Origin of the sequence: Cognatundibacterium luofuense (assembly GCF_018139685.1) — a bacterium.
Lineage (GTDB): Bacteria > Pseudomonadota > Gammaproteobacteria > Burkholderiales > Burkholderiaceae_D > Undibacterium > Undibacterium luofuense.
This window is the reverse complement of sequence record NZ_JAGSPN010000001.1, coordinates 1-57,671: the sequence shown is the minus strand read 5'-3', so window position 1 is coordinate 57,671 and position 57,671 is coordinate 1. Positions and strand designations below refer to the sequence as shown.

At 54.0% G+C, this 57,671-nt stretch carries 45 protein-coding genes, 4 tRNA genes and 1 rRNA gene (1 of these 50 running past the window's edge); 23 read left to right on the top strand and 27 right to left on the bottom strand.

All coding sequences use genetic code 11. The features are described 5' to 3' along the window. The 4 genes in view from KDM89_RS00250 to KDM89_RS00235 are tightly spaced (at most 45 nt apart) and all read left to right on the top strand, a layout consistent with a single transcriptional unit that may run on beyond the window. A protein-coding gene (locus KDM89_RS00250) for a hypothetical protein (RefSeq protein WP_212685963.1) crosses the window boundary here: on the top strand, window positions 1-200 show its final stretch. 715 nt of this gene lie to the left of the window's left edge; 200 of the gene's 915 nt are visible here — the last part of the coding sequence; the start codon falls outside the window, past its left edge; it ends in the stop codon at window positions 198-200. A gap of 44 nt (window positions 201-244) precedes the next feature. Next, window positions 245-985 (top strand): SDR family NAD(P)-dependent oxidoreductase, encoded by a 741-nt coding sequence (locus KDM89_RS00245; protein ID WP_212685962.1) that lies wholly within the window; start codon window positions 245-247, stop codon window positions 983-985. A 45-nt stretch (window positions 986-1,030) separates the two neighbouring features. Continuing rightward, entirely contained in the window at window positions 1,031-2,170 is a 1,140-nt protein-coding gene (locus KDM89_RS00240) for an SDR family oxidoreductase (protein WP_212685961.1), read from the top strand. Window positions 2,171-2,193: 23 nt separating this feature from the next. Further along, a complete protein-coding gene (locus tag KDM89_RS00235) occupies window positions 2,194-3,711 on the top strand; it encodes a phytoene desaturase family protein (protein WP_212685960.1) in 1,518 nt (505 codons plus the stop codon). A gap of 222 nt (window positions 3,712-3,933) precedes the next feature. Here KDM89_RS00235 and KDM89_RS00230 read toward each other — a convergent pair whose 3' ends face one another. Then, window positions 3,934-8,691 carry an NAD-glutamate dehydrogenase gene (locus KDM89_RS00230; RefSeq protein WP_212685959.1) on the bottom strand — a complete coding sequence of 1,586 codons (4,758 nt, stop codon included), beginning with the start codon at window positions 8,689-8,691 and terminating at the stop codon, window positions 3,934-3,936. Further along, on the bottom strand, window positions 8,664-8,984 hold the full coding sequence (locus KDM89_RS00225; RefSeq protein ID WP_212685958.1) for a hypothetical protein: 321 nt from the start codon (window positions 8,982-8,984) through the stop codon (window positions 8,664-8,666). Before KDM89_RS00225 ends, KDM89_RS00230 begins: the two co-directional genes overlap by 28 nt. 274 nt (window positions 8,985-9,258) lie before the next feature. Here KDM89_RS00225 and KDM89_RS00220 point away from each other — a divergent pair, with 274 nt between their 5' ends. Both KDM89_RS00220 and KDM89_RS00215 read left to right on the top strand, forming a co-directional pair. After that, on the top strand, window positions 9,259-9,735 hold the full coding sequence (locus KDM89_RS00220) for a hypothetical protein (RefSeq protein ID WP_212685957.1): 477 nt from the start codon (window positions 9,259-9,261) through the stop codon (window positions 9,733-9,735). Window positions 9,736-9,774: 39 nt separating this feature from the next. Continuing rightward, window positions 9,775-10,158, top strand: coding sequence for a hypothetical protein (locus KDM89_RS00215; protein ID WP_212685956.1), 384 nt, complete (start codon window positions 9,775-9,777; stop codon window positions 10,156-10,158). Between the two features lie 220 nt (window positions 10,159-10,378). Here KDM89_RS00215 and KDM89_RS00210 read toward each other — a convergent pair whose 3' ends face one another. Together KDM89_RS00210 and KDM89_RS00205 are read right to left on the bottom strand one after the other, a co-directional pair. After that, on the bottom strand, window positions 10,379-10,897 hold the full coding sequence (locus tag KDM89_RS00210; RefSeq protein ID WP_212685955.1) for a hypothetical protein: 519 nt from the start codon (window positions 10,895-10,897) through the stop codon (window positions 10,379-10,381). A 148-nt stretch (window positions 10,898-11,045) separates the two neighbouring features. After that, on the bottom strand, window positions 11,046-12,704 hold the full coding sequence (locus KDM89_RS00205) for a M20/M25/M40 family metallo-hydrolase (RefSeq protein ID WP_212685954.1): 1,659 nt from the start codon (window positions 12,702-12,704) through the stop codon (window positions 11,046-11,048). 570 nt (window positions 12,705-13,274) lie between these two features. Between KDM89_RS00205 and KDM89_RS00200 the strand changes: the two genes are divergently transcribed. Further along, the gene (locus KDM89_RS00200) at window positions 13,275-14,195 is read left to right on the top strand and encodes a peptidylprolyl isomerase (protein ID WP_212685953.1); all 921 of its coding nucleotides are present in this window, start codon (window positions 13,275-13,277) and stop codon (window positions 14,193-14,195) included. 379 nt (window positions 14,196-14,574) lie between these two features. Beyond that, window positions 14,575-16,578: a C1 family peptidase gene (locus KDM89_RS00195; RefSeq protein ID WP_212685952.1), complete on the top strand. Its 2,004-nt coding sequence runs from the start codon at window positions 14,575-14,577 to the stop codon at window positions 16,576-16,578. A 450-nt stretch (window positions 16,579-17,028) separates the two neighbouring features. Here KDM89_RS00195 and KDM89_RS00190 read toward each other — a convergent pair whose 3' ends face one another. From KDM89_RS00190 to KDM89_RS00175, 4 genes are all read right to left on the bottom strand, one after another. Further along, window positions 17,029-19,236, bottom strand: a complete 2,208-nt coding sequence (locus KDM89_RS00190; protein ID WP_212685951.1) for a DEAD/DEAH box helicase — start codon at window positions 19,234-19,236, stop codon at window positions 17,029-17,031. 280 nt (window positions 19,237-19,516) lie between these two features. Next, on the bottom strand, window positions 19,517-20,242 hold the full coding sequence (locus KDM89_RS00185; RefSeq protein WP_212685950.1) for a hypothetical protein: 726 nt from the start codon (window positions 20,240-20,242) through the stop codon (window positions 19,517-19,519). Window positions 20,243-20,616: 374 nt separating this feature from the next. Then, complete coding sequence (locus KDM89_RS00180) at window positions 20,617-22,770, bottom strand: hypothetical protein (protein ID WP_212685949.1); 2,154 nt, start codon at window positions 22,768-22,770, stop codon at window positions 20,617-20,619. A 697-nt stretch (window positions 22,771-23,467) separates the two neighbouring features. Further along, window positions 23,468-24,415, bottom strand: coding sequence for a 1-aminocyclopropane-1-carboxylate deaminase/D-cysteine desulfhydrase (locus tag KDM89_RS00175; protein WP_212685948.1), 948 nt, complete (start codon window positions 24,413-24,415; stop codon window positions 23,468-23,470). Between the two features lie 52 nt (window positions 24,416-24,467). On the opposite strand from KDM89_RS00175, the gene KDM89_RS00170 reads away from it, so the two are divergent. From KDM89_RS00170 to KDM89_RS00150, 5 genes are all read left to right on the top strand, one after another. Next, window positions 24,468-25,130: a GGDEF domain-containing protein gene (locus tag KDM89_RS00170; RefSeq protein WP_212685947.1), complete on the top strand. Its 663-nt coding sequence runs from the start codon at window positions 24,468-24,470 to the stop codon at window positions 25,128-25,130. 121 nt (window positions 25,131-25,251) lie between these two features. Beyond that, window positions 25,252-27,165 (top strand): CocE/NonD family hydrolase, encoded by a 1,914-nt coding sequence (locus tag KDM89_RS00165; RefSeq protein ID WP_212685946.1) that lies wholly within the window; start codon window positions 25,252-25,254, stop codon window positions 27,163-27,165. Between the two features lie 155 nt (window positions 27,166-27,320). Continuing rightward, window positions 27,321-28,001, top strand: coding sequence for a hypothetical protein (locus KDM89_RS00160; protein ID WP_212685945.1), 681 nt, complete (start codon window positions 27,321-27,323; stop codon window positions 27,999-28,001). Beyond that, window positions 27,982-28,683 (top strand): hypothetical protein, encoded by a 702-nt coding sequence (locus KDM89_RS00155; RefSeq protein WP_212685944.1) that lies wholly within the window; start codon window positions 27,982-27,984, stop codon window positions 28,681-28,683. Before KDM89_RS00160 ends, KDM89_RS00155 begins: the two co-directional genes overlap by 20 nt. Before the next feature lie 15 nt (window positions 28,684-28,698). Continuing rightward, window positions 28,699-30,330 (top strand): Dyp-type peroxidase, encoded by a 1,632-nt coding sequence (locus tag KDM89_RS00150; protein ID WP_212685943.1) that lies wholly within the window; start codon window positions 28,699-28,701, stop codon window positions 30,328-30,330. Window positions 30,331-30,643: 313 nt separating this feature from the next. Here the strand turns inward: KDM89_RS00150 and KDM89_RS00145 are convergent, their stop codons facing one another. After that, a complete protein-coding gene (locus tag KDM89_RS00145; protein WP_212685942.1) occupies window positions 30,644-31,738 on the bottom strand; it encodes a catalase family protein in 1,095 nt (364 codons plus the stop codon). On the opposite strand from KDM89_RS00145, the gene KDM89_RS00140 reads away from it, so the two are divergent. Beyond that, on the top strand, window positions 31,732-32,178 hold the full coding sequence (locus KDM89_RS00140) for a hypothetical protein (RefSeq protein WP_212685941.1): 447 nt from the start codon (window positions 31,732-31,734) through the stop codon (window positions 32,176-32,178). The two genes, KDM89_RS00145 and KDM89_RS00140, sit on opposite strands and share 7 nt — an antisense overlap. A 14-nt stretch (window positions 32,179-32,192) precedes the next feature. Then, entirely contained in the window at window positions 32,193-34,055 is a 1,863-nt protein-coding gene (locus KDM89_RS00135) for a glycoside hydrolase family 13 protein (protein ID WP_212685940.1), read from the top strand. Window positions 34,056-34,191: 136 nt separating this feature from the next. On the opposite strand, the gene KDM89_RS00130 is transcribed toward KDM89_RS00135, so the two are convergent. From KDM89_RS00130 to KDM89_RS00120, 3 genes are read right to left on the bottom strand one after another with little or no spacing between them, the layout of a single operon-like run. Beyond that, window positions 34,192-34,503 carry a helix-hairpin-helix domain-containing protein gene (locus KDM89_RS00130; protein WP_212685939.1) on the bottom strand — a complete coding sequence of 104 codons (312 nt, stop codon included), beginning with the start codon at window positions 34,501-34,503 and terminating at the stop codon, window positions 34,192-34,194. Continuing rightward, on the bottom strand, window positions 34,424-35,080 hold the full coding sequence (locus KDM89_RS00125) for a GNAT family N-acetyltransferase (protein WP_212685938.1): 657 nt from the start codon (window positions 35,078-35,080) through the stop codon (window positions 34,424-34,426). Before KDM89_RS00125 ends, KDM89_RS00130 begins: the two co-directional genes overlap by 80 nt. A 12-nt stretch (window positions 35,081-35,092) precedes the next feature. Further along, the gene (locus tag KDM89_RS00120) at window positions 35,093-35,713 is read right to left on the bottom strand and encodes a hypothetical protein (RefSeq protein WP_212685936.1); all 621 of its coding nucleotides are present in this window, start codon (window positions 35,711-35,713) and stop codon (window positions 35,093-35,095) included. A gap of 342 nt (window positions 35,714-36,055) precedes the next feature. Between KDM89_RS00120 and KDM89_RS00115 the strand changes: the two genes are divergently transcribed. From KDM89_RS00115 to KDM89_RS00105, 3 genes are read left to right on the top strand one after another with little or no spacing between them, the layout of a single operon-like run. Next, window positions 36,056-37,189 (top strand): methyl-accepting chemotaxis protein, encoded by a 1,134-nt coding sequence (locus KDM89_RS00115; RefSeq protein WP_212685935.1) that lies wholly within the window; start codon window positions 36,056-36,058, stop codon window positions 37,187-37,189. 57 nt (window positions 37,190-37,246) lie between these two features. Continuing rightward, complete coding sequence (locus tag KDM89_RS00110; RefSeq protein ID WP_212685934.1) at window positions 37,247-42,091, top strand: response regulator; 4,845 nt, start codon at window positions 37,247-37,249, stop codon at window positions 42,089-42,091. Further along, a complete protein-coding gene (locus tag KDM89_RS00105; RefSeq protein WP_212685933.1) occupies window positions 42,084-42,509 on the top strand; it encodes a response regulator in 426 nt (141 codons plus the stop codon). The genes KDM89_RS00110 and KDM89_RS00105 overlap by 8 nt, the downstream gene beginning before the upstream one ends. Before the next feature lie 159 nt (window positions 42,510-42,668). Here the strand turns inward: KDM89_RS00105 and KDM89_RS00100 are convergent, their stop codons facing one another. The 7 genes from KDM89_RS00100 to KDM89_RS00070 all read right to left on the bottom strand — a co-directional run bounded on the left by KDM89_RS00100 (window position 42,669) and on the right by KDM89_RS00070 (window position 50,713). Further along, a complete protein-coding gene (locus KDM89_RS00100; RefSeq protein ID WP_329604588.1) occupies window positions 42,669-45,071 on the bottom strand; it encodes a TonB-dependent receptor plug domain-containing protein in 2,403 nt (800 codons plus the stop codon). Between the two features lie 211 nt (window positions 45,072-45,282). Further along, window positions 45,283-46,074, bottom strand: coding sequence for a helical backbone metal receptor (locus KDM89_RS00095; RefSeq protein ID WP_212685930.1), 792 nt, complete (start codon window positions 46,072-46,074; stop codon window positions 45,283-45,285). Further along, window positions 46,071-46,856: an SDR family oxidoreductase gene (locus tag KDM89_RS00090; RefSeq protein WP_212685929.1), complete on the bottom strand. Its 786-nt coding sequence runs from the start codon at window positions 46,854-46,856 to the stop codon at window positions 46,071-46,073. The genes KDM89_RS00095 and KDM89_RS00090 overlap by 4 nt, the downstream gene beginning before the upstream one ends. A gap of 79 nt (window positions 46,857-46,935) precedes the next feature. Next, entirely contained in the window at window positions 46,936-47,619 is a 684-nt protein-coding gene (locus KDM89_RS00085) for a thiol:disulfide interchange protein DsbA/DsbL (protein ID WP_230427591.1), read from the bottom strand. A gap of 24 nt (window positions 47,620-47,643) precedes the next feature. Beyond that, entirely contained in the window at window positions 47,644-48,261 is a 618-nt protein-coding gene (locus KDM89_RS00080) for an SPOR domain-containing protein (protein ID WP_212685928.1), read from the bottom strand. A gap of 72 nt (window positions 48,262-48,333) precedes the next feature. Next, complete coding sequence (gene argS / locus KDM89_RS00075; protein ID WP_212685927.1) at window positions 48,334-50,046, bottom strand: arginine--tRNA ligase; 1,713 nt, start codon at window positions 50,044-50,046, stop codon at window positions 48,334-48,336. 160 nt (window positions 50,047-50,206) lie between these two features. Beyond that, on the bottom strand, window positions 50,207-50,713 hold the full coding sequence (locus KDM89_RS00070) for a DUF6622 family protein (RefSeq protein ID WP_212685926.1): 507 nt from the start codon (window positions 50,711-50,713) through the stop codon (window positions 50,207-50,209). 226 nt (window positions 50,714-50,939) lie between these two features. Here KDM89_RS00070 and KDM89_RS00065 point away from each other — a divergent pair, with 226 nt between their 5' ends. Next, entirely contained in the window at window positions 50,940-51,845 is a 906-nt protein-coding gene (locus KDM89_RS00065) for a recombination-associated protein RdgC (protein WP_212685925.1), read from the top strand. A 353-nt stretch (window positions 51,846-52,198) separates the two neighbouring features. Here the strand turns inward: KDM89_RS00065 and KDM89_RS00060 are convergent, their stop codons facing one another. Continuing rightward, window positions 52,199-52,540 (bottom strand): hypothetical protein, encoded by a 342-nt coding sequence (locus tag KDM89_RS00060; RefSeq protein ID WP_212685924.1) that lies wholly within the window; start codon window positions 52,538-52,540, stop codon window positions 52,199-52,201. A gap of 78 nt (window positions 52,541-52,618) precedes the next feature. After that, window positions 52,619-53,215: a hypothetical protein gene (locus tag KDM89_RS00055; protein WP_212685923.1), complete on the bottom strand. Its 597-nt coding sequence runs from the start codon at window positions 53,213-53,215 to the stop codon at window positions 52,619-52,621. Between KDM89_RS00055 and KDM89_RS00050 the strand changes: the two genes are divergently transcribed. The 4 genes from KDM89_RS00050 to KDM89_RS00035 all read left to right on the top strand — a co-directional run bounded on the left by KDM89_RS00050 (window position 53,177) and on the right by KDM89_RS00035 (window position 55,954). Next, window positions 53,177-53,713, top strand: coding sequence for a GbsR/MarR family transcriptional regulator (locus KDM89_RS00050; RefSeq protein ID WP_212685922.1), 537 nt, complete (start codon window positions 53,177-53,179; stop codon window positions 53,711-53,713). The two genes, KDM89_RS00055 and KDM89_RS00050, sit on opposite strands and share 39 nt — an antisense overlap. Before the next feature lie 114 nt (window positions 53,714-53,827). Further along, on the top strand, window positions 53,828-54,211 hold the full coding sequence (locus tag KDM89_RS00045; protein ID WP_212685921.1) for a hypothetical protein: 384 nt from the start codon (window positions 53,828-53,830) through the stop codon (window positions 54,209-54,211). A 1-nt stretch (window position 54,212) separates the two neighbouring features. Next, window positions 54,213-55,481 (top strand): SDR family oxidoreductase, encoded by a 1,269-nt coding sequence (locus tag KDM89_RS00040; RefSeq protein WP_212685920.1) that lies wholly within the window; start codon window positions 54,213-54,215, stop codon window positions 55,479-55,481. Further along, entirely contained in the window at window positions 55,478-55,954 is a 477-nt protein-coding gene (locus tag KDM89_RS00035) for a DUF2269 family protein (protein WP_212685919.1), read from the top strand. Before KDM89_RS00040 ends, KDM89_RS00035 begins: the two co-directional genes overlap by 4 nt. Here KDM89_RS00035 and KDM89_RS00030 read toward each other — a convergent pair. From KDM89_RS00030 to rrf, 6 genes are all read right to left on the bottom strand, one after another. Next, on the bottom strand, window positions 55,946-56,449 hold the full coding sequence (locus KDM89_RS00030) for a DUF2867 domain-containing protein (protein ID WP_212685918.1): 504 nt from the start codon (window positions 56,447-56,449) through the stop codon (window positions 55,946-55,948). The genes KDM89_RS00035 and KDM89_RS00030 overlap by 9 nt on opposite strands. Before the next feature lie 135 nt (window positions 56,450-56,584). Next, a tRNA-Asp gene (locus KDM89_RS00025) sits at window positions 56,585-56,661 on the bottom strand. Between the two features lie 24 nt (window positions 56,662-56,685). Beyond that, window positions 56,686-56,761, bottom strand: a tRNA-Val gene (locus KDM89_RS00020). A 418-nt stretch (window positions 56,762-57,179) separates the two neighbouring features. Next, window positions 57,180-57,256: transfer RNA gene (locus KDM89_RS00015), tRNA-Asp, on the bottom strand. 33 nt (window positions 57,257-57,289) lie between these two features. Beyond that, window positions 57,290-57,365, bottom strand: a tRNA-Val gene (locus KDM89_RS00010). Between the two features lie 199 nt (window positions 57,366-57,564). After that, a 5S ribosomal RNA gene (rrf, locus tag KDM89_RS00005) occupies window positions 57,565-57,671 on the bottom strand; the annotation flags it as partial.

The following is a 57,671-nucleotide window of genomic DNA, read 5'->3' as shown; positions in this document are numbered from 1 at the left end:
AACGTAATGACAGACTGGAACCTTTGAAACGCATCACTCAGCAAAAGTACCGCGTCATCTCTGACCTGTTTGGCGAACGTAATCCGTATTCAGAAAAAGATATTCAGGACATGCATCTGAATTATCTGATGAAAACTTCCGGCGTTCAGCGTGCCCGTTATTCAGAAGAAGCACCGGGCAATATCGAAGTCATCGCTTAATCAATCCGGCGGGATTCATCCCGCCGTTTTTTCCGGAGAATGCAGTGGAACAATCGAAGTGGGTATTCGTGACAGGCGGCGCGCGCGGCATCGGTGCAGGACTGGTCAGAATGCTGGTGAAAGAAGGCTACTCAGTCGCATTTACTTATCTGTCATCCGCCAGTACGGCGGAAGCGCTGGCAGCAGAATGCCATACCGCTGACACATGGTGTCGCGGATTTCAGTGCGATATGACAGACCATGCAGCAGTCAACGCCTTAGCAGCATCGCTTTGCGCGGAATACGGATCGCCGTATGCACTGATAAATAATGCCGGCATCACCCGCGATGCCAGTCTGTTTGTCATGGATGCGACGCGCTGGCACGAAGTCATACGCAACAATCTGGATTCGGTCTATCACACCAGTCATGCACTGCTGCCGCATCTGGCAGAAAACGGTGATGCCTGCATTATCAATATCAGTTCGGTGACCGGTATTAAAGGCAACCCCGGTCAGTCGAATTACGCGGCGACTAAGGCCGCCATGATAGGCATGACAAAGTCGATGGCGGTGGAGCTCGGACGCTTCAATGTCAGGGTGAATGTGATTGCACCCGGCATTATCGAAACAGAAATGACTGCCGGTCTGAATGATCAGCAACTGAAAAAGCTGCGTGATCTGGTACCGCTGAAAAAACTCGGCAGTACTGAAGATATCGCACGTATGGCGGTATTTTTACTGGGTCAGGGCGGTCGCTATATTACGGGCCAGACCTTTGTGATTGATGGTGGCATGACTGCCTGAAGCCGCCAACGGCGACTCTTTCCGAGAACAGCAAACCTGAAGCTTATGATGAATTTTTCCCGCCCCTTACTGGTGCTGACCGGTGCCACCGGCGCGCTCGGCTCCGCAATTATTTCCCGCTTGCTGCAAACCTATCCGAACGCAGATTTGCTGGCTATTGTGCGCGGCAAATCCGATGAAGAAGCCCGCCAGCGTCTGGCGCAGGCAATCGATATGCCAGCGTTCTGGCAGTCACAACAGCACCGCATTCACGTGCTAACAGGCGACGTCAGTCAGCCGGATCTCGGCATGACGCCGGAGCAGGCACAGGCCGTCAGTCAGCATTGCTGGAAACTGTTCCACTTCGCAGCGAATGTCCGTTTCAGCGCCAGTCTGGAAGAATCCATCGCCGGAAATATCGATTGCACCCGCACGACGCTGGCCTTTGCTGACCGCTGCATGGCAGCGAATCCCACCTTCGAACTGCACTATGCATCAACTGCCTATGTCAGCGGTAATCGTCATGATGCGGTGCTGGAAGATGAACTGGATTGCGGACAAAGTTTCTCCAATCCGTATGAGCAAACCAAGCTGGCTGCAGAAATCATGGTGACGCAGGCGCGCGAACGTATGCCTGTCACTATTTACCGCCCCAGCCAGGTGTTGTGTCTTTCTGCAGATGGCAAAGTCCGTAAGCTGTTTGGTTTTCTGGAATTTCTGAAGCTGGCCTGCAGCAAAAAAGCGATCATTCCGTGCTTACCGGCTAATCCGCAAGTACGTACCGATATGGTACCGATCGACTACGTCTGTGATGCCATCGCCTGGCTCAGTCAGGATGCGGAATCTCAGGGTAAGAATCACTTGCTGGCAGCGGGCACTGCCCGCAGTCTGCCGATGGAAATCGTCGCTGAAATCGCGTTGAGCAAAATCCGTTCACATGCGGGCGCTGCAGCAGCACCGGTGCTCGAATACGTGTCTGATCAGGAATTTCAGGCCAGAGCAGAGGCCGGAAATATCCATCCCGGACTGGTGGCACTGCTCAGCATTTATCAGACCTATCTGAGCTGGGACCGTGATTTCCGTACCGGATGTACCGATGCCAGACTGGAAAGAGCCGGCATCCGCTTACCGGATATGGAGCAGATTTTGCGGCAAGCGGTGAACTATGTGGTTGAGCAATATTACCCGCTGCCGAAAGCAGCCTGAATTACGGTTGACGGAGTCAGTACATGAAACCGGATTATGACAGCGTGATCATCGGAGGCGGACTCGGCGGTCTGGCAACAGCCGCCCTGCTTTCACGGCAAGGCAAGCGTGTGCTGGTACTGGAGCGCTATAAACAAGTCGGCGGCTACGCCAGCAATTTTCAGCGTGGCGGCTTCACATTTGATGTCTCGCTGCATGCCATGAACGGTATGACACCCGGCACACCGTCCTACCGCTGTCTGCAGGACTGCGGTATCGCGGATAAGGTCACTTTTCTGCCACAGAAAACTGTGTACCGGCTGGTAACCCGTCAGGGCGATCTGATCGTCAGACATGAGGGCATTGATGCCTATCAGCAATTCCTGTGCGAGCGTTATCCGCAGGAAGCAGAGAATATCCGGCAATTGTTTTCTGCTGCCGGAAAAATGTATCAGCAATTGTCCGGCTTCGTACAATCACCAGACCCGTTCTGGTGGAAAGTACTCAGTACGCCATTGCGCTTTCCGCGTCTGATGCGCTACGACAATGACACAGTAGATCAGTTTTTTTCACGCTTTACACAACATCCGGAACTGAAAGAAATTCTGGCAGCACAATGGCCTTATTATGGTCTGCCGCCGGAACAACTGGCGTACTCGTACTTTTCTTATCCGTTTTTTGATTATCTGGCGCACGGCGGTTATTCGGTCAAAGGCGGGTCGCAAAGCTTGTCGGACGCGCTGGCAGAATCGGTACGTGCTGCCGGCGGCAGTATTGAAACTTCCCGCAGCGTGATTCAGATTCATCATCAGAACGGGCAAGTCACCGGACTTACCTCAAAAAAAATCGGCGACATCCGGACACAGCACGTGATCAGCAACATCAGCCCGCAGGCGACCGTCCAGTTAGCCGGGCGTGATGCCTTTCCTGCTTCATTTCTGAATAAACTGGATAACATGCAACCCGCCATGTCGGCATTTCAGATTTACATTGGTCTGGATTGTCCGCTCAGTACGTTTGGCATTGGCCCGGATGAGTACAGCGTATTTTTTTGCGATGGTTTATCGTCTTCTTCACAGTTTCAGCAAATGTGCTCTGCACCTGAGCAGATTAATTTTCGTGACACCGGCTGGTTTCTGAATTTATTCACCAATGTTGATCCTGGCCTGGCACCGGCAGGAAAATCCACCATCGGCATAATTGCGCTGGTATCCGGAAAACACTGGCAACAACTGCAGAAAAATGAGTATCAGGCCAGAAAAACAGCCATGACAGAAGCTTTGCTGACTCAGCTGGAGCAGCGTTTTCCGGGTATCCGTTCCCATATCGAAGTACTGGAAGCAGGAACACCGAAAACCATGACCACGTATACCGGCAACTACATGGGCAGCATCAATGGCTTTGCGCAAACGACGGATCAGGCAGGCGTGTGGCGACGTTTCCCGATGCGCTATCCGCTGAAAGGCTTATACCAGGTCGGTGCCTGGACTTTCCCCGGTGGTGGTTACGTCGGTGCGATGTTGTCAGCCCGCATGCTGGTCGACCGTTACTTCCGGCGCTAAAGGCAGCACCCGACAACGAATGCACAAGTTGTGCAGTTATCGTCATCACAGCTTTCCGGACGTCCGGACTTTCTGCCGACGAGAGCGGAATCGCTATGCTGAACACCGCATTTGAAGCATTTTTCACCGCTACAGGCTGCGCTGGCGGCTACTGAGCAAATATGAGAGTCCGCCAGCAAAAAGGCCATCCCGCAGGATGGCCTTTTTTTACATCAGCACTGCTTACGCCAGATGACGCAGTTCACGCAAAGCAACCGAGACCGGTGCCAGATCAGGTGCCTGTGCCGTGATGGTGGCCAGCAACTGATTCAGGCGGGAAATCGCCTGTTCATTGCGTGCGCGCCAGTCGGCAATAGCTTCCTGACGCGACAGCAGACCACGGGTGATCTGGCTGGCAATCGAATACACGTCATCACGCGCACTGCCACGTGCCTGTGTCTGCCACAGGGTATCGGTTGGCAGGCGGTTGATCTGATTGCGCCAGCCACTGAGGCCCAGCTCATCATCCACACCGAAGTAAGCACGGGCGGTGCTTTCCAGATCAGATTGCGTATTAGCCGCCAGATCGACCAGATCCAGTGCCGGGAAAATGAATTCCAGCGCACTCAGATCCAGCGCCAGACCGGATTCCACACCAGCCTGCACCAGCGTATCGCTTTCTCTGGCCCAGGTCGCCACGGCACTGGCCGGCAGCCAGTTTTCCAGTTGCGAACGCAGTTCACGTGCTGCCGGCTGATAACGCTGTATCAGTGTCGGCATATCGGAAGTCTGTGAACGGATGCGCAGCATCCAGCGCGAAGCACGCTGCGTAATTGCGATCAGTTTGGATAACAGATCCAGCTGCAGACGGCCATCGACTTTGTAATCCAGCGCATCAATCTGATCCCACAGCGGTTCCAGATCGAAAATCTCACGCGCCAGTGTGAATGCACGGATCACATCAGCAGCGCTGGCACCGGATTCTGAAGCGATAAAGTTAACAAAAGTCGCACCGGCACGGTTGACCACGGTATTCGTGATGTACGTCGCGATGATTTCACGTTTCAGCGGATGGCGTGAAATCGCATCACTGAAGCGTTCCGACAAGACTTGCGGGAAGTAGGCTTTCAGCGCGCGGCCAAAGAAAGGATCATCCGGCAGATTGGAAGCGATCAGTTCATCAAACACAGCCATTTTCGCATACGCCAGTACTACCGCACCTTCTGGTGAAGTCAGCCCCTGACGACGGCCTTTGCGATGGAAGATTTCTTCATCACTTGGCAGATATTCCAGCGCACGGTTCAGACGGTGTTGTTTCTCCAGCGCCTGCATCAGACGCTGCTGACCATCCAGCACATACAGCGGACGATGACCGGCCACATCCAGCGCCTGGGACTGATAATAGTTATCGGTCAGCACCAGCTCTGCCACTTCATCCGTCATCGAAGCCAGCAAATCATTACGCTGTTTCAGCGTCAGATCACCGGCTTCCACAATACCACCGAGCAGAATCTTAATATTCACTTCATGGTCGGAGCAATCCACACCGGCGGAATTGTCAATCGCGTCGGTATAAATACGGCCGCCTTTTTGTGCGAACTCGATACGGCCATTCTGTGTGCAACCGAGGTTACCACCCTCTGCCAGCACGCGGCAGCGCAGTTCTGCACCGTTGACGCGGAAGGCATCACCGGCTTTGTCGCCCACCTGCGCATGGGTTTCGAAGCTGGCTTTGACATAAGTACCGATGCCGCCGTTGTACAGCAAATCCACCGGCGCCAGCAGCACAGCGCGCAGCAATTCATTCGGTGTCAGTTCTTCTGCGCTGATACCCAGCGCAGCCTGTGCCTGCGGGCTCAGACGGATAGACTTGGCAGAACGCGGGAACACGCCGCCGCCTTCGGAAATCAGCGATTTATCGTAATCATCCCAGCTGGAGCGCGGCAGACTGAACAGGCGCTGACGTTCGCGGAAGGACACCGCAACATCCGGTGCCGGATCAATAAAGATATGGCGGTGATCAAATGCCGCCACTAAGCGGATTTGCTCCGATAACAGCATGCCGTTACCGAACACGTCACCGGACATATCGCCGATACCGGCCACGGTGAACGGTGTGGTCTGGGTATTGATACCCATCGAACGGAAATGGCGTTTGACCGATTCCCACGCGCCACGCGCGGTAATGCCCATTTTTTTATGGTCGTAACCCACCGAACCGCCGGACGCGAATGCATCATCCAGCCAGAAGCCGTAATCCGCCGATACGCTGTTGGCGATATCCGAGAAAGTCGCCGTACCTTTGTCAGCAGCAACCACCAGATAAGGATCATCCGGATCATGGCGCACCAGACGGGCTGGCGGCACCACCTGACCTTTGACGATGTTATCCGTCAGATCCAGCAAGCCGGACAGGAAAATGCGGTAGCAAGCCACGCCTTCGGCCAGATACGCTTCGCGGTCGGTCGCCGGTGGTGCATTTTTCAGCACGAAACCGCCTTTGGAGCCGACCGGCACGATGACGGTATTTTTGACTTGCTGCGCTTTGACCAGACCCAGAATTTCGGTACGGAAATCTTCACGACGATCCGACCAGCGCAAGCCACCGCGCGCCACTTTGCCGAAGCGCAGATGCACGCCTTCAACACGCGGTGAATACACAAAAATTTCAAACAGCGGCTTCGGTTCCGGCATGTTCGGCACTTCGCGCGGATTGATTTTGAAGCTCATGTAAGGCTTGTAGCTGCCATCAGCCTGGGTTTGCCACAGATTAGTACGCAGAGTTGCATTCACTGTCGCAAAGAACTGACGCAGGATACGGTCTTCGTCCAGACTTTCCACATGCGCGAGTTCGGCTTCCAGTTTTTCACGCAATTGCTGCTGCGCTGCCTGACGGTCACCTGCAAAATCCGGCTTGAAGCGCGCACCGAAATACTCACCGATGCATTGTGTGATGACGGAATTTTTATTGAGCGCCGCTTCAATATACGACTGGCTGTAAGCAAAGCCCAGTTGTTTGAAATAACGGGTGCAGGCACGCAGCACAACGATGGAACGCGCATCCAGACTGGTGCTGAGGACCAGTTTGTTCAGATCATCGCTTTCCACTTCGCCGCGCCAGACCTGACTGAACATGGTTTCAAAGCGGGTTTTGATCGCAGCCAGATCCGTATCCGGCGGCAATTGCAGACCCAGATCATGAATCCATAAATTCTGATCTTCCTGTGTGACCTGATAAGGATGCTCGTCCAGTACACGTGCGCCCATGTGCTCCAACACCGGCAGGGAGTCAGACAATGCGACTTTGGCGGTGTTGTAAATCTTAAAGCGCAGCATGCCCGGCTCTGCATCCAGCGGGCGGTACAGGCGCACCACCATCGGTGCCTGCGCATTCAGACCTGCCAGCATATCGGCGTCTTCGGCACCAACCTGCGGTGAGAAGTCTTCACGGTAAGCGGTCGGGAAAGCCTGTGCAAAGCGGTTCGCCAGCAGCAAGCCATTGCCTTCGCCGTGGGTGCGCAGCAATTCAGACGTGCATTCATCTTCCCAGCGCTGCGACAGGCGGGCGATGCGGGTTTCCAGCGCGGCCAGCGGAATTTGCTGAGGCGCACGGTCACGTGCACGGATCTGATAATGAATACGGGCCAGCGGGCTGTCGGTCAGCATCGGTGTGAATTCCACTGACTGGCCATTCAGCGCCATCATCAGTTCACGGCTGACTTTGACGCGCAGCTCAGTGTTGTAACGGTCACGCGGCACGAACACCTGCGCCGATGTAAAGCGGCCGAACGGATCGCGGCGTACAAATAAACGGGTACGCTGTCTTTCCTGCAAACGCAGTATGCCGAGCGCGTGCTCGGTCAGCGTGGCAGCATCGATCTGGAACAATTCATCCCGCGGATAATCGTCCAGAATCGCCTGCAAGGCTTTCGCTGCATGGCTTTGCGGCACAACACCGGACGCTTCCAGCACCGCGGCAACGCGCTGACGCACACGCGGAATTTCACTGACCGGCGCAGAGTAAGCGGTGGACGTGTACAGACCGAGGAAGCGCGATTCACCGATCACTTTGCCTTCGGCGTTATAGCGTTTGACCGATACATAATCGAGCCAGGACGGACGATGCACCGTGGCACGGGTCATCGCTTTGGTGACCAGCACCACTTCATCGGATTGCAGAATCGCCAGTACTTCGGCCGGTAAATACGCCTGTGTGGTTTGCGCTTTGCCGCGCAGAATACCGAGACCGGATTCCGGCACGGCGACCAGCGACACTTTGTCGCCATCGTATTGCAGATCGTAATCACGCGCGCCGAGGAAAGTGAAATGGCGGTCTTCCAGCCAGCGCAGGAAAGCCACGCCTTCCTGCACTTCCGGGCCGCTGCCGTACTGTTCGCAGGCATTGCAGACGTCAGTCACGCGATCCATCATCGCTTGCCAGTCGGAGACGGCAGCACGCACATCATCCAGTACGGTTTGCAATTCATCCGCCAGTGCCTGCTGATCGGCCAGATTCAGAATACGGTCGCATTCCACCATGATCAGCGATTCCACCGGATCGGTCGCGCCGCGTGCTTTTGCCGCTGCGACGGTCGATACCGCGCTGACCTGACCGGCAGCATCACGCTGCACGCTCAGCAACGGATGCACAATCCAGTGTGCTGTACGGCCACTGCGGTTAATCGCCATCGTGACCGAATCCACCAGAAACGGCATATTGTCATTCACGATCTGCACGATGGTGTGATCGCTGACAAAGCCGTCTTCAGCCAGTGTCGGGTTGTACACGCGGATACGCGGTGTGCCCGGTGCGCGTGCTGTGTCGAGCAGGCGCCAGTGCGCGCTGGCCTCGGCATACAGCGTGGCCGGACCACGAACCACGATTTCATCCGGATCGGTATTTTCGAAGTAAGCAGTGAGGAAAGGTCCCTGGCGGTCGGCCGCGGGATGTGGGTGGGCTTGCGCATAAGCGATCAGCTCTGCGAAGTGCGAGTTGGACATACGCTCTCCTTGATTGGGAAGACACGAAAAACAAGCTCAGAAACACTGTCGACAGTATCCTCTAATCTGCGTCTTTCAACAAATCCCGGCAGGATTTTTACGTCATTCCGGCAGCGTAAAACGCGGGCAGATTGCGCTGCGACAAAGCCGGAAATACCGCCGCCACAGCGATTTACCGTCGGATACTGGTATTTGCCCGACAGAAACCCTGCAAGCATCATGCGCTGACCGCTTTTTTGTTTTGCAGTGCAATATCGGGATTGAAAACCGGCAGGCGAGCGCAGACTCACCATGCAAATTTCGTCATTTCGGCTAAAAACTACCTGTCCGGAGCGCCACTGTTTCTGCCGACGTCCGCAAAAACAGGCAAAAAACCTGTGCAGAACACCGCATTCTGGCCATTTACAGCTCTGTGAGTGCATTCCGTTGCCGCCGCTGTCTCACCGCCGCCGCAGACGCGTACCGGCGGACAGGGATTTCCGCTAGAATCGTTGCGGCTTCCGCTGGGGAAGCGCTGCCGCCCGCAACGATGGCGGTCAGGTTACATCACAGGCAAGGAAGAGACGCATGACACACCGCTGGGCACACGAGCAATTTACTTTTATCACCAACCGTAACTGGTTCAAACAGGAAGACAAATCTCAGGACGGACGTCTGCATCTGTATTGCCCGGAAACCGGCAGCTCACTGGTACTGAGCATGGATGCAATGGACATTCCCGACAGCCGCATGGAATCGGTCGCCCGTTTTGTGCTGGAAGCGCGTAAGCGTGCGCATGTGGAAGGCATACAGGAATTAAACGGCAATAAAGAAGTGCCGGTACTCGAATACGACGGCGAGCGCGTCGCTAAACACCCTACCGCCAACGCGTGGGAAATCGGTTACGAAGGTACACAACCGGGCCGCAGCTTTTTCGGCTTCATGGGTTTTGTGACCAATAACAAGGTCGTCAGCCTGTTTGTGATCACCCCGTTTTCTTACGGCGACGGCTGCCGCAATATGTTCCGCGAAGTCGTCGGCGGCTTCTCGGTCACGATTCCGTAATTCGCAGGTATCGTCTTCAACAGATGCAGGGAGCAGCCCATGCCGGACAAATCCGCCAGCACCAGCCTGATCAACTGGTTAGCCGAACCTGAAGAACAGGATTATCCGGCAGCCGCTTCCTATCTGAGCCTGCTGTATGCGCCGGATCGTGTCGATGACATGATCAGCGCATTGCGCAGCGCACCCGTCACCCGCTTCAAAGCCAAAGATATCTTCCGCGCTTCCGGCTTATCACTGCTCGGCATCAGTAATTCTCACGTCGAAAAAGACCGCAAAAAAGTCGCCCGCGGCACGGCTTTGTCGCCGCTGCTGTTAGTCAGAAATGAAGTGCTGGGCAAAGTCATCATCGCCGACGGCTACCACCGCCTGTGCGCAATCTACAGCCTGTCAGAAGACGAGTGGATACACTGTAAGATTGTCTGAATCCGGGGCGTCCGGATTCTGTAAACGCTGTCTGCGACAGACCGGTGACGGATAGTATCCGCATAAAGCACGCTGACGCTGTGATGCTTTTGAAAATGCGTTAACAATCTCAGCCACCGGAAAAGCTCTGATCGCCCTCGCATTACGCTGCCGGCGATCAGTTCCGTTCAGTTATTCAAACGCCATGTGTGCTGATGAAATCAGCGCTCGAAATCAGCGTTCACAAAGGATGATGATCATGCAGCGAGCAGGCCTGCACGGTGGCGCCGAAGAAGCTGGCTTGTAAGCGGAAGGCTTGCAGTAAGCGCTGGCGGCCGGCTTCGTCTTCGGGCAGGGCGAATACGACTTTCAGATATCGCTGACCGGCGTGGCTGTTGCTGGTCTGGCCGATGTCGCTGGCGAGCATGTCCTGTTCCAGCAAACTCATGACTGGCAACGGTGCGGCGGGCTGGTGCTGGCTGCGTAACTCTGCCATCACTTCGTCTTCGGTCACCATCACGGTATCGTGTGCGCCCTGAAATTTGCGCACGCCGGCAATCGTGACCGCGATGCCGCCGGTGACTTCAAATTCACCGGCATTCACTTTTTCGTAGTGAAAGGCTTCCCAGCCAGCGACGCCGCGTTTGCGCTGCGCCACGGCTGCCAGCGCCTGTATCGCCAGACCACCGCCGCTGATCATGCCGACCGGCAGCATGCCGGATAAATCGTCCGGCAGGGTTTCGTGTTGTGCGTCGCTCATAACAAACTCCTTTGCAATATCGGCAGAATTATCCCGCAAAGTGTGTGCGCCTGCTGCAATAAAAAACGGCGTCCGCAGACGCCGTTTAAAACACAGAAGATCAGCACCGAAGGTCAGCACTGATTTCAGTACTGATGCGGTATGCACTTTATGGTGTTGCCGCAACCGCCGGTTTGGCATCAGCGGCAGCGGCATTTTTTACTTCTGTTTTTTCTTTCGGCATCGGTTTGCGCGGCAGCAATTCCGGCAGATTCGCGGCGTGCGCGATGAAGCTGGCAACCACCAGCGATGCCTGCACCATGTCGGCTTTCGGCACTTTATCGTACACATCCATATTGCTGTGATGGGTGCGGCTCATGTAATCCAGCGGGTCCTGAATGAACTGAAAACCGGGTACGCCGACTGCATCAAAACTGACATGATCGGTACTGCCGGTGCGGCGCAGGGTGACGGTGTTTGCGCCCAGATCGGCAAACGGCGCCAGCCAGCTTTCGAACAGCGGTTTGGCTGCCGCATTGTTTTCTGCGTAAATACCGCGAATACGGCCGCCGCCGTTATCCAGATTGAAGTAAGCCGAAATTTTTCCGTGCAGTGCTTTCAGTTGCAGTGGTCCGGCGCTGCCGCTGCGCAGATACGAAGGCAGATCTTTCTGGCTGGCATCGCTGATCTCCGGTCTGGCTGCAACCCATTGCTGCACCCATGCGCGCGAGCCGAGCAAGCCCTGCTCTTCACCGCCCCACAGCGCCAGCCGTATGGTGCGGCGCGGTTTAAAACCGGCTTCGCGCAACAGGCGCACCGCTTCCATCATCACTGCAACACCGGCGGCATTATCGGTCGCACCGGTCGCACCGTGCCAGGAATCCAGATGCGCGCCGAGCATCACGATTTCATCTTTTTTATCGCTGCCCGGAATATCTGCCAGCACGTTCACCGCATTCTCAGGATGCTCTTCGCCGCTGCGTACTTTCACATCCAGCGTGATTTCCACCGCCTGCTTTTTCGCCGCCAGCCGGTAAATGCGGTTATAGCTTTCGGATGACAATACCAGCGCGGTTGGTGGCTGTGCCTCGCCTTTTTTATACGAACCGCCACCCTGCACAAAAATCGTGCCGTCATCACCGCGCGATACATGCAGGGTTGCCAGCACTTTTTCGTTATTCAGAAAAGTCACCAGTTTTTTCTGGAACTGAAACTGTTTCAGCGCGGCCGCCAGATCGCGGCGCGGCAGCGTATCTGGATCGACCTTGACCAGCTCTTCGAGGTCGCGGTTTTCCAGACGGCGCGCATCGGCGCTCAGATGTGGTTTCATCGCCAGCGGTTCATCCACCATCACGACCATGCCCGCCAGTTTGCCCTGCCATTTGCTCAGATCTTCTTCGCTGGCAAGGCGCGCCACCACCACTTTGGCTTGTACAGGGCCGTTGGTGCCCGGGGTCCAGGCTTTCGGAATGGCCACAATATCCTGCGCGAACGGACTCAGCAAACGCACACGCGCATGTTCGAATTCCCAGCTGACGCCGAACGGCGCAAAGCTTTCGGTATGCACTTTCTCAAGCCCCCAGCTGCGCAAACGGGTTTGCGCCCAGTCTGCCGCCCGCTTCAGGCCGGGTGAACCGGTTAAACGGGCACCGATTTCATCAGTCAGCACGGAAAAGTGGTCTTGTACCTGTGAGTTCTGCAGCGCTTCTTCGCGCAGACGGGTAATCAGACCGTTATCGGTTTTCTCTTCTCCGGCGGCCTGCACCGGTGACACCATCATCAGCACACTGAGGCTGACTGCACTGAACCACGGGGTAAGCTGTTTCATTCTGTCTCCTGTCGGAAATGCCGGACCAGTGGCGGTCCGGTTGCGGGGTGTTATGTAGAACTCATTTCATAAATAGCCACGAGTGCGAACACGAGGTGCCGGGAGGCAGTGCGCGGCGTCGTTGCGCAGCACAGGCTGGTGCCTGTGCAAGCGACGCAACAAAGCAATGCGCCCGGCACCTCCGTTCCCGAAGGGTTTGCCTCATAGCGCACGCTGGACAGCGTTGGACGCGTTGTGAATAGCACCGCTATTCACTGCCTTGTCCGCCTTGCCAGCCTGCGCTATGAGACAAACGCATCTCGCGGATATTTATGAAATGAGTTCTATTAATCCTGCAGGTAGAACGAAATTCCCCGGGAATAGTTCCCGAAGGAAACCGTAACAGTTTGCATACAGTTATGGCACACTGGAGCGTTCACGGTTAGAATGCTCCGTCGTCTGACTTAGGATGCATGGTGTTCAGAATACATTGCATCAGCATTCACCTGCGGGTGGAGCCGGATGCAATGCGTTCTTGCATGCTTGAATGAAAATACGCTGTAAAGACAGTTCAACTTTAAGGAAATCTTCATGTCGATCAAATCCCGTGTAGCTCTGGGTAGTGCATTGCTGGTTGCACTGTTGGCGCTGGGCGCCTGCAATAACAAAGAAACTGCTGCGGACAGCAAAGATGCTGTTGCTGCCACTGTCAACGGCACACCGATCAGCAAAAAACAACTGGATCAGATCATGGCGCAGCAAGCGCAGCAAGGTTTGCCGGACACACCGGAAACCCGCAAAATGGTGATCGATAATCTGGCAATGCAGATCATCGTTGCACAGGAAGCGCTGAACAAAGGTCTGGAAAAAACACCGGAAGTGAAAGACCAGCTGGAAATGACACGTCAGTCCATTCTGGCAAATGCTTACGTTAAAGACTACATGAAGTCTGCAACCGTGACCGATGAAGCACTGAAAGCGGAATACGACAAATTCAAAGCAGAATCCGGCGGCAACGAATACAAAGCGCGTCACATTCTGGTGAAAACTGAAGACGAAGCGAAAGACATCATCACTAAGCTGGAAAAAGACGTGAAAGCGTTTGAAGGTCTGGCAAAAGCGAAATCCGAAGATCCGGGTTCCAAAACCAAAGGCGGCGATCTGGGCTGGTTCAATCCTAAAAACATGGTGCCTGAATTCGGTGAAGCCGTTGCAAAACTGGAAAAAGGTAAATTCACCACAGCACCGGTGAAATCCCAGTTCGGTTACCACGTGATCATTCTGGATGATTCCCGTGCAGTGACACTGCCAGCGCTGGACGATATCAAAGCCCCGCTGACACAACAGCTGCAACAGCAAAACCTGAAAAAAATGCTGGACGATCTGAAAGCAAAAGCGAAGATCGAAGTGAAAGACGAGCCTAAAGCATCTGCATCGGCTTCTGCTTCCGCATCGGCTGCAGCTTCTGCACCGGCAGCATCTGCTTCCGCGTCTGCTGAAGCGAAAAAATAATCTGACGCAGCCTCTGCTGTCAGCAAACCCCGCATCTTGGCAACAAGGCGGGGTTTTTTCTTATCTGCGATGGATTTTTAGAACTCATTTCATAAATACCCGCGAGATGCGTTTGTCTCATAGCGCGGGCTGGCAAGACGGACAAGGCAGTGAATAGCGGTGCTATTCACAACGCGTCCAACGCTGTCCAGCGTGCGCTATGAGACAAACCCTCTGGGAACGGAGGTGCCGGGCGCATTGCTTTGTTGCGTCGCTTGCACAGGCACCAGCCTGTGCTGCGCAACGACGCCGCGCACTGCCTCCCGGCACCTCGCGTTCGCACTCGTGGCTATTTATGAAATGAGTTCTATCTGCACTTAACCGAGGACAGGAAACCGCCATGCCACGCTCTAGCACCGTGACCACCCCGCAACGCACACTGGATGCCCGCGCTGATCGTCAGGATATTCGCGATCAGTGGTTTCAGCCGGAAGTCCGCCATTTATCTGCCCGTTTTCCGGATGACGCAACCGTGGAAAGCGTCTGGAATGCTTATGCCGATGCCGGTTTTATCCGCAATCAGGGCAATGACGGCGCCTGTACCGGTTTTGGTCTGGCAGCGGTAATCCATTATCTGAACTGGCTGCGCAGCGATCCGGTGATGCCGCGCAGTGCGCGCATGATCTACCATCTGGCGCAACTGTACGATGAATGGCCGGGGGAAGATTACAGCGGTTCCAGCTGTCGCGGCGCACTGAAAGGCTGGCATAAACACGGCGTCTGCAGCGAAGATTTGTGGCCGTTTACCGTGGCGGAAGATGGCAGCGCACCCGCGTTTGAAGCGCCGCAAACCGGCTGGGACAGCGATGCGCTGCAATGCATGCTGGGTGTGTATTACCGCGTCGATAAATCCGACATCACGGCAATGCAGGCAGCGATTGCGCAAACCGGTGCGCTGTATGCTTCGTCCGCCACCCATGCGGGCTGGGATACGCCGCGCTGGCCAGACAGAAAACGTCCGGCGCAGCTCAGCAGTATTCAGCAATTACCGGTGATTCAGCCGCATGCGATTCGTCAGGGCGGCCATGCATTTGCGCTCATCGGTTATAACGAAACCGGTTTCGTGGTGCAGAACTCCTGGGGCGAAAGCTGGGGCTGGCGCGGACTGGCCATTCTCACGTATGACGACTGGCTGACGCTGGGTACCGATGCATGGGTGATTGCGATGGGCGTACCGGCGGCAGCATCGGCCAGCGCCGGCAGCGCACCGGCAGCTTTCCGGCGCGGCAGACTGCCGCGTCAGCCAGCGCAGGCAGGGGTACTCAGCAGCGATCAGGCTTATGCGCACACTGTGGTGCTGGACAGCAGCGGCCGTGCGATTCAGCGTCTGGTGCAATTTGCGAATGCGGCGGACAGTCTGGAATACGTGTTGCGCAGCGCGCCGCTGGCATGGCTGCAACGGCAAAAACGCGGCAGTAAGCTGCGGCTGGCCTTATGTGCGCTCAGCGGCTTACTCGATGAAGCAGCGCAAATGCAGGCGATTGCACGGTATGCACCGGCATTTCTGGCGCAGGGCATCTATCCGGTGTTTCTGATCTGGAACAGCGGTATCAGCCGTTTATCCGATGTGCTGCAACAGCAATATCAGGGCAGCACGCCATCGCCTGCACTCAGTCGCAGTATCGAAGCGAACGCGGATCAACTGGGACTGAAAGCGCTGTGGACGCAGTTACGCCACAACGCCGCACAATCGGTCAAAACTGATACACCGCCGCGTGCTTTGCACAGCGTGATCAGCATCCTGCAAGACTTGCAGAAAGCACAGGGGGCGCAAGGCATGGAATTGCATTTGCTGGCTGATTGCACCGGCGTGCAACTGGCGGGGCCTTTGCTGGCGCACAAGTCGCTGCATTTTCAGAGTGTGCAACTGATGACTCCGGCCTGCTCACTGGAATTCGCCAGCGCCACGCTGGGTAAGGCGATACAGGAAGGCCGCTTGTCGCCAGCGCAATGGCATTTGTATGCGCTGACACAGGAAGCCGATCAGCACAGCCGCTTTGCCGGTGTGTATCAGGGCAGCCTGCTGCGTCTGATTGCCCATGCGCTGGAAGACCGTTGCCAGACACCGCTGCTCGGGCTGGCCGCCAGTCTGGACAGCGACAGCCTGCACAATAGCCAGTGGAACCGCGCCTGTGCGCCGGAACTGCAGCACTGGCAAGACCTGTTCTGGGGCAAACAAGTGCCGTCCGCCGGTTTCAGCCGCCACGGACGCGGTCTCAGCAAAGCTGCAAGCCAGCGCCTGAGCTTGCTCGATACCCCGCTGACGCAGGACGCACTGCCGCCGCTGTCACAGTTATCGCATTTACTGCCGGACATGCTGAAGCGCATGCACCGTAAAGCCTGAACCCGCAGATAAATGAATGAAGGCTGGCTGGCAGGTCGCAGCAGCGTCGCCAGCCAGCCCGAACAACATCCGCAGTGGCCTGCAACTGCCTGAAAACGCCGGAAACTGCCTGAAATTACCTCAAATGCGGTGTTCAGCACAGCGATCTGGCGGTCGTCGGCAGAAAGTCCGGCTCTTCAACAATGCCGGATGACGATACCGGCACAATCATGGTCATGGTTCAGCCTGTGTTTCAACAGTGTTTCGACAGCGTTCAGGCATTGTCCGGCGCTGCTTCACGCTGAACGCCGGATGTCGCCGGACAAAAAAAGCCCCGTTTCAGGTGACAGGAAACGGGGCTTTTTGTCTGGCTTCTTACTGACTTTTTACCGACTTTTTCCGCTGTATTGCTACGGTTTTACGGCATTCGCAGCGCTCAGCCAGTGCTTTTTAAACACGTATTCGCAACGTTTACTTAGGGCGCTTTTTATCGCGTTTCGGTTGCGCACGTTCTTCGTGCTGGCTGCCGCCATCGGCCAGACTGATCTTGATCTGCTTGCCGGAAATCCAGACTTTTTTCAGATAATTCAGCAAGTCTTTCGGCATGCCGCCCGGCAGTTCGATGGTACTGAAATGATCATGCAGCTCGATACGGCCGATGTAGGAAGAATCCAGACCGGCTTCGTTCGCAATCGCACCCATGATATTGCGCGGGGTGGCGCCGTCGGCTTCACCGACTTCGATGCGGTAAGTCTGCATGTTCACACCACCGGTTTGCGCCGGTTTCTGGCGGGCCGGTTTTTCAGCACGCGGTGCGCGCGGCGGTTCGGCATCGCGCAGCGCACGTTCCACGACTTGTTCCATACGACCGTGACCGCCTTCATCACGGCTGCTGCGGAATTCGCGCTGGCTTTCACGCGGTGCTTCTTCGCGGCGCGGGCGGCGTTCTTCGTGCTGATCCTGCTGCTCGAATCCATCCTGTGTCCAGCGGCGGATACGCAATTGCTGACCGGCGACTTTGACCGGTTTTAATTCCTGAATCAGCGCGTCCGGCAGGTTGTCCGGCAAATCAATGAGGCTGTATTCATCAAAAATATCGATACGGCCCATCAGACGCGATTCGATATTCGCTTCATTCGCAATTGCGCCGACGATATTGCCCGGCTTCACGCCATGACGGTGACCAACGGCCAGACGGTAAGTCTGCATGCCCGGTTCCGGCACACGCTGCATCGCTTCACGCTGACGGCTGTTGCGGTCGCCGCGATCCATACGGTCGCCACGGTCAGCACGCTCGCCGCGCTCTTCGCGACCGGCACGCGATTCGCGTGGTTCACGTTCAGGGCGCGATTCGCGTTCCTGTTTTTCCAGCAGCAGCGGTGTATCACCACGGGCCATTTTTGCCAGCGCCGCAGCGATTTCAATCGCCGGGACATTGTATTCACGTTCGTAATCTTCAATCAGACTGCTGAACAATTCCAGACCACCCTGCGCCAGCGTTTCAGTAATCTGTTCTTTGAAACGGGTGACGCGCACCGAGTTCACGGCTTGCACGGTTGGCAATTCCAGCGCCGATACCGGCTGGCGGGTTGCGCGTTCAATGGCGCGCAGCAGATTGCGTTCACGCGGGGTGATAAACAGAATCGCTTCGCCTTTACGACCGGCACGGCCGGTACGGCCGATACGGTGGGTATAGCTTTCCGGATCGTACGGCACGTCGTAGTTCACCACGTGGCTGATACGCTCCACATCCAGACCACGGGCAGCCACGTCGGTTGCCACCAGAATGTCGATCTGACCATCTTTCAGCAACTGAATCGCGCGCTCACGCTGCTGCTGATTCATATCGCCGTTAATCGCCATCGCCGAGAAACCACGCGCATCCAGTTTCTGCGCCAGTTCTTCTGTCGCTTGCTTGGTGCGCGTGAAAATGATCATGCCGTCAAACGGTTCCACTTCCAGAATACGGGTCAGTGCATCCAGTTTGTGCAGACCGCTGACCAGCCAGTAACGCTGGCGGATGTTTTCTGCGGTCGTGGTTTTGGCTGCAATCGTGACTTCGGCAGGGTTCTGCAAATAAGTTTGCGCAATGCGGCGGATCGGTGCCGGCATGGTTGCGGAAAACAGCGCGGTCTGACGTTCTGCCGGTGTTTCCTGCAGAATTCTTTCCACATCATCAATAAAGCCCATGCGCAGCATTTCATCGGCTTCATCCAGCACCAGTGTGCTGATGCGCGATAAATCCAGCGAGCCTTTTTCAATATGGTCGATCATACGACCCGGTGTCCCCACCACCACATGCACGCCACGGCGCAGCGCCGACAATTGCGGGCCATAGCTCTGACCACCGTATACCGGCAGCACATGGAAGCCCGGCATATGTTTCGCGTAAGACTGGAAGGCTTCTGCGACCTGAATCGCCAGTTCGCGCGTTGGTGCCAGCACCAGCGCCTGCGGATAACTCTTGTTCAGATCTATACGGCTTAACACCGGCAACGCGAACGACGCGGTTTTACCGGTACCGGTCTGGGCCTGCCCCAGCACATCACGGTCTTGCATCAGGTACGGAATCGTGGCTGCCTGAATCGGCGACGGGCTTTCATAGCCGATATCTTCAAGTGCACGTAATAAAGCGGGAGGCAGCCCGAGACTGCTGAAACTGAGTGGGGATTCTGACATAGGAAGGAAAAAAGGAAAGGAGCGTTGTCCATCACACCGGACAATAAGGGGCGCTAGTGTACCGCGTAATGCTCAGTATAGGGAAATGATTCCAAATGCCAAGCTGAATGCATGCGCTGACAACATTGCTTACAGTTCAAGGTCTTTTTACTGTCATTCAGGCAATGACGATGCACACCAGCAAGGTCCGCTTGCTGTTTGCAAAGCGATAAAAAAGGGCAATATCCGCGTATTGCCCTGCGTTCCACCATCGGCGAAATCCTAACAACCAGGTCAGCGTTCAGCGTGGTAAGAAGAAAGCAACATCCTTCGCCAGAATTGCAGCACCGATTTGTTTGCGCCACTGAATAATGCGCTGGATACGGTCTTCGCGTCCTTCGGGTGGTTCTGATTGCATAGCGTGACGGATATATTCATCAGGGTTGTTGTAACAGAAATTCGTCAATACACAAGTAACAACACTTTCAGGATCACTCCCGTCGGATGCCAGTCCCAGCTCAAAGCGCACAGTATTAAACGCCATTCTCATATCCTGATTTTCCGGACCGGAACTACTGATCATCTGCCCGTTTAGCCAGTACTCAGACTGACCATCTGCCCTTCTGTTATAGGCCAGCGCTGCCCCTAGCGCGCCATGAAAAATGGCATCTGAATTTTGCAGTAGTGCTTTCTTATATTCAGCCCGCTGCTCTGGGCTCATTGGTGGATTAGTTTGGGTGGCAGCCTTATTCGTTAACGCAAGTAAACGATCCTTTTTGTAAATTTCTTTCCATTCCTGATGAAATCCCATGTTTTCAGTATCACCGGGTAAAAAACTCTGACACAAAGATTTCAGCCTCGAAAAAGCCGCAGCACGCCGCGCATAATTCTCTTTAAATTTATCCTGATAAGGCAGCGAATTTTGCTCTCTTATAAAATTCGAACCACACAAATTACCAATATGATTTGCGTAATAGGCGCCGCCTTTTTCAGGATGCTGCTTCAGATAAAGCATGAATGCGCGCAAATCTTTCGCATTCCGATACCGCAGTGTCAGATCACTGAAAGGTGTTTCCGGTGATTTTGGTTCCGGCACAGTAACCGGCAACGCTGCCTGCTGTTTTGCAGGCTGAGTAAGCACGCGAACGGGTTCAGTCAGGACACTGTCTCCGGCCTGCATCTGCCAGAAAATCAGGCCAGCACCAGACACCAGTAATGCGGCTGCGCCGCTGAGTAAATACGCGTTACGGTTCATCATGAGTAAATTCTTAACCTAAAGAAACATATTAAGATTATTGCAATCACAATGCAAATACACTGCATTACTGACGTTACAGATGAACATAAAAAAACCCACCCTTGCGGGTGGGTCAAAACTGCTGAGTGTGAAGCTCTGAACAATTACCAGGTAAAGTTCAGAGTGTATTTACCACTGGTGGAACCAGTGCCGCCACTGTAGTAAATTACTTTCGCGTAAACCACTTTATCGGTGGTGCCGGTATTCGCATTGGTCACGGTGTCCGCTGCGCCTTTACCGTTGGTGCTGGAGGTCAGCTTGGTGCCGGTGCTGCTGTACAGTTCCAGATCGTAGTCGGATGTGCTGTTCGGTGTCAGCACTGCCTTCAGCGTTTTACCGGCTGGTATCGTGACTTTGAAATAATCCACGTCGGTGCTGGCGCTCATAGTGCCGTTCACGGTGGTATTGCTGGTCGCAATGTTATTCGCTGTCGCGGTGGTGTTATTGCTTTCGGTTTCGCTGATGGTCGTGCCCGGTGTGACGGTGGACAGAATATTCTGTGCTTCGAATTTCGCACGGAAAGTATTCGCGTAAGTCAGATCATTCGGGAACAGATTGGCAGCGGCGTTCACAATCGCAGTTGCCATCGCTGGCATCTTGATATTCGAACCCAGACCGAAGTGCGCTTCCAGAATAATTTTGTCGATGTTTTCGCGCGGTTTGCCGGCAGCGATCAGTGCAACCATAGACTGGAACAGCGGTGCAGACCACAATTCATCTGACTGGAAGCTGACGCCGCCTTCAGTCACGGCCTGATGTGCGCCGTAGGTTTTGGCGGAATTGTATTTCGCGTCAGTACGGTTCAGCATACGGCCAGCCCAGCATGCGCCGTGACCATCCCAGCTGAATGCCCATTCCGGATGATATGTACGTCCGTTCGGTGTGCTGTAAGAATAGGAAGCGGCCCAGTAATCACCGAAGCCTTCACCCATCGCACCGGTGTCGCCACCAGTCCAGCTGCTGTTGATATTCGCCTGAATGCCGTGGCCGTATTCATGCAGGATGACGTCCGCATCTTCAGTATCGTTGACGCAGCCGTGGCCGAAAGCCAGATAATCATTGGTGCCACCACCACCGCTGTAGTGGGAATTGTCGTCACCATTCACACCATCGGTATCCACGCGCAGCGGACGGTTGATGATGGATTTGGTACCGGTGAATCCGAGCGACTGAATATAACGCTGGTTCTGATCGATGTGGAAATACACGTTGGTATCATCGAACGCATTGTTGCCGCGTTTTGCAGTCCAGACACCGTTAGTAGTGGTACTTGGTGCGGTGTTCGGTGCTTCGATATCGGTGATCGTGACATACGGGCCGGACAGCGAATACACACCATTCGTCACGGTCAGATCACGCAGCGTTTTGGTTGAATAAGCGGCATCAAATGCGGAAGCCGGCGATGTGTCAGTCAGGTTATCGGTGTTCAGTGCAGTACGCGGATCAGGGTCAAACACATTGCCACTACCATTGATGCCGGACGCTGCCGCTGCCGTTGCGCCACCGGTTCTCAGACCTTGTGCAGACGCGCCTTCCTGCAATTTGCCCAGGCGTGCCACCACTGCTGTTGTTTCTGAATGACGATCCAGCACAGGGCCTGCCAGCAGGGAACGGGCAGCCAGCGAGCGTTCTGTGCCTTTAGCGAGGCGTGGCTTGGAAGTGGAGTAAGAATCGATCAGATCGCCGTTGTGCGCATTGATGTACTGTACGAAACCACCGGTTGGCATTTGTGCTGCGATTTCCACTTTGTGTGCCAGCTGGAAGCCACCTGCCACCGGTACCCAGACCAGCGAGGTTTTCGGTTCGGCCACCAGTTTGTGCTGCACCTTCATATTGGTCCAGGCGCGGTCCAGTGCTTTGTCTCTGGCGATTTGCGGCTGGTTATACAACTGGTTCACAGCAGCGCTGTCTGCCGCAGCAGATACCGGTTTGACTTCGTTAAACACTTTCAGCAATTCACCTTTATTGCTGACCGATACCACGATTTCCGCACGGTCTACCGGAATGCCGCGCAGCATTTGCTGGTAGTAGTAATGCTTACCGAGCAGGGATTCCTGCACGCGGGTCAGCACCAGGTTTTCCGGACGCATTTTGCTGCCCGGTGTCGATGTGTGTTCCAGCAGAATCTGATTCAGATTTGCGGCTTTCACGCCGGCATAAATGGTCAGGTTTTCTACCGAGTGGCTGGCCGAATGTGCCGGTGCTGCCAGTGCCAGTAAAACGCTGGCAGCCAGCAAAGAAAGCGAAGGTTTACGCATACTTCCATCTCCCTAAGTCAGAAGCCGGTTCACTGTTTTTTTGTGTACAGCAAGCCCGGCAATTAATCAGTGAAACGGCCTGAGCACATTTTTCCGGGCAAAAAGAGTCCCTGTTTCTGTCGCGCAGAAACAAAAAACTTTTCAGACCAGAGGGCTGAAAACAGACTGTTGACACTGAACTCGTGCAGCCCGGAGTCCGGGTGCGGATACGCTGTGTGGTTTATTGTTATCGCAGCGTTGATTCAGTCTATGAGGAAATAATGTCGGTGAACAGAGAGCAGAATGTCGTCGTTTTTACGATTTATCCGACATTCTGACGAAGATGACTTACATACTGACGAAGCACTGTGCTGAATTATTTGCGATTGCACGAAAATAAGGCCAATTGCACAAGTTTTAAGCAAAAATCAGTGCTGACTGTTAACCAAAATGCGCAGTTTTGGCGCATGAAATTCGGAGAAAGCCGGCTTTTTCGAGAATTTTCTCTAAAACCCTGTGCACAATTCGCCACAGTTTTTTACTGCACTGAAGGCAGCGCATAAGGTAAAGGCTTATCACAGCGATATTTTCTTATCCGGCCCCAGTGTTTATGCGGCTCTTCAGCGTCTTTTGCCCTGAAACCCGCGTGATTGCTGGGAGTCCGGTCACGAAAAATTTTTTTTCAGACTGATGACAAGATGACGCCGGTATTTGCAGTTCAACCGGTCGCGCCGGGCCAGCCACTGTCGCTTGCAATACCTCGCAAGCCTTGCAAACCGCCGGTATGCAGTAGCAACAGACATTCACCGGCGCGGATAGTTCCCTGCCGCACCAGCGCAGCAACGGCGCTGACCAGCTTGCCGGTGTACACCGGTTCCAGCGGGATGCCGGTTTCGCTGACAAAACGCTGCGCATCTGCGATCAGCGCCGGCGTCATTCTGGCGAAGCCGCCGTGATGGGCATCGGTCAGCAACTGATAGTTCTGATAAGCCGGATAACCGGCAGCCTGCAGCAGCCGCGCAATCTCCTGATGCAAATAATCTGCGCCCTGAAAGGCGGCAATACCGATAACTCTGCCGCGCCCTGCCATGCCCGCCAACAAACCGGCCAACGTGGCACCGGTGCCAACCGCCGTGGCAATCGTGTCGGGCACAAAAGGCAGTTCCCTGACCATCTGCGCGACACCGTGCAAGGCCGCAGGATCGCTGCCGCCTTCCGGCAGCCAGATGGCTTGTTCAGCGGCATCCGGCACGCATTGCCGCCAGTAATCCGGCTCGCGCAGACGACGGTAGGTTTCGCGGTCGGCATACTGAATGCGTATGCCCCAGTGTCGTAAATCTTCCTGCATCGCTGTCTGCTGCCATGCACCGCCGCGTATCAGCACCGTTCCCGGTATGCCCTTCTGCTGTAATGCGTAGCCGAGTGCATGCAAATGATTTGACCACGGGCCCCCCATACTGATGACCTCTGCGCCGGACGAAAACTGCGCCAGCGGATACTGTAATTTGCGGAATTTATTGCCGGACACCAGCGGATGCAGCAAGTCGTCGCGTTGTATCCAGACATCAGCCTGCCCGAACAGACTGCATTGCACAGGCTGACACAAGCCGCCGGAAAAATCTGCGCTTACGCCGCTCGCAGAGAATGGTAGAGTGACACTATTCATAAGCGCATTGTACTCCCGCCGACTGACCAACTACTCTGACAGGAGAGCCGGTATGCCTGCTGACCAGCAAGCACCTTTGCATTCCGCCCGCCACCAGCTGGCGCAACTGATTGCGGATATCCGTGAAAAACACGAAGCTGACAGCCATTTGCTGCCGCAACTGGAAGCCTTGCTGCAGCAACTCGATCAGTTAAACGAACATGATTATCTGACCGGCGCACTGAACCGGCGTGCGCTGCTGAACCAGCTTGGCAACGAGCTGGCGCGCTCATACCGCACCGGACATACCTTCACGCTGGCGATTGTCAGTGTCGATCATCTGGAGCAGATTTTAGACAGTCACGGGCAGGAAACCGCGCGCGCGATTCTGCGTCAGTTTGCGCTGGAATTCAGTCGCCTGTTGCGCACACTGGATGTATTCGGACGCACCGCCGCGAATGAATTTGCGATCATCATGCCCACCACCTGGCTGGATCAGAGCCGCAAAGCGATTGTGCGCATCCGCAGCGGACTCGATCAGTATGACTGGGCAGCCATCGCCCCCGGTTATCAGCTGCATTTCTCTACTGGCCTGACCATCAATCAGTTGCACGATACACCGGAAGCAATGATGACAAGAGCCCAGACCGCGCTGCGCAATGCGCGTCTGCAGGGCGCTGGGCAAGTTGCAGAGCTGGAACCGGAACTGCCGCCGTTTTCCGGTCAGGAAGACTGATCCTGTCCTGATTGAACGCGGCTTTCATTCCCCGCAAATCGCGGAACTTTCTGCACAGCATCCCGACTAAGCGGAGTACCGGCATCTGCCGGCTCTGACGACTATCTCATACTGATCCGTTATGAAACCCACCATCCTGATCGCCGCCCTGCTGAGTCTGGGTATTGCGGGCAGCAGTCTGCCTGTCACTGCAGCAGCACAAACAGCCGGTGCAAACAGTATCGCTGATGCGCAACGCCAGCGTGCTGACTATATCCGCTCGCACTACAGTAAATTTGAACACCAGATTCCGATGCGCGACGGCAAAAAGCTGTTCACCGCCGTGTATGTGCCGCTGGATGCAGGACCGGCAAAAACCTATCCGGTACTGATGGTGCGTACACCGTATTCGGTTGCACCGTATGGCGCGGCAAATTACAAAACGGCACTGGCACCGACCGCCGACTATGAAAAAGACGGCTATATTTTTGTGTTTCAGGATGTGCGCGGCACTTATATGTCGGAAGGCGAATTTGTGAATATGCGTCCGCATATCAGCCAGAAGAAAAGCGCGCAGGATGTCGATGAAAGTTCCGATACCTACGACACGATAGAATGGCTGTTACGCCATCAGCCATACAACAACGGTAAGGTCGGTCAGTGGGGTATTTCTTATCCGGGCTTTTATACCTCCGCCGGTGCGATTGATTCACACCCTGCACTGAAAGCAGTGTCGCCACAGGCACCGATTGCAGACTGGTTCCGTGGTGATGATATGCACCGCCACGGCGCGCTGAATCTGGCGATGGCTTTTAACTTCTTTCACAGCTTCGGTCAGCCGCGTCCACAACCCACCGATCAGCGTGGCTGGAAAGAACCGGAATTCGGCACGCCGGACGGTTATCAGTTTTTCCTGCAACTCGGTTCGCTGAAAAATGTGAACGACAAATTCTTTAAAGAACGGATCGCATTCTGGAATGACATCATTGCGCATCCGGATTACGACAGCTTCTGGCAAAGCCGTAATCTGCTGCCGCACTTAAAAAACATTAAGGCAGCGGTGCTGACGGTCGGTGGCTGGTACGACACGGAAGATTTATACGGCCCCTTGCAAACTTTCGCCGCAATTGAAAAACAAAATCCCGGCATTCAGAATCATATGATCATGGGGCCATGGATACACGGTGGCTGGACTCGTACCGATGGCGATAAAGTCGGTGACAGCAATTTTGGCTACAAAACCTCCGACACCTACAAACCACTGGAATACGCATTTTTCCGTCATTATCTGAAAGGCGGCGATAAACCGGCCTTGCCGAAAGCGATGGTGTTTGAAACCGGTGCCAACCGCTGGCGTCAGTTTGACAGCTGGCCGCCAAAGCAGGCGAAAGCAGAAAATCTGTATCTGGCGGAAAACGGGAAACTGAGTTTCCGTCAGACTGCACAAACACAAGCGTTCTCTGAATACATCAGCGATCCGGCCAAACCGGTACCGTACACGACGGAAACCCTGACCGGCTGGAGCAAAAATTATGTCGCGGCAGATCAGCGCTTTGCCGCCAGCCGTCCGGACGTTCTGGTGTTCCAGTCGGATGTGCTGGAACAGGATGTGACGCTGGCTGGTCCGCTGGAAGCCGATTTGTTTGCCAGCGTCACCGGTACCGATGCGGACTTTGTGGTCAAGCTGATTGATGTGTTACCGGCAAATGCCAAAGACGGCGACGTGCAGCGTGGTCATGCACAGATTCTGGTACGTGGCGAACCGTTCCGCGCCCGTTACCGCGACAGTTACAGCCAGCCGAAAGCACTGGTGCCGAATGAAGTGACGCGCATCCGTTTTGGTATCAATGATGTGATGCACACCTTCCAGCGCGGCCACCGGATTATGGTGCAGGTACAGTCCAGCTGGTTCCCGTTTATCGACCGTAACCCGCAAAGCTTTGTACCGAATATTTATCAGGCCGAGGAAAAAGATTTCGTCAAAGCAAATCACCGGATCTGGCATAACGCCAGTTATCCGAGTGCGCTGAAAGTCAGGGTCTTACCTGCCTCCTGAACCCGCTTTGTTGCGTTTTCCGCTGATGCCCGTGCCGTTTTCCGCACGGGCATTTTATTATCTGCCATACACTTAAATTATTTGAGAAAGTTAAAAAAGCTTGTGCTATTCTGCATTTCGCAGCTCTGTCCGTTTTGCTACGCAAGGAGTCAACGATGTCGAATATTGCAGGTAAAGCCTATGCCATGAATGTCGTGACGCCGATACGCTGGCAAACGCTGTGGCTGAATAAAGCGTATTTTCTCGGTGTGAAATATTTCCCCGAAAAACTGAATGGCCTGATCACGCTGTCGCTGATTCATTATGCACGCTGGGTGATTGTCGGCCGAAAACAGTTTCCGCATGTCAGCAATGATCAGCCGCGCGAAACCCTGAAATACAATTACATGCTGTTTTTCAGCAATTTCAACGGCAGCTGGGATCAGTATGTGGATTCGTTCACCTTCGCCATTCCTGCCGGTCTGGATTTGTTCTGGAAATGGAATGTGCGTTATTCCAAGTCCGTCACGCTGACACCATTTCACCGCTACATCCAGCACAATCAGTTAGAAACCCTGCATTACTACAATGCCTACCCGCTGGCTTCGTCGAATGATGTCAAGTCAGCGCAGCATGTGCGCGAACAACTGCTGGCATTTAATGCGCGTGTGAATGAAGGCAGCGATCAGGAATTTCAGCGGCGTTACAACGCCCTGCTGCGCGCGCTGCAGCATGATCTGGGCGCGATGTATCCGACGCCGATTATCAGCATGTCGGCTTATCAGGTGGAAAAACGTCAGCGCTGGCATCACGGCCAGCTGGATCAGGAGAACAACCATGCCCAACGTCAGCGGTAATGCTTATTCGCTGAATATTCTGTCACCGGTCCGCAACGGACTGGTGCCGGGACAGCAGATTTCCCATGCCGATGCAATTCGCGATCAGCTGCAGGGCTGGAACACGGAATTCAACAGCCCGATGGCACTGGTGCCGCAAACCTATCTGTGCCGCTTTTATATTCTGGATGATGTGGTGATTCAGTCGCTGCCCGGCGGCAGTGCGCCGGATACGCTGGCGGACTGGTCACTGCTGGAATCGGATAAAGCCCGGCGCGGTGCGATGCCGGCACAGGATCATTTGCAAAGTGCGTATCTGGTGTTCACCAGTAATTTTTACTGCGGGCAGAGCGGTTCGCCGGAACCCTATCTGAAAGGCATGTGGGAATCCATCAGCGGACGCATACGTCATTTGTGGCAACACTGTTACGGATTTGAAGAAGTACAGGATGCGCGCAGCTTTATCGCTTATATGCGCCGCTGTCAGCTGGAGACCAGCCTGTTCTTTGTCGGCTCGAACGACAAACCGCTGGAAGAGCAGTTAAAGGCGCTGTATCTGAAACAGGAATTCAGCCGCTTCGCGCTGGAACATCAGGGACTGGCTCCGGCAGCGCTGCGTCAGGCTTATCTGGCATTTATGCAGCGCGTACAGGCAGAAAATCTTCACCATCCGAGCTGGCATCCGGGCCAGTACCGTTTGTAATTCAAAAGGACACGCATGACCGCTACTCTTGATCTGGCCGATATCCAGGGCCACGTACTGCGCGCGTATGCACGCTTCGGTTATCCGACTGGCCGCTATGTCTTTCTGAATGTGACAGATGCGGCAGCGGCGCGCCGCTTTCTGACCGACATCCTGCCGCACCTGACGACTGCCGTTTGCTGGGGCGAAGGCAAAAATGAAATGGCGCCGCCGGATCTGGCCGTCAATCTGGCATTCACCTATCAGGGTTTAAAAGCGGTGGAATTGCCGCGTGCCTCGCTGATGGGTTTTTCTCCGGAATTTGCGGAAGGCATGAAAGCGCGGCAGGATATTCTGGGGGATGACGGTGTCAGCGCACCGGAACACTGGGACCCGGTCTGGCGCGATCATCTGACCCGCCGCGACAAAGATGTGCATATCGCCGTGCTGCTGCATGCGCGCATGCCAGCGCCCGCTGCCAATACGCCGGAAGCTATCGCGCTGGCATTCCGGCTGAGTCAGCAAAGACTGGATCAGGGTTTGCGCTGGTTACGCAATCTGATTGCGGACAGCGGTGACGGTGTCACCATACTCGGCGGTCATCGCGGCCCGGACGGCGAGTTACTGGATTATCAGGATGTGCAAACCGTGCTGGAAAACGGTATCCCGACCGCCAAAGAGCATTTCGGCTACACCGATGGCATCGGCGATCCTGTGATTGCCGGTGTGCCTTACGATGCCGACCGCGTAGCCGGGCGCGGCAAACAAATGGATAACGGCCAGTGGGAACCGCTGGCGCCCGGTGAATTTATTTTCGGCCATCTGGATGAAGCGCAGGAATATCCGCCGGCACCGCTGCCGCGTTTGCTGGCGCGTAACGGTACTTACATGGTGTACCGCAAGCTGCATGAAAATATCGCCAGCTTTGATGCGTTTCTGGAACGCGAAGCGGCTAAAGCCTATCCGTTTGAAGGCGGCAAAGAATTGCTGGCAGCGAAGTTTGTCGGACGCTGGCGCGACAATGGCGCACCGCTGGTCACCGCACCGGACCCCGCCTCCAAAAAAGCCTTCGACCAGCGTTTTGCTGCCGCCAGTGCGCAGGAGCAGGACAAAATGCTCAGCGACTTTACCTATGATCAGGATATGAGCGGCGCACGCTGTCCGTTCAGCGGCCATATACGCCGTATCAATCCGCGTGCTTCGCTGGAATTGGGGCATCAGCCCGGTGATCCGCCCGGTTCTTTCAGCCGCATGAACGGCGCATTCGATACGCCGGGTGCGCTCGCTAATCGCCGTCGCCTGATGCGGCGCGGCCTGCCCTATGGCGAAGTGCGCGACCGCAGCCGCAATGACGGCAACCACGGCATCATCATCATGCTGCTGAATGCCGATATCGCACGTCAGTTTGAATTTGTGCAGCAGCAATGGGTGAATTACGGCAATGATTTCCACGCCGGTAACGACAAGGAAATCATCCTCGGCAACCACAGTGCCGATACCCGTTTTGCCAGCAAAGCCGTGTTGCAGGTGGAACCGACCGGCGATCAGGTGCCGTACCTGCTCGGCGGCATACCGCGTCTGGTGGAAACCCGTGGCGGCGAATATTTTTTCATTCCCGGCATGACTGCTTTACGGATGATTGCACGCGGCATTATTGATCCGACCTGAGTTTCGCTGCACAGAAAACAGACAAGCAGACAAACCGCCCTGCGCACAAGCTCAGGGTGGTTTGTCTTTTTTATGTATTCCGGTGTAAACGCACCAGCAGTCGGGAAGATACCGATGTCCGACTGCCGGCATCATCAGCGTGCGTATGGCAGGTGTAAGGGCTGACACAAGCTGATGACGACAGGTTTCAGGCCATTTTTGGGTGCATTTGCGGACTTCAGCACAGCGATCCGGCGGTCGTCGGCAGAAAGTCCGGCTCTCCGGAAATGACAGATGCGGAGTTCAGCACAATTGCGCCGACCGGCAACGATGTTCAGCGCTGGCCGTGTTTACGGAATATCGTGGTGGAACCCCATAAGAAACGGCTGCCGTCACTACTGTGATCCAGCGGTTCCATGCCGGGAATATCCCAGCCTTCCGGTTCTTTACGCTCGGTATGATTATGGCCGTGGCGCATTTTGGAAATCGCTTCATACACCACTTTACGGGCACGGTTGATGCCACCCAGCGGCCTGTGTTCCGGTAGTGCATGCCAGGGGCTGAACGATAATTCATCGCCGAATTCATCCTGCAAAGGATGATCGAAATACTGGCGCGGAATCCGTATCGTTGCGACTTTGCGAAAGCGCGATAATTCTTCCGGCCAGACCTTGCCCGGATCTTCCACCGGCATCTTTTCCGCATCGGTCTGAAATTGCACCATGAAGTCAAACACGGCATCTTCCTGCGCCAGCTGGCGCACCATGGCGCGGCGCAGATAATCATCCGGCGGATTGTCCGGAATACGGTCGAGGTGACGAATCTGCGGCAGAACCGCGTATTTCACAGCGCGGTCGCCGAACAGATACGGCGTGGTGCTGTGATAGCGCACCTGCAGCGGATTGGCATGGCGCAGCATCGAATGCCAGAGATTCAGTCCGACCCGCAAATGCGTCAGGAAATACCAGATCACTTGCAGCGTACCGCTGGTCATGGCGCGGATCAGTCCGGCAAACTCGCGCACATTCGCAGTCACAAAGCGGTCCGTACTGATAAGAATAAAGTCTTGCGTGGTGGCATCGGCTTCGCTTTCCAGCAGCTTTTTACCGGGCACGCCCATCAGTTTGATCGCCATGCCACGGATATCGCGTTTGCTGTCCGGCTGTATGGTGGCACTCTGATTGGAAAACCGTATCCACGCTTTGTAACGGCGGCTGCGTCCGAACAGACCGACACGCAATTCCGGCGGCAAATCCGGTTCCACAATGAAATATGCACGCACCACACCGTGGGTTTTCGGATGTGCATCGCGACGCATTACCCCTTTCTGATATTCGCGCTGTATCTTGGCGCTCAGGCGCTGACGCAGGTCTTCAATATGACGCTTTTCATCCTGGGGTATTTTTTCGCTTGTGTGTAGTGGTGACATACGTATCCTTCAGGTTTCCGTCACAAAAGCGCCAGACGCTGCGCTGGCAGACAAATCACCGGCGGGATGCCGGAGACGGGGTCGCACTGCTCTCAGAGATGCTCAATCGGAATCAATTTGCCAGCGATCGCACAGCAAAGTTGCTGCAGCGACATAAAGCTGACAAGAGGCTTCAACAGACGGGGGAATACGGCCTCATGTTACACAGTTTAATTTTCGTCATCAAATTTTTCCCTCCCGCCAGCGCGCATGCGCGACTTCCGCACAACCTTTCATTGCCGCGCAGAAAAAATCCCAGCCTGCGGATGCTTTCTGTATGCCGCGATATCCGGTTTGCATTCCCACATTGCCGAATTGAAATAAAAATACATCTTTCTGCTTGCTTTTTGAATATTGCGGAAACTGATGTCTTAGAAGACAATCAAATTTATGTAATTTAACTACAAAATTAAAAATGAGACATTTCCTGCCCGGCGCGTTGCTGATCACAGTTTTACTGCCTGCGTTTGCGAATGACAACACCCCTGCTCCACAGCATCTGGAACCACCGTTCTGGTGGGCGGGTATGGCGGAACCGCAATTACAGTTGCTGGTACACGCACCGGCCATTGCAGGCAGCAAACCAGAACTGCATTACCCCGGTGTGCGTTTGCTGAAAACGGAGACGTTGCCGAACCCGAATTATCTGGTGCTGACGCTGCAACTCGCGCCAACCGTGCGGCCGGGCGGTTTTGAGATCCGGTTCCGCGATCAGGCTACGGGTCGCCTGCGCTACCAGTATCCTTACCGCTTGTTGCAGCGCGAACCGCAGTCTGCACAACGCCAGGGTTTCGGCGCACAGGACGTGATTCTGAATCTGGTACCGGACCGTTTTGCCAACGGTAATCCGGACAATGACCGCATTGCCGGTTACGCCGATCATGTGGACCGCAGCGATGACGGCGGCGCGCGCCACGGCGGTGACATCGCCGGTATCCGCGCGCATCTGGATTACATACAGCGCATGGGTTACACCATGATCTGGCCAACGCCGATGCTGGAAAACAATTTGCCGCGCTATTCCTATCACGGCTATGCGGCCACCGATTTATACCGTATTGATCCGCGCTTCGGCAGCAATGAAGATTACCGGCAACTGGTACAGGCAGCACGTCAGCGCGGCATTGGCATGATTCAGGATGTGGTGCTGAACCATATCGGCAGCCATCACTGGTGGATGCAGGATATGCCGGCACCGGACTGGCTCGGCTTTCAGGGAAAATTTGTCCCTACCCGCCACGCCCGTACCACGCTGAGCGACCGCTATGCTGCCGCCGCCGACCGTGAAAATTTCAGTTACGGCTGGTTCACCGATACCATGCCCGACCTGAATCAGCGCAATCCTGTGCTGGCAACCTATCAGATTCAGAATACGATCTGGTGGATAGAATACGCAGGCTTGTCCGGCTTACGGGTGGATACCTACAGCTATTCCGATCCGGCATTTCTGGCGCGCTGGTCGGCCAGCATTCTGCGCGAATACCCGCATTTTTCCATGGTTGGTGAAGAATGGAGTACCCAGCCTCTGGTCGTAGCGCGCTGGCTGCGCGGTTACCGTAATCCGGATGGTTACCGCTCTTCGATGCCTGCGATGATGGATTTTCCGATGCAGGATGTGCTGCGTCAGGCATTCAGCAGCAATGAATCGTGGAACAGCGGTTTCAACAGCTTGTATGAAGCACTGGTCGCCGATCAGTTATATCCGCAACCGGAACGCATGGTGCTGTTCGATGGTAACCACGATATCAGCCGTATTTACAGTGTGTTCGACAAAGATGCAGCGCTGGTGAAAATGGCACTGGCCTATATCGCCACGATTCCGCGCACCCCGCAACTGTATTACGGCACCGAAATTCTGATGGAAAGCCGTAAAGAACGTGATGATGGTGCGGCACGCCGCGATTTCCCCGGCGGCTGGGCGGAAGACAAGGTGAATGCATTCACTGGCGCAGGACTCAGCGAAGCACAACAGAACATGCAGCGTTATGTGGCACGCCTGCTGAACTGGCGTAAAACTGCAAACGCAGTTCACAAAGGCCACATGCTGCATTTCTCGCCGGAAGATGGCATCTATTGCTACTTCCGCATTCTGGGTAAACAGACTGTGATGGTGATACTGAACAAAAATACAGAAAGCCGCGAGCTGGCACTGGCGCGCTTTACCGAAGGAATAGGCAAGCGTACAAAAGCAAGCGATGTGATGGATGGCAGACAGTTCAGGCTGGCAGAAACACTGGCGTTGCCGGCACGGTCGGCGACGATTCTGGAACTGGAATAAGTGACGCAGATCTACGTCACTGAAGTTGTCCGGTACATCGGACTTCTCAGGCATGCAAGTTTTTGACGTCTGTAAGAGAGGTGATTTTTACACGTCAGCAATCGTGAATTAACATGCCAATATTCATATTGACATGTTAAGGAGTAGTTTGTTTTCCTGTGCGGGACAACAAAGTCTGCTGGCGCTCTGCGGTGTAAGCCCACCACGATTGTGGCGGTTCACCTTCCATAAACCGGATTACCGATAAAAACACATCAATCACACAAGGGTCGTGCCGCTGACGGGTCAGACGACACAATTCCTCATACAGCTGATAAGCATCCTGACCGACCAGCGCGGACGGATGCTGTATTCCAAGTAACATCAGATCACTGGCCGCCGCCGGTCCTATGTTCGGCAGATCGGTCAGTTTCTCCAGCTTTTCCCGGCAAACTTTTTGCGGATGCATGATTTCTCCGTGTTTCCGTCCAGTCCTGCGCCAGCAATCCGAACATCGCCGTATCGAAAATCTGATCACCGACGATCCAGCGCTCTCTGAGCAAACCTTCCTGCGTAAATCCTAGCATGTTCAGCAAATGTATTGAGCGTACATTACCGGGATCTGTATCGGCTTCAATCCGGTGCAAACCTTCACGACCGAAAGCCCAGTCCAGCAAAGCAGTCAGTGCTTCCCGCATATAGGCCTTTCCCCAGAAAGCGTTGTTCATCCGGTATCCGAGTTCTGCCCGCCGGTTTTGCAATGACCACTGATACAAACCGCATTCACCGATCACAGCGCCGTCTTCACGCCGCTCCATCACCAGCGGCAGGTATTCCCCGCAAGTCACCGCATTGATGCTGCGGGCTATCCTTGCATCGGCCTGCGCCGTATCGGTCCAGGGTAATTCGCTTCCATACCGGGTAACTTCCGGATCACTGCCCATCGCAAATACGGCTGCTGTATCATCTGTCTGTACCGGACGCAGGATTAAGCGTTCGGTTTCCAGTCGCAAACTCAGCCACGGATGTTGTATGTTTCCAGTCATCGGATCATCCGTTTAAATAATCGCCGGACCGGAACTGCCGCCGGTCTCTCCGGTTTCAAAGACAAGTGATGCCGCACCATACCAGATCAACGCACCCACAAATAACCAGAACCAGTTGGCAAAGCTGAACTGTGCGTTCGACGCACCGTCCGTATCCCCTGAAACACGGTTAATTGTCTGCTGTACTGCAAACAGAATTGCGGCGATCAATCCGGTTACCAATAAATTCACAAGCAGATCCACCAAGGGCGCCAGCTGATTACCATAAACACGGTCAACAACCCTCATCGTCACTGTAAGCAAAACCCACGCCCATGCCAGATTACTGTGATTCGTCAGGGCATCTCCGCGCTCTGCTGCCCAGTCATGGACACGACGGAATAATCCGTGCACAAAAAACACATTAAAAATGGCACGGGGAATCGACCATATATCTTCACCGGTACGTTTCTGATGCGCGAACCACTGCGCGTATAGCCAGTAGACAGAGTAAATCCCCATCGTACCCATGGTCATCACCCATAGTTTACGCGGGCTGACCACATAAAAATCATTTTGATATAAGGCCTGGTTATCCGGCAGTTCTTCAGTGCCTGTATTACCGGAAACCGGTGAAGTATTCTGAAAATCCAATTGATGTCTCTGATAAAAAGTTCGGGTTCGTAAAGTGGGTTTTTCACAACGCTGATCTCTTGCGCAGAAAGTCTGCACAGCACATGCCATCTTAGCGAAAATCGCCTGAAAGCAACAGAAAATCATTATCTTCAACACAACTGAATTAGCGTGATTTTTAACTGAAAAACGCATAAAAACATTGCAATTCAGAAAAAACAAACCACAATATACTATGCAGTTATTGCCTGTTTTGCACACCGGATATGCATCCGGTCTGCTTTTTGCTTTTCTTTCTCCGCACGTTGTTTCTTGTTCCGCGTAAGTTGAAGTTCATGCCGTATTTCATTGAGGAAATGATGTATGAGGGATGTTTCACTGCGTCAGCACATACCGGTTTTCACCGTTTGCGGCATTGCCGCTGTCAGCGCTCTGCTGATTTTCTGGCAGGCTCCTGGCTGGCTTAACAGCTTTTTCCTGCTTGGTAATCTGGCCGCCGTTGGCTGGCTGCTGCGGCATACATTGTTGCTCACACCCGCTGCTGAAGAAGAACAGGACAATGTGCCAGTAAATACAAGCACTCAGCAACAACAATTACCCGATTTGCTGGAACATGTGCTCCCTGTCTGGAGCCAGCATCTGGATCAGGTAAGACAACAAAGCGAACAGGCGATTGGCCAGCTGATCCAAAGCTGCAGCGCCATGATCAGCGCCTTTGATGCAGCTGGTTTTGAATCTGTTGGCAATCTCGGACAAGCCCAGACGCAAAGTGCGTCAATCACTCTGCTTCAACTGTGCAAAAAAGAACTGACGCCGCTGATTCAGTCGCTGCAACAGGTCATTAACGGTAAAGATGAATTGTTAAGCTGTATGCGCCAGCTGGCAGACGCGACGAAAGAACTCGACAGCATGACGAACGAAGTCAGCCAGATTGCTGCGACTACCAATCTGCTGGCGATCAATGCCGCAATTGAAGCTGCGCGGGTTGGTGAACATGGCCGTGGATTCGCTGTCGTCGCGGGTGAGGTTCGTAAGTTATCTCATTTATCCGCCGAAACTGGCCACCGTATGAGCGAACGCGTTAAGCGTATTTCTGATGTCATGCATACTTCTCTGCGTACAGCTGACCGTGCCGCAGTCAATGACGGAAAAATTCTCGAAGTATCCGGTGAAGTCATCAAAGATGTTCTGTCACATGTGGGTGAAATGGCAGATACCTCTGAGAACATGCGCATACAGGGACAGGTAATCCGTGGCCACTTTGAAGAACTGATTGTCAGCCTGCAATTCCAGGACCGTATCAGCCAGATTCTTCAGGTTGTTAATCATGATATTGATAAACTCGGTCAGGAAGTCAGTACCGGAAATAATGTCATGTCTGCCCGTACACGTCAGTGGCTGGATTCGCTAAAGACAACCTACACAATGGATGATGAACTGAAAGCACATGGTCAGCAGAATACGTCTGCATCTGAGACGGAAATCACATTCTTCTGAGCCGGAAAAGTACCTTCCGGATGCGATACATCAATCTGACTTCATGCGGAGCAAAGCATGCCGAATCAGGAGCAGAGATCACGGGTTCTGGTCGTTGAAGACGATGAACTGGTCTCATTACAAATTCAACTAAAGCTGGAATTACTCGGCTTCCATGCAGTCGGCGCTGCGGCTTCCGGCGAGGAAGCGGTAAGCCTTGCGCTGCAACTGATGCCGGACATTATCCTGATGGATATTGTGCTGGAAGGTCAGATGGATGGTATTGATGCTGCTCTTCAGATCCGCAATCAGGCAGACATTCCTGTCGTCTTTTTATCCGGCTCTGAAGATGATTCCGCATTCAGCCGTATCCGCTCATCGGAAGCGTTTGGTTACATTATCAAACCTTACACCGACCGTGAACTGAAAGCTTCGCTGGAACTCGCACTTTATAAACATAAAACAGAAGCGCGCCTGAAATCCAGCGAACAATTACTGCGTGCGATTTTCGAAGCAGAGCCAGAAAGTGTACAGGTCGTTGATGCGAAAGGCTACCTGCTGGAAATGAATACAGCTGGCCTGAGTATGCTGGAAGCCGGCGATATCGAAGCTGTCAGGGCATACGGTCTTAACAATTTTATTCATACCCGTTATCGCCGCGCATTTCTGAATCTGCATGAGCAAGTGATTCAGGGTGGCAGTGGTCAGCTGGAGTTCGAAATTACAGGTCTGCGCGGTACGATGCGCTGGATGGAAACCCATGCTGTACCGATCCGCGCCGGGACAGGCGATATGCCGATGGCGCTATACATAACACGGGATATTACTGAAAGGCGCCGTACAGAAGAAGCTTTAAAACAAAGTGAGCTGGATCTGAGGGAGGCAGAGCAGATCGCGCAAGTAGGTCACTGGGTGTGGGAACCTGACCTGAACAAAGTAACATGGTCCGCTGAAATGCAGCGTATCTGGCAACGAGATTTATCAAAATACGGTGGCGATATCGCACGTATGGTGAAAGACACGATTCATCCGGATGATCAGGCGGAAATCATGTCACGCCAGAAAGACACCTTCAAACAGCACAGTTTGTCACTGCCGTTTGAATACAGAATTGTATTGCCGGATGGCAGCATTCGCTACATCTGGGCCGTTCCCGGCAATCGTATCTTTAACTCCAGTGGCCGCGTCGTCCGTCTGACCGGTATCGTGCAGGATATTACGGACCGGAAACTGGCAGAAGCGTCACGTCTGGAAAGTGAAGCACGACTGGAACATACGTTCAGCGCGTCGCCGATTGGTATGGCGCTGGTCAGCATGAATATGAAGTTCATGAAAGTGAATCATGCGTTCTGCCATATGCTGGGCTGGTCAGAGCACGATTTACTGCGCGATGGCTTTGATCTGATTTCAGCAGTTGATGATTTACTGGCTGATCAGCATTTGATTGCTGAACTGATTTCCGGTGAGCGTGGTTCTGTACAAACTGAGAAACGTTATCTGCACCGCCAATCGCACGACGTCTGGACCCAGCAGCACTTGGGTGTCGTCCGGACGGCAACAGGTAAAGCAACCCACTTTGTACTTCAGATCGTTGATATTACCGAACGTAAACGCGCAGAAGAGCAACTGCACAAATTATCACTGGCGGTAGAGCAAAGCCCTGAATCGGTCATCATTACCGATGTCAATCATCATATCGAATACGTTAACGAATCCTTTTTATCGACGTTTGGCTATGAGCGCCGGGAAGCGATCGGCAAAACGCCGAAGTTTATGGCTTCCGGCAAAATGTCACTGGAATCGCAGGCAGACTTACATCAGACGCTTGAGCGCGGTGAAATCTGGCGTGGTGAGTTTTACAACCAGCGCAAAGACGGCAGCGAGATTATTCAGCATGCGATCATCACACCGCTGCGACAACCGGACGGCTGCATCTCGCACTACGTTTCTGTACAGCAGGACATCACCAGTAAAAAACGGCTGGAGGCGGAACTGGATCAGTACCGGCATCATCTGGAAGATCTGGTTGATCAGCGTACGCAAGAACTGGCCGAAGCCCGCCGTCAGGCAGAAGCCGCAAATCAGGCAAAGAGTAATTTCCTTGCCAACATGAGTCATGAAATCCGCACGCCGATGAATGGTGTACTGGGTATGACTTATCTGGCGATTGCCGCGACCAGTGATCCGAAACAGCGGGATTATCTGAAAAAAATCCAGTTATCCGGTGAGCACTTGCTGCACATCGTGAATGACATTCTCGATTTTTCAAAAATCGAAGCGGGCAAAATGACACTGGAATCGATCGATTTCTGGCTGGATGAAATGTTCGGAAAACTGTCCGGCATGATGAGCGATAAGCTGACCGGACGCCCCATCCAGTTACGCTTCGAAGTGGATCAGACGCTGACGAATCATATGCACGGTGATCCGCACCGGCTGAGTCAGATACTGATTAATTACACAAACAATGCAATCAAATTCACTGAGCACGGTGAAATCGTCGTACGTGCAGAAAAACTGCATGATACAGCGGAAGGCTGGATGGTGCGTTTTGAAGTGCAGGATTCCGGTATCGGCATGTCAGAGGAACAGCAGTGCCGCTTATTCCGCTCGTTTGAACAAGCCGACAGTTCGACTACCCGGCGTTATGGCGGTACCGGCCTCGGACTGGCAATCAGCAAACAACTGGCAAGGCTGATGGGTGGCGATGTCGGCGTCAGCAGCATGCAGGGAAAAGGCAGTACTTTCTGGTTCACCGTTCATTTAACTGCGGCACATGATCAGCAGGAACACCGCACCGAACTGAATGAAGCAGCCAGCCTGACGCGCCTGCGCTTACTGGTACATGAACGCAATCGTATTCATGTGCTGGTTGCTGACGATAATAGTTTTAACCAGCAAATTGCCAGGGAGTTGCTGGAAGAGGCCGGTATCACGGTCAGTATGGCAGACCACGGCGCGGAGGTATTGCAATTGCTTGATCGTGAGCGACCAGATTGCATACTGATGGATGTACAAATGCCAACCATGGACGGGCTGGCAGCAACCCGCTATCTGCGGAACCGGCCCGACTGCAGCGATCTGCCTGTGATTGCGATGACCGCGAATGCGATGGATGAAGATCGCTTGCAATGTCTGGCGGCCGGCATGAATGACTTCCTGCCGAAGCCATTTGTGCCTGAAGTACTGTATGCAACTCTGCTGCGCTGGCTCAGTGGTCAGCACGAATCCACATCCGTACCGGAGATTGCCAGTACCGCGCTGCCATCAGTCAGCTTGCAGGACAGTGGTTCTTCCGTTTTACAGCTGCATGAACTGGCAAGACAGCTTGGCAATAATCCGGAAAAACTGATCCGCTATGCGCGCAAATTTGTGACTTCGGTACATCAGGGACTGGAGGATATGCAACAAGCCAGCAGCCTGGAAGATATGCATGCCTTGTCTGCACTCGGCCATAAACTGAAATCCAGTGCCCGTACTGTCGGTGCCCATTCATTCGCTGCCTATTGCGAAGAACTGGAGCAACTGCGCCGGAATAACGATTTACCGCATGCCGCCCTGCTACTGAAGACTCTCAGCAATATGCTGCCGGATATCGAAGCAGCGATTAACCGTATGGAGAAAGAAGGTATTCCGGGTTTACAAATACCGGAATCTGCAACGCCGCAAACCGGTAGTACCAAGGCTGACTTTACCGGATTACAGGTGCTTGTACTCGAAGATGACGCCAGCCATCTGGATATTGCCTGTGGTTGCCTGCGCAAGCTCGGCGTCAGTCGCATTATGTCCTGCATGGATGGCCATCAGGCACTGATGATGTTACGCACCTACCATCCCGATATCTTAATTTGCGATTTACATTTAAACGGACTGGATGGCATCAGCTTCCTGCGTATGGTGGCGGAGCAAGGCTATACCGGTTCAGTCATTCTGCTCAGCAGCGTCGATGCTAACTTACTGAAAGCGGCAGAAAGTCTGGTCACCGCCTACGGTTTGCAACTTTTATCGGCATTACGTAAACCGCTGACCAGCGACATTCTGGAACTGTCTTTACGTCAGCGCCGCGATGCATCACCGAAGCCCGTGACCCGGAAATCGGAAGCCTTGCTGACACTGGAAGAATTACAGCAGGGCATTACTGAAGGCTGCGTTGAAGTATTTTATCAACCGAAAGTCAGCGTCATTGATAAACGGATACTCGGTGCAGAATGTCTGGCGCGCTGGAGACATACAGAGCGCGGCATTGTAGGTCCCGGTAGTTTTGTCCCGGTTCTGGAAGCGAACGGAATGATCAATATTCTGACCCATGAAATACTGAAGAAGAGTGCCATTCAGCTCGGGAAATGGCGTCGCCAGGGACATGATCTGAAGTTATCCGTTAACGTTTCTATGGATGATCTTGACCAGATTAATCTGCCGGAAGAATTCGAACGTATTGTGCGTTCTGCTGGCCTGGAACCCCGTTATATCACGCTGGAACTGACGGAAAGCCGGCTGATGGAGAACCTGACACTGAGTCTGGAAATTCTGACGCGATTGCGGTTAAAGGGTTTCGGGCTATCGATTGATGATTTCGGCACCGGTTTTTCCACCATGGAAAATCTGAAACAGTTACCGGTGACTGAACTCAAAGTTGACCGTGCATTTGTCAACGGTGCTACCCGAGACGAAGGAGCACGCGCCATTCTCGGTTCCAGTATTCAGCTTGGAAAAATCTTCCGCTTAAATCTGGTTGCGGAAGGTGTGGAAAAACAAGCGGACTGGGATTTAATCGCCGGATCAGGCTGTGATGAAGTACAAGGCTATTTCATTGCAAAACCAATGCCAGCCATCGAATTTATTAGCTGGAAACAAAAATGGGATCAGCAGCATCACGAGAGTAATAACGGACATGTTGTCAGTGACGGAGTCAGCAATGCGTGACGGAGAAATCAAAATGCAGGGAAGCACACTAGACCTGAGCCAGCTCAGGGTAATGATCATTGATGATGATGATTTTCAGCTGGATTTTGCAACCGAATTGCTGGAAGAACTCGGCATTAAAAAAGTCAGTACTGCGCTGGGCGGTGACAATGCACTACTGAATCTGAATCACCAGCCAGCACCGGATTTAATTATGTGTGATATTCAGATGCCGGGTATGGATGGCTTTGAAGTCATGCGGCATTTAGGTGATCGTCACTTTCAGGGTTCTGTCATTCTGATTTCCGGTCAGGGTGCCAAAGTGCTGTATACGGCTTCACTGGTCGCACAACTTGCAAGGCTGCATTTTCTGGGGACGATAGAAAAGCCTTTACGCAAAGAAGCCTTGCTGCCCATGCTGGAAAAAGTTCTGGCCTGATAGCTGCGTGCTTTGATTGCCGGTTTTCAGTCGGTTAAACATCACCGGAACTGACTGCTGACCCGCTCGCAAAAAAAACGGCATCCCGTAAGATGCCGCTGGCGAAACTTATCCGGCTGTCTGAGCTGCTGAGTCAGGCAGCCGGTCTGTGTCTGAGTATCAGAATTTTTTCCACAGTTTTACGAAGTACGAAGCACCGCCCAGTCCGAACTGAACGCTGTCATAGTAAAAACCATTATCGGTTTCGTTCGGATCCTGACGGTTCGGTTTCACGTTAAAGACGTTATTGGCGCCCACTGTGATTTTTGTGCTGTCGTTCACAGCGTAAGTCAGTGCCATATCTGCCGATGTTTTCGGAGCGTAATAGGCATTCGCAACGCCATTCGCCGTACCGGAGAAAGTACCCAGTGTTTGCGGACCATAGTGAATAATTTTAAATTCACCATTCCACGGGCCCTGTTCATAATTAAAGCTCAGGGTCGCTTTGCGACGCGGGCCACCCTGTTCAATAAACAGGCGTTCACGCTCAGACAGCAATACATCTTCATAACCCTTCAGTGCAGCAGGCGCTTTTACCTTAGTCACGTCGGTTTTGCTGAAATTCGCCGCGAAGTAAGTGGTGAGTTTGCCAGAAGCAAAGTTTGTTTTATATGAAGACGTCAGATCCAGACCCTGAGTACGGGTACTGATCGAATTCACAAAGAATTGCGCCTGGCCGACACCCAGCCCTGACAACACCGCTCCCAGTGCAGGATAGTTGGTCGCATCAAAACGACCGGACAAGACGATACGGTCAGAGATGTCGATGCGGTACAAGTCGGCTGTCGCTGAGAATTGCTGATTCGGCTTGAATGTCAGACCCAGCGTGTAGCTTTTGGATTTTTCTTCGGTCAGCTTAGGGATACCAGCTGCATTGGCAACCGTCCCGCCATTTGGTGCCAGTACCACATCCATAGGCTTACCGCTGATGAAGTCGGTAAATGTCGATGAGAAATACACTTGCTGCAGCGATGGTGCACGGAAGCCGGTACTGACTGAGGCACGGCCAAGAAATCCGTCCACCACCTGATAACTGGCGGCCAGTTTTCCGGTCAGTGTGGAACCGAAGTCGTTGTAACGCTCACCGCGTACTGCAGTCTGCAATTTCAGTTTGCTGGTCAGATCCGCTTCGATGTCCACATAGGCAGCAATACTGTTACGGTTTTTATTGGTACTGTCGCCCGGCTGAAATCCCGGAAAACCCTGACTACCGGCATTGCCGCCAACGCCAACACCATCGGCATCGATGTATGAACCCGGTTCACCTGCGAAAATCTGATATTTTTCGTAGCGGTATTCTGCGCCGAAAGCGACATTCGTTCCCATGAACCAGTTGTCGAAATAGCGGCTGAAATCCAGATTGGTGGTTGCCTGTGCAAACGAAAAACCACCGGCATCAAATACACTCGGGCTGATACCTTTGCCACCGGATGTTAAGTCTTTATTTGCAATCGATGCATTCAGGGTATTCGAAATTTCATATTTCAGGCGGTTATAGCCGTAGGTTTGCGATAAATCTGCACTCCATTCGCCGACGCGCATACGGTAACCGGCAATACCGTAGATATCATTAATATCACCGTTGATATACGGCACAAATCCGCCCGGATACATGGCAGCAGAATTACGGCTAGGAATATCGTCTGTGCCAACGCCACCACGCGCCCAGGCAGCAGAAGAAGCACGACGCTGCTGATTGCCAAGTGTGAAATAGAATTTATCGCCGCCACCGTTTGGTACTTCGCCGTTGATGTACACCGTTGGGCCAGTCACACGTGCATCACCGATGGTACGCGGATTACCCGGATCGGCACGGTTAGAACGACCGCGATCTGTGTATTCTGCCGTGATGCCGATCACACCCGCCTCACCGACACGGAAACCGCAATAGGCAGAAGGAGCATAGTTTTTACCATCACCGGCAGAGTACTGGCTGTAACCAAAGCTGGCTTCGCAGCCCAGGGATTTTTTCAGCGAAATATCCAGCACACCGGCAATCGCATCCGAGCCATACTGCGCTGCTGCGCCATCACGCAAGACCTGAATATTGCTGATTGCCATGACAGGAATCGCATTCATATCGGTACCGGTATTGCCACGGTTGCGCGCACCAAACAAATTTACCAGCGACACCGTATGACGACGTTTTCCATTGACCAGCACCAGCGTCTGGTCTGAACCAAGACCACGCAGTGCTGCCGAATCCACCAGATCTGCGCCATCGGCGCCGGTCTGGCGGGTAGAGTTGAATGAAGGCGAAATATTCGCCAGTGTCTGGGCCAGATCGAACTGGCCGCCCGATTCGGCCGCTTTGCTGACAGGAATAAAATCGACCGGCACCGGTGTTTCGGTTGCCGATGAGTTCAGCTTGCGTGAGCCGACAATGGTCAGCGTTTGCAGTGGTGGTTCCACCAGCTTTTCAGCATTGGTGGTGGACTGAGCCATACCAGTCAGCGGGGTGACCGCGGCAAGACCGGCAGTGCCATACAAGGCGAGCAGGATCGCTCTGCGCATTGGTGTCATACTTAATTCCTCACAAATGAAAGTGCAAAATGCTGAACTGGTCTGCCATGCTTTTTTTTGCCGCATGGCAATCTGGTATCAGCGATTGCTTGTTATTTTTGGAGGAGTCAGTATCCCTGCTGCGATGCGCAAGGGTCAATCAGGCTGTTGCACGATTACGTCTTTTCTTCGAAATTTTCACAAATTGACAAAATTATTTTCAAATATATCGTCATTCTGACATCAAATATCTCATTCCGGCGATAGCCCGGCTACCGTACCACGAACACATTTCACCATCTGCCAGCCGCACTGGTATGCCCAGTTGTGGCGCGAGTGCATCCACATGTTCAGGCTGAAAACGGTAAGGTTCGGTCGATAACCAGACCTCACCGACACCCGCCTGTAAGGCCTCCTCCCAGCTGAACGCCGGGTAGCGCTGTTCACTGGACGGATGCCAGACGGTACGACCACTGCTGCGCAGCATGTCCGCGATATAGGTTGATGCCGAAATCGTCATCCAGGGGTCCTTCCAGATGCAGTAAACGAGCGGGGGTTGCTGTTTTTCTGTGCCGGATTGCGCAAAACGGGCGTAAACCGCTTCAAATTCATCGCACAAGGCTTGCGCCGCAGCTTCCACGCCGAACAGTTGCCCGAACAGGCGATAGACATCCAGATTGTCACGCAGGGTCAGCGGATGGGTGACGATCACATGCGGCACGAACTGCGCCAGCGCATCCGCCACCGGCTTTTCGTTTTCATCGATATTCAGCACTACGTGGGTTGGTGCGAGCTTACGGATTTTGTCGAGATTCACATCTTTGGTACCGCCAACCTTGGGAATCGGTTTCACCACGTTCTGCGGGTGAATACAAAATCCGGTACGACCAACCAGTGAATCCGCCAATCCCAGATCCACAATTAATTCGGTCAGCGATGGCACCAGACTGACAATACGGGCACTACCTTTCGCGAAAGGCGGATGACTTTGTCCGATGGCGTCAGTACTAAATGCGCTGCTCATGGCTGAGATTCCGGTGGTAAGCGGCCTTTACGCGGAGCCTGACTGAACGCGAAGTCATACAGCCAGTTCGGCAGGATGCGCAGCAAGCGCGCGACCCAGCCCATTTGCCACGGGATCACACGATACGAGGTTCCTGCCTGAATGGTGCGCAGTGCGCGGGCAGCAAACTGGTCGGCTGGCATCAGAAACGGCATAGCGTAAGTATTCACCTTCGTCATCGGCGTATCGATATAGCCCGGTGCAATCGTGACCACGCGGATACCGCTGGCGCGCATTTCAAGGCGCAGCGATTCGCAATAACTGATGACTGCCGCTTTGGATGCGCTGTAAGCTTCTGCACCCGGCAAGCCGCGTATACCGGCCACGCTGGCAATACCAACCAGACGGCAATCCTGCGGCCGTTTTTGCTGTTGCATATGCGGAATAAACGGCGCAAAGGTCGCAGCAGTCGCCAGCAGATTAGTGTCCATGACTTTGCGAATCATGGCCAGATCTTCCGCATGTTCAGTCAGCGTTCCGGCTGATATACCGGCGCTGGCAATCACCACATGCACTTCGCCGCTGCGCCGGATAAAGTCCTGTGCCACTGCATGCAATGCCGCATGATCATTGACGTCGGCGACATAGATCTGATGTTTTTCCGGATGCGGCAAACTGTCTTTCAACGCTTGCAAAGCATCAGCACGGCGTCCGAGCAAACCCAGACTGGCGCCGCTAGCGGCATAGGCACGCGCCAGTGCTTCACCGAGTCCGGACGATGCGCCGGTAATAAACACATTCATAGCTTCTCTCAAAAAAAAACCGCCAGTCAGAGACTGGCGGCATACTGCCATCGTCGCAGATTGCGCCGCGCAGACTGTGTTATTTCAGACCTTTTTCTTTGGCAACCATGTTGACCAGCTGATCCATCACCACCAGCACCGCACGGTTTTGTTCATCTTCCGTCACGCGGCCAATGGTGGATACAGCCTGCACCGGCGAGGTCACAAAGCGGCCATCAATCGCAATCGTCGGTACGCTGTCGATCTGATAATCGTTGAGTAACTGGTTATAGCGGCCGATTTTGCCGGTCACACCAAACGAGTTAAATACTTCTTTGAATTTTTGCTGATCCAGACCCGAGGCCGCAACGAATTTCATCACATCGGCTTCGGATCTCAGACGGTTACCCTCCACATGATACGCATTGAAGGCTTTGACGTGATGGGTACCGAGTTTGCCCATGATATCCAGTGTTGCGTACAGTTTTTGCTGATTCGCCAAGCCACTAAAGCCGACATGCACACGTTTGAACACAATTTTATCGCCCTGTTTTTTCAGCCAGGCTTCCAGCATCGGATCCAGCGCATTGCAGTGCGGGCAGAAGTAACCGAAAAATTCGATGACTTCGATTTTTTTACCGGCTTCGGTTGGCTGCGGTTTGCCCAGCACTTTGTATTCGACGCCGGCTTTCGGTGTGTTCGGTGCAGCGATTGCACCGGCGGCCAGTAACAGGCCTGCGCCCAGCATCAGGGTTTTGCGAAAAAATTGTCTCCGGATCTGCATCTGTACTTCCTTCAAAGGCTCAGTTTATTTCAGGGTTTTGACGATGGCGACATCGACACCATTCTCAGACAGTTTGGCACGCTGACGGTTCATCGCTTCTGCATTCGGATACGGACCGGTGCGTACACGGTACAAGGTACCGGTATCGCTGGTTTTTTCACTGATCTTGGCTTCGAAACCAATCAGCGCCAGCCGTGCACGCGCACTTTCCGCATCAGCCTGTTCTTTGAACGCGCCAGTCTGCAGATAATACGTGTATTTGTCATCGGCTGCTGCTTCCACCTTCACAGGTTCCGCTGCTTTTGCGGCATCTGCCGGTTTCTCTTTCGGCGCTTCGGTTTTCACTTCCGGTGCTTTGACCACGGCAACCTGTGGCGGCGTTTCAACAGGACGCGTCTCTGCCGGTTTGGCGATTGCGTCTTTGGCAGGTTCTTTACCGCCGAATAAAGGCTTATTCGGATCACCCAGCTGGCTGACCGGCTGATCCGGTTTGTCTTTAACGCCTTTGTTCATAAACGGCGTGGAGGATTTATTGATCAGCAGGGCAACGGCAACCGCAATACCCAGACCGATGACCAGACCAATAATCAGGCCGGTCAGAGTGCTGCCACGCTGGGCGGCAGAGCTTTGTGGTGATTTCATGTGTCTCCGGACATGGAAGTGACAGACAAGAAAACGGCCTGAGCAGAACTGGCTGCGCAGGCCGCTACGGGATTACATTTGTTCCGGTGCCGATACGCCGATCAGGGACAGACCGTTGCGGATGACCTGACGGGTTGCCAGATACAGCGCCAGACGGGCACGTTTGAGGGCTTCATCATCCACCAGTACACGCTCGGCATTGTAGTAGCTGTGCAATTCGCCAGCCAGATCACGCAGATAGAAGGCCACTTGATGCGGGCCGAGTTCATCCAGCGCTTTTTCCAGCATTTCCGGATACTCTGCCAGTTTCGCCAGCAGACTGGCTTCGCGCGGTGCGGTCAGCAGGCTCAGATCGGTATCTGCCAGTTTCGCCAGTTCCGCGTCATCGCTGCTGAATTGCGACAGTACGCGGGAAATACGGGCATGCGCATACTGCACGTAGTAAACCGGATTTTCATCGGTTTGTGCCAGCGCCACGTCTACATCGAACACGAATTCCGTATCCGCTTTACGTGAAATCAGGAAGAAGCGCACCGCATCACGACCTTTCACGATGTCGCCGTTGCCCGACCATTCGATCAGGTCACGCACCGTCACATACGAACCGGCACGTTTAGAGATTTTGACTTCTTCACCGTTTTTCATGACGGTGACCATTTTGTGCAGCACGTAGTCAGGATAGCCTTGCGGAATACCGACGTTCAGTGCCTGCAAGCCAGCGCGCACACGGGCAATGGTGCCGTGATGATCGCTGCCCTGAATATTGATCGCCTGCTGATAGCCGCGTTCCCATTTGGTCACGTGGTAAGCCACATCCGGTACGAAGTAAGTGTAAGTACCGTCCGTCTTACGCATGACGCGGTCTTTATCATCTTTGTATTCGGTCGTGCGCAGCCACAGCGCGCCATCCTGCTCGTAAGTTTTACCGGCAGCGATCAGCGCATTCACAGCACCTTCGACTTTACCGTCGGTGTACAGCGAGGATTCCAGATAATAGGTATCGAACTTCACGCCGAATGCCTGCAGATCGGTATCCTGTTCGCGGCGCAGATAAGCAACTGCAAATGCACGGATAGAATCGATATCATTCACATCGCCGGATGCCGTGACTGGCAGACCATCGCTGGCGGCGGTGGTTTTCTTCGCCAGAAAATCTTCCGCGATTTCAGCGATGTAATCACCGTTGTAAGCCGATTCCGGCCAGCCGGCTTCACCCGGTTTGAAACCTTTGGCACGTGCCTGTACCGACAATGCCAGATTGCCGATCTGTACGCCGGCATCGTTGTAATAAAATTCGCGGCTGACTGCAAAGCCCTGCGCATCCAGCAATGCGGACAGCGCATCACCGAGTGCCGCCTGACGGCCGTGACCTACGTGCAGCGGGCCAGTCGGGTTCGCGGAGACAAATTCCACCACCACTTTTTTACCGGCGCCGCGCTGGCTGCGGCCATAGTTGCTGCCCTGACGCAGAATGATTTGTGCCACCGCTTGTTTGGCGGCAGTGCTGATGCGCAGATTGATGAAACCCGGACCGGCGATTTCGACCGCGGCAATCATAGGATGTTGCTGTGCCAGGATGCTGTCAGCAATTTGCTGGGCGACTTCACGCGGATTTTTGCGCAGCGGTTTAGCGATCTGCATCGCGATATTGCAGGCGGCGTCACCGTGCGCCGGATCGCGCGGACGTTCGAGCGCGATCACAGGTTGCAGTTCGGTACCGGCCAGCAGCGGTGCCACCGCTGCCTGTAAAAGTTGCAGAATTTCTTGTTTTTGCTGAGCTAACATGGCACTTAAATCATTGCACTTTGGCAATTTTTCAGAATTGGGACAGCAATCATTATACTGTCTGCCCCGTGCCCTGTCTGGTTTCCTGAGACATTTCGGCAGCGGAAACCAGAATGCGGTGTAAGCAGACACTTACACCGCATTTCAGAAGATTCCCGCATCAGGCAATTTGTACTTGTTTCGCAGACTGCGACAGCATCAGCACACGCCATACACGGGCAAAAAACACACCGTTCAGTACACCGAAAAACAGACTGCTGATGGCGACATAGGTGTTTTGCTGGCTGAGTGCCGGTACGATTGCCAGCGCCACGTTTTCTGCATATTTACCAACGAAGATGGTCATCATCAGCGCCAGTGGTACCCAGCTGCCTTGCAGGCGGTACTGGTCGGCACTGATACGCACCATTTGCTCAGGCTGCATACGCTGCGCCACCACCCACCCGGTCAGCAGCATTGTGCTGCCCCACAACATCACAGGCCAGCTTTCCAGACCATAGTGTTTTGCCAGACTGTTCAGCGAAATCCCCAGCATCACCAACGGCAGAATCAGCAACATGCGCAGACTGACTTCGCGGTCGCGGCTGGCTTGCACGCCGCGCTGTACCAGAAATGCCAGTAATACCCAGACCCAGACCGGTGTGTTGCTCAGAATTTGTTGCAGCATGATGATCTCCCTGTGAATGTTGATGTGTTGTTTCGTGTTGTGTCCTGCGATGAAGCCAGTATGGCGGGGGCGGCACAGGGATGCGAGGCACTTGCGACCACTTGCCGGAATCCGCCGTGAAACGACCGCTGCACGGCGCGAACTGTTGGTGCGGAACGCGCCCAAATCGGGCTGTCCGGCGCGCTGCCAGCGTGTAGAATGGCGCTTTTGCTTGTTTGGATAGACTATGTGGTTTAAAAATTTACAAATCTTTCGTCTGAACGGCGCATGGGACATCCAGGCCGAAGAATTGCATCAGCAACTGGCGCGTATAGCGTTTTCTGACTGTGCTTCCAGTGAAATGCAGAGTCAGGGCTGGATTTCGCCACGCGGCAATGACTTGCTGGTACACAGCGTCAACCGCCAGTTTCTGATTTCGCTGGCCACCGAGAAAAAACTGCTGCCATCCAGCGTGATCAATCAGGTCACCAAAGCCCGCGCAGCGGAACTGGAAGAGCAGCAGGGTTTTGCGCCGGGTCGCAAAGCGATGAAAGATCTGAAAGAGCGCGTGACCGAAGAATTGCTGCCGCGCGCATTTGCGGTACGTCGCCAGACTTTCGTCTGGATCGACCCGGTCAATCGCTGGCTGGTGATTGATGCCTCCAGCCCGTCCAAAGCGGATGAAGTGATCAAGCTGTTGCTGAAATGCTGCGACAAGCTGCCGCTGGAAGCGCTGCGCACCAAATCCAGTCCGCAAGCGGCGATGACCGGCTGGCTGGCTGGCAATGAAGCACCGAAAGGCTTCACGATTGATCAGGATACCGAGCTCAAAAGCGCGAATGAAGACAAATCCACCGTGCGCTATGTACGTCACACGCTGGAACCGGACGATATCCAGAAACATATCGCTGCCGGCAAACTGTGTACCAAGCTGGCACTGACCTGGAATGACCGCATCAGCTTTGTGCTGACCGATAACCTGACCATCAAGCGCATCAAGCCGCTGGATGTAATGGATGAAGCCAAAGACAAAGGCGTCAACGAAGAAGAACGTTTCGATACCGACTTCGCGCTGATGACCGGCGAACTGGCCACCATGATCGACGATCTGGTATTCGCCCTCGACGGCGAAGCGCAACCGGCCAGCGCCTAATCCGGCTCAGGGATGGCTGCGGCCATCCCTGCTGCCCACCACACACTTTCCTTCCTCTGATTTTCTGTCCCTGACTGTTCAGTCTGACTGCCTTAGCTTCCGCTGATCGTTGACGGCTCTTGCAACGGAACATCGCCCTTCGTGCCTTCGTCAGTAAAACGCTTCAAGCGCTGCCATGTCCGTACTTTGCGCACCGCTACGAAAAATCGCTATTCGTTTTCCTCACCTGTGAAAAACAGGAATGTGCCGTTTTGAAAAAACCACCTGCCCGCTCGCCCACTGTTTCTGCGGACATTGCTGTTTTTTTGTGCGGAATTGCGCATTTGAAGGCAAAAACGGCCTTGCGGACGGACTCAGGAAACGGTGACGGTAATGCTGGCGAGATGGAAATAGCTGCCGGTGAAATACACTGCCACCGCGGCCGCGATCAGCGCTGCGCTGACCACCGGAACCCGCAACTGTGCTGGCAAACGCTGTACCAGTGCCGTGCGCAAAGCCAGACGGCCCGTGATCTGCAACAGCAGCGCGGCGGACAACACCACCATCGTCAGCACCAGTTTCGGTGCGGAAACCGTCCAGTAATGGAAATCACCCGGCGGCATCATCGCAGCAAGCGTGATTGCCAGAAAAGCCAACAGCACGATCAGCGCAAGTGTGAAACGCAAGGGCTGGCGGAACGGGAGACTGGTTTGCATATCCATCTTTCGGGTAAAAGGCTGTATCCGGCACGGAAAGGAATTCCGGTGTCCGGCATCACAGACACTTCAAAATTATTACATTTGCATATCTCTTTGCAAATAAATTCCTGCAGACAACAGAGCACTTTTCAGGCGGATGTCGTGCCGGAAATACAAAGCCGGACAACAACGGTACGCAGTAAGGAAGGCCGTGATGGATCGGTGACCCCATGCGCCGCTCTGCCGGAATACCCCTTCGTTTTCCTCACCTGAGCAAAACAGGATTGTGCCGTTTTGAAAAAACCACCTGCCCGCTCGCCCACTGTTTCTGCGGACATCGCTGTTTTCTTGTGCGGGATTGCGCATTTGATGGCAAAAATGGCCTTCTGAGTGCTGCGTTACGGTTGCGTCCGGTGCCACCAGCGGAACCGGCCAGTTCAGCGGCAGTGAAGGCACTGCAGAGTGCGTACAATTCGCCTGTTTCCGACGCAAGCTGATTTCCGGAACCGGCAATCCAGAGTGCGGCACATATTCATTGCCATGAATCGCCACCATGCCCGCGCCGGTCCCGCCGCCGCTTCTGCCTTCTCCCGTTTTCACAACATTCTCAAATTTCTGTCTTGACAGAAATAACGGAAAATCTATACTGACGCTATGGAACTGACACCGATTACCGAAAGATTCGTCCTCCACTGGGGGGAAATGGGCTCCCGCTGGGGCGTAAACCGCACTGTGGCGCAAATTCATGCCTTGCTGTATCTGGCCGGACGGCCGATGGATGCGGAGGAAATTACCGAAACCCTGGGCGTGGCGCGCTCGAATGTGAGTAACAGCCTCAAAGAGTTGCAATCCTGGAATCTGGTGAGGGTGGTGCATTTGCGCGGCGACCGCAGGGATCATTTTGAAACCTCGACCGATGTGTGGGAATTGTTCAAGCTGATCGTGGCCGGACGGCGTCAGCGTGAAATCGACCCGACCATCAGCACACTGCGCGATTGTCTGGCGCATCCGGATCTGGCGGCAGAACCGGAAGGAACGCAGACCAGAATTCAGGAAACACTGGAATTCATCGAAACTATGAGCACGCTGGCCGATGAAATGCTGAGACTGAAGCCGGATACGCTGATGAAAACACTGGGGATGACGGCGAAACTGAGCCGTACTTTCCGCGGCAGCGGCAAAGAGGAGTAAGCAAACAGGCGGCTGCCCGCGCAGTCACCTGAAACACGGCGGAGTAATGTCCGCCTTTTTTCGGCAAGTTAATTTCTGTCTTTACAGAAATAACTGTTATTAAAGGAGAGAGTGATGAGTACCATGCGTTTAATGCTGGAAGTCCTGATTCCGTTCGCCACCGGTGGCAGCGCTATTCTGCTGATCCGTCAGCCGCTGCGCGAATTACTCAGTGAATTATGCGGCAGCCATCAGCGCACCACATTCTGGTGCCGCGTGTTGTATCTGCAATTACTGGGGTTGCCACTGCTCGCGAGTCTGTATTTTGAACATCCGGATATGACGGCAGGCGCAGATGAAGTATTGCAGCGCGCGCTGCTGCTGAGTCTGAGTGCGGTATTGCTGGGTCTGCTGTTTTTCACCCAGCGTTTGCTGAAAATGATACCGGGCAATGCGACCGCAACTGGCGTGCCTGCAAAGCCATTAGTAAGCGGTGCGGCAGCGGTGAACGGAGCCTGATATGCGCATCCTGATTTGCGGCGCCGACGGCATGGTCGGTCATGCACTGAGCACAGCGTTAGCACAGGCGGGTCATCAGATTGTGCGCGGCGTTCGCCGTCCGCGTCTGGATAGCGACCGGCTGACTGATTTCCGTGCTCAGCACAGTCCGGAACAGTGGCGAACTTTGGTGCAGGGTTGCGATGTAGTGATCAATGCCGTCGGTATTCTGCGCGAACAGCAAAGTGGCGACTTCAGCGCAATTCACACTGATGCACCGCAGGCGCTGTTTCTCGCCGCAGCACAACAAGGCGTGCAGCAAATCATCCAGATTTCTGCGCTCGGTGCAGATCTGGGCGGCACTGCATATTTCCGCAGCAAACTGGCAGCTGACCGCTATCTGCTGGAATATCTTGCACCGGCTTTCCCGCAGCTGCGCTGCACGGTCTTGCGGCCTTCGCTGATTTTTTCTGCGCAGGGTGCTTCCAGCCAGTTGTTGATGGGACTGGCCAGTCTGCCGGTGCTGGTGGTGCCGCACTTACCGGATGCCGGCTTGCAACCACTGCACATCGATGATTTATGTACTGCCGTCGTGCAGTTATGTGGCAGTGAACAGGTTCCTGCGATCGCAGAGCTGGCTGGCCCTGAACGCAAAACGGTGGAAAGCTTATTGCTGGCCTACCGCGCACTGCTGGGACAAGCACCGGCACCGGTGATCCGGCTGCCTGCCGGTCTTGCAGCAGCAGGCGCATGGTGTGCGCAGTGGCTCCCTTCCTCCGCGCTGACACCGGACAGCTGGCAAATGCTGCAGCAAGGCAGTGCGACTGAGCGTAATGCGCTGCCCGCATTGTGCAAGCGTCCTTTACGCAGGGTGAGCGATTTTCTGCCGGTCGCTACCGTCAGCGCCGTGGCTGCACAGGTCAGGGAAAAAAGCGTGCTGGGTATTCACCGTATCGTATTGGCGATGATCTGGCTGATAACCGCTGGTTTGTCTGCCGGTCTTACGCCGCTGGAAGACAGTCTGGCTTTGCTCAGCCCGCTCGGTTTATCCGGTAACAGCGCGGTATTGGCGCTGTTTGCAGCGGCATTGCTGGATGCAGGATTCGGTCTGGCAACTTTGCTGCGCCCGGGGAAACGCCTGTGGCGAATGCAAGCCGGTCTGATTGTGTTTTACAGCATTGTGATCGGATTGTTTTTACCGGCATTCTGGCTGCATCCGTTCGGGCCGGTGCTGAAAAATCTGGCGGTGCTGAGTCTATTACTGCACTTACATATGGCGGAACCATCATGATCTATTTAATGCTGAAAACACTGCATATTTTGTCGTCGGTACTGATGGTGGGAACCGGTTTCGGCAGCGCGTTTTATCTGTTTTTTATTCACCGCCACGGTAATCTGAGCAGTATCGCGCAAGTCAGCCGGCTGGTCGTGAAAGCAGACTGGTGGTTCACCACACCGGCTGTCATCATTCAGCCGCTGAGCGGCGCGATCATGCTGCACATGGCAGGCTATCCGCTGAACAGTGTATGGATCTGGCTGAGTGCGGCCTTATATCTGATGGCAGGTGCCTGCTGGTTACCGGTGGTATGGCTGCAAATTCGTATGCGTGATATGGCGGCACATGCGCTGGCAGAAAACTGCGAACTGCCGCCTTTGTACTGGCGTTATGCCCGTTACTGGGAATGGCTGGGTTATCCGGCATTCAGCGCCATGCTGATCGTGTACGGACTGATGGTGTTCAAACCGGTATCGTTGTCAGGCTAAAACCCGCAAACTGGCTGGCACGATACGCTGGTGCGCCGGTTTCACCGGTATCATATACAAACGACCAAGCCAGTTTTTAGTATGCACTACCGTGGTTACCGTCACCAGGTTGCGCTGCCAGTCACGGAATACCGATACCTGTACATTGAGGTGCTTGTCATCATCACCCATGATGATTTCATTGTCCGCAATGCTGATCAGCGTAAAAATCCCTAACCGGTCTCCCGGACGGTAAGCACTCAGCGGTTTGCGACGGTCAATATTGCCGAAGCCACCGAGATCTTTCAGTCCGGCCAGCCTGACCAGTTTGTTCCGTATCGTCATCGCCAGTGTAATCCAGCGCGGTGAACGCAGAAATACCGCCTGCAACGCTGCAAATGTGCTGATACCGGCATCAGCAGGCTGCACCGACCAGCTGTCGTAAAAATCGGCATCCGCTGATTGCGACAATAAGCCGCTATCAGGCGGCACCTTACTCAGATAGGGCTGCGACACGTGACTGCTCCTTTACAGGATAGATCCTTACGCCATTATAAAAGCGATTCGTACAAAGCATCTCAGGAGAAAAGTTTGCCATTACGAAGAGCAGAAAAGCAAAAAGCCAGTCACAAGGACTGGCTTTGCAAATTCTGGCGGAGCGGACGGGACTCGAACCCGCGACCCCCGGCGTGACAGGCCGGTATTCTAACCAACTGAACTACCGCTCCGAATTTTTTAAGACCACTTAACTGTGGTGGGTGCTGAGAGGCTCGAACTCCCGACCTACGCCTTGTAAGGGCGCCGCTCTACCAACTGAGCTAAGCACCCATTTCTTTGCTTAGTCAGCTAAGTTTCCGGACTCACATCCGGATGTCTTAAGGTCGTAAATTATACAGGATTTTTTACGGAAAAAGCAAGCTGTTTTGCCGTGTCAGACAAAAAATCGCCGGTAGTCGCTTCATGCGCTGGAATTCTTGAAGCATTTGCACGCGAATGCGCTTGGGAAACAGCTCGCAGACAGATTATTCGCTCACAGGAAGTCCGCCGCAGATAAAACTTGCAGCATCAGAAGCTAACAGTACAGATTTGATTTCACCTGAACCCGGGATAAAAAGCAGGTTATCAAGTGCCAAAAGATCCGGGCATTATATTGCCCGTTCATACGATGTTTTCTGAATAATAAAAGACACGAAGGACACAGCACACAAAAGCAAAAAAGCCAGTCATTCTGACTGGCTTTTTTATCTGGCGGAGCGGACGGGACTCGAACCCGCGACCCCCGGCGTGACAGGCCGGTATTCTAACCAACTGAACTACCGCTCCAAAACCTTAAAACTTTTTCAAACAACTTAGCTGTGGTGGGTGCTGAGAGGCTCGAACTCCCGACCTACGCCTTGTAAGGGCGCCGCTCTACCAACTGAGCTAAGCACCCATTTCTTTGCTTAGTCAGCCAAGTTGTTTAGCGTTTGTCACTAAACGTCTTAAGAAGCAAGATTATGACTTAATTCCGGCTTCTTGTCTAGTATCTGCACGTATTTTTTTCTAATTTGAATAAACTACGCCAAACACCGTGCTTTCAATAAAAAGCAAAACCCCCGCCTCTGTCGAGAGGCGGGGGTTTCTTATAGGGAGCCTGACGATGACCTACTTTCACACTGGTTGCAGCACTATCATCGGCGCTAAGTCGTTTCACGGTCCTGTTCGGGATGGGAAGGGGTGGTACCAACTCGCTATGGTC

Bases quoted from the DNA above. Each gene is read 5' to 3' on its own strand.
- KDM89_RS00090 (WP_212685929.1), bottom strand. From the start codon at position 46,856: ATGAATGTGTTTATTACCGGCGCATCGTCCGGACTCGGTGAAGCACTG.
- KDM89_RS00125 (WP_212685938.1), bottom strand. From the start codon at position 35,080: ATGACTGGAAACATACAACATCCGTGGCTGAGTTTGCGACTGGAAACC.
- KDM89_RS00130 (WP_212685939.1), bottom strand. From the start codon at position 34,503: ATGCATCCGCAAAAAGTTTGCCGGGAAAAGCTGGAGAAACTGACCGAT.
- KDM89_RS00170 (WP_212685947.1), top strand. From the start codon at position 24,468: ATGCCTGCTGACCAGCAAGCACCTTTGCATTCCGCCCGCCACCAGCTG.
- KDM89_RS00070 (WP_212685926.1), bottom strand. From the start codon at position 50,713: ATGCTGCAACAAATTCTGAGCAACACACCGGTCTGGGTCTGGGTATTA.
- KDM89_RS00180 (WP_212685949.1), bottom strand. From the start codon at position 22,770: ATGCGTAAACCTTCGCTTTCTTTGCTGGCTGCCAGCGTTTTACTGGCA.
- KDM89_RS00175 (WP_212685948.1), bottom strand. From the start codon at position 24,415: ATGAATAGTGTCACTCTACCATTCTCTGCGAGCGGCGTAAGCGCAGAT.
- KDM89_RS00235 (WP_212685960.1), top strand. From the start codon at position 2,194: ATGAAACCGGATTATGACAGCGTGATCATCGGAGGCGGACTCGGCGGT.
- KDM89_RS00065 (WP_212685925.1), top strand. From the start codon at position 50,940: ATGTGGTTTAAAAATTTACAAATCTTTCGTCTGAACGGCGCATGGGAC.
- KDM89_RS00200 (WP_212685953.1), top strand. From the start codon at position 13,275: ATGTCGATCAAATCCCGTGTAGCTCTGGGTAGTGCATTGCTGGTTGCA.
- KDM89_RS00135 (WP_212685940.1), top strand. From the start codon at position 32,193: ATGAGACATTTCCTGCCCGGCGCGTTGCTGATCACAGTTTTACTGCCT.
- KDM89_RS00085 (WP_230427591.1), bottom strand. From the start codon at position 47,619: ATGCAGATCCGGAGACAATTTTTTCGCAAAACCCTGATGCTGGGCGCA.
- KDM89_RS00155 (WP_212685944.1), top strand. From the start codon at position 27,982: ATGCCCAACGTCAGCGGTAATGCTTATTCGCTGAATATTCTGTCACCG.
- KDM89_RS00190 (WP_212685951.1), bottom strand. From the start codon at position 19,236: ATGTCAGAATCCCCACTCAGTTTCAGCAGTCTCGGGCTGCCTCCCGCT.
- KDM89_RS00110 (WP_212685934.1), top strand. From the start codon at position 37,247: ATGCCGAATCAGGAGCAGAGATCACGGGTTCTGGTCGTTGAAGACGAT.
- KDM89_RS00215 (WP_212685956.1), top strand. From the start codon at position 9,775: ATGCCGGACAAATCCGCCAGCACCAGCCTGATCAACTGGTTAGCCGAA.
- KDM89_RS00195 (WP_212685952.1), top strand. From the start codon at position 14,575: ATGCCACGCTCTAGCACCGTGACCACCCCGCAACGCACACTGGATGCC.
- KDM89_RS00210 (WP_212685955.1), bottom strand. From the start codon at position 10,897: ATGAGCGACGCACAACACGAAACCCTGCCGGACGATTTATCCGGCATG.
- KDM89_RS00080 (WP_212685928.1), bottom strand. From the start codon at position 48,261: ATGAAATCACCACAAAGCTCTGCCGCCCAGCGTGGCAGCACTCTGACC.
- KDM89_RS00225 (WP_212685958.1), bottom strand. From the start codon at position 8,984: ATGGTGAGTCTGCGCTCGCCTGCCGGTTTTCAATCCCGATATTGCACT.
- KDM89_RS00165 (WP_212685946.1), top strand. From the start codon at position 25,252: ATGAAACCCACCATCCTGATCGCCGCCCTGCTGAGTCTGGGTATTGCG.
- KDM89_RS00115 (WP_212685935.1), top strand. From the start codon at position 36,056: ATGAGGGATGTTTCACTGCGTCAGCACATACCGGTTTTCACCGTTTGC.
- KDM89_RS00095 (WP_212685930.1), bottom strand. From the start codon at position 46,074: ATGAGCAGCGCATTTAGTACTGACGCCATCGGACAAAGTCATCCGCCT.
- KDM89_RS00040 (WP_212685920.1), top strand. From the start codon at position 54,213: ATGCGCATCCTGATTTGCGGCGCCGACGGCATGGTCGGTCATGCACTG.
- KDM89_RS00100 (WP_329604588.1), bottom strand. From the start codon at position 45,071: ATGACACCAATGCGCAGAGCGATCCTGCTCGCCTTGTATGGCACTGCC.
- KDM89_RS00150 (WP_212685943.1), top strand. From the start codon at position 28,699: ATGACCGCTACTCTTGATCTGGCCGATATCCAGGGCCACGTACTGCGC.
- KDM89_RS00045 (WP_212685921.1), top strand. From the start codon at position 53,828: ATGAGTACCATGCGTTTAATGCTGGAAGTCCTGATTCCGTTCGCCACC.
- KDM89_RS00160 (WP_212685945.1), top strand. From the start codon at position 27,321: ATGTCGAATATTGCAGGTAAAGCCTATGCCATGAATGTCGTGACGCCG.
- KDM89_RS00220 (WP_212685957.1), top strand. From the start codon at position 9,259: ATGACACACCGCTGGGCACACGAGCAATTTACTTTTATCACCAACCGT.
- argS (WP_212685927.1), bottom strand. From the start codon at position 50,046: ATGTTAGCTCAGCAAAAACAAGAAATTCTGCAACTTTTACAGGCAGCG.
- KDM89_RS00205 (WP_212685954.1), bottom strand. From the start codon at position 12,704: ATGAAACAGCTTACCCCGTGGTTCAGTGCAGTCAGCCTCAGTGTGCTG.
- KDM89_RS00105 (WP_212685933.1), top strand. From the start codon at position 42,084: ATGCGTGACGGAGAAATCAAAATGCAGGGAAGCACACTAGACCTGAGC.
- KDM89_RS00230 (WP_212685959.1), bottom strand. From the start codon at position 8,691: ATGTCCAACTCGCACTTCGCAGAGCTGATCGCTTATGCGCAAGCCCAC.
- KDM89_RS00050 (WP_212685922.1), top strand. From the start codon at position 53,177: ATGGAACTGACACCGATTACCGAAAGATTCGTCCTCCACTGGGGGGAA.
- KDM89_RS00060 (WP_212685924.1), bottom strand. From the start codon at position 52,540: ATGCAAACCAGTCTCCCGTTCCGCCAGCCCTTGCGTTTCACACTTGCG.
- KDM89_RS00145 (WP_212685942.1), bottom strand. From the start codon at position 31,738: ATGTCACCACTACACACAAGCGAAAAAATACCCCAGGATGAAAAGCGT.
- KDM89_RS00035 (WP_212685919.1), top strand. From the start codon at position 55,478: ATGATCTATTTAATGCTGAAAACACTGCATATTTTGTCGTCGGTACTG.
- KDM89_RS00240 (WP_212685961.1), top strand. From the start codon at position 1,031: ATGATGAATTTTTCCCGCCCCTTACTGGTGCTGACCGGTGCCACCGGC.